General features: G+C 62.6%; 53 protein-coding genes and 1 pseudogene (1 of these 54 running past the window's edge). 30 read left to right on the top strand and 24 right to left on the bottom strand.

Going from position 1 to position 57,116, the window contains the following annotated elements:
- The 8 genes from ACT6Q8_RS19910 to ACT6Q8_RS19875 form a co-directional block, all read right to left on the bottom strand.
- On the bottom strand, window positions 1-1,237 hold the 5' portion of the coding sequence (locus ACT6Q8_RS19910; RefSeq protein ID WP_444739418.1) for a flagellin N-terminal helical domain-containing protein. 635 nt of this gene lie to the left of the window's left edge; the window shows 1,237 of its 1,872 coding nt (coding positions 1-1,237); its start codon is at window positions 1,235-1,237; its stop codon lies beyond the left edge, outside the window.
- Window positions 1,238-1,355: 118 nt separating this feature from the next.
- On the bottom strand, window positions 1,356-2,831 hold the full coding sequence (locus ACT6Q8_RS19905) for a tetratricopeptide repeat protein (RefSeq protein WP_444733906.1): 1,476 nt from the start codon (window positions 2,829-2,831) through the stop codon (window positions 1,356-1,358).
- 160 nt (window positions 2,832-2,991) lie between these two features.
- The gene (locus ACT6Q8_RS19900) at window positions 2,992-3,468 is read right to left on the bottom strand and encodes a hypothetical protein (protein WP_444733905.1); all 477 of its coding nucleotides are present in this window, start codon (window positions 3,466-3,468) and stop codon (window positions 2,992-2,994) included.
- Between the two features lie 194 nt (window positions 3,469-3,662).
- On the bottom strand, window positions 3,663-5,585 hold the full coding sequence (locus tag ACT6Q8_RS19895; RefSeq protein WP_444733904.1) for a tetratricopeptide repeat protein: 1,923 nt from the start codon (window positions 5,583-5,585) through the stop codon (window positions 3,663-3,665).
- A gap of 345 nt (window positions 5,586-5,930) precedes the next feature.
- Complete coding sequence (locus tag ACT6Q8_RS19890; RefSeq protein ID WP_444733903.1) at window positions 5,931-6,620, bottom strand: Crp/Fnr family transcriptional regulator; 690 nt, start codon at window positions 6,618-6,620, stop codon at window positions 5,931-5,933.
- 85 nt (window positions 6,621-6,705) lie between these two features.
- Window positions 6,706-7,455 carry a TfuA-like protein gene (locus ACT6Q8_RS19885; RefSeq protein ID WP_444733902.1) on the bottom strand — a complete coding sequence of 250 codons (750 nt, stop codon included), beginning with the start codon at window positions 7,453-7,455 and terminating at the stop codon, window positions 6,706-6,708.
- 18 nt (window positions 7,456-7,473) lie between these two features.
- Entirely contained in the window at window positions 7,474-8,712 is a 1,239-nt protein-coding gene (locus ACT6Q8_RS19880; protein WP_054169089.1) for a YcaO-like family protein, read from the bottom strand.
- A gap of 86 nt (window positions 8,713-8,798) precedes the next feature.
- Window positions 8,799-8,975 carry a hypothetical protein gene (locus ACT6Q8_RS19875; protein WP_156344715.1) on the bottom strand — a complete coding sequence of 59 codons (177 nt, stop codon included), beginning with the start codon at window positions 8,973-8,975 and terminating at the stop codon, window positions 8,799-8,801.
- A 229-nt stretch (window positions 8,976-9,204) separates the two neighbouring features.
- On the opposite strand from ACT6Q8_RS19875, the gene ACT6Q8_RS19870 reads away from it, so the two are divergent.
- Complete coding sequence (locus ACT6Q8_RS19870) at window positions 9,205-9,543, top strand: ribbon-helix-helix domain-containing protein (protein WP_054169090.1); 339 nt, start codon at window positions 9,205-9,207, stop codon at window positions 9,541-9,543.
- An 88-nt stretch (window positions 9,544-9,631) separates the two neighbouring features.
- Here ACT6Q8_RS19870 and ACT6Q8_RS19865 read toward each other — a convergent pair whose 3' ends face one another.
- Entirely contained in the window at window positions 9,632-12,523 is a 2,892-nt protein-coding gene (locus ACT6Q8_RS19865) for an ATP-binding protein (protein WP_444733901.1), read from the bottom strand.
- A 195-nt stretch (window positions 12,524-12,718) separates the two neighbouring features.
- Window positions 12,719-14,710 carry a tetratricopeptide repeat protein gene (locus ACT6Q8_RS19860; protein WP_444739417.1) on the bottom strand — a complete coding sequence of 664 codons (1,992 nt, stop codon included), beginning with the start codon at window positions 14,708-14,710 and terminating at the stop codon, window positions 12,719-12,721.
- 146 nt (window positions 14,711-14,856) lie between these two features.
- On the opposite strand from ACT6Q8_RS19860, the gene ACT6Q8_RS19855 reads away from it, so the two are divergent.
- Window positions 14,857-15,330: a flagellar biosynthesis regulator FlaF gene (locus ACT6Q8_RS19855; protein WP_054169093.1), complete on the top strand. Its 474-nt coding sequence runs from the start codon at window positions 14,857-14,859 to the stop codon at window positions 15,328-15,330.
- 212 nt (window positions 15,331-15,542) lie between these two features.
- The gene (locus tag ACT6Q8_RS19850) at window positions 15,543-16,292 is read left to right on the top strand and encodes a hypothetical protein (RefSeq protein ID WP_156344716.1); all 750 of its coding nucleotides are present in this window, start codon (window positions 15,543-15,545) and stop codon (window positions 16,290-16,292) included.
- 10 nt (window positions 16,293-16,302) lie between these two features.
- Here the strand turns inward: ACT6Q8_RS19850 and ACT6Q8_RS19845 are convergent, their stop codons facing one another.
- The 7 genes from ACT6Q8_RS19845 to ACT6Q8_RS19815 form a co-directional block, all read right to left on the bottom strand.
- On the bottom strand, window positions 16,303-16,905 hold the full coding sequence (locus ACT6Q8_RS19845; RefSeq protein ID WP_054169096.1) for a putative metalloprotease CJM1_0395 family protein: 603 nt from the start codon (window positions 16,903-16,905) through the stop codon (window positions 16,303-16,305).
- Window positions 16,906-17,057: 152 nt separating this feature from the next.
- A complete protein-coding gene (locus tag ACT6Q8_RS19840) occupies window positions 17,058-20,369 on the bottom strand; it encodes a flagellar hook-basal body complex protein (RefSeq protein ID WP_054169097.1) in 3,312 nt (1,103 codons plus the stop codon).
- Between the two features lie 291 nt (window positions 20,370-20,660).
- On the bottom strand, window positions 20,661-20,948 hold the full coding sequence (locus ACT6Q8_RS19835) for a hypothetical protein (protein WP_054169098.1): 288 nt from the start codon (window positions 20,946-20,948) through the stop codon (window positions 20,661-20,663).
- 29 nt (window positions 20,949-20,977) lie between these two features.
- Complete coding sequence (locus ACT6Q8_RS19830) at window positions 20,978-23,068, bottom strand: hypothetical protein (RefSeq protein ID WP_444733899.1); 2,091 nt, start codon at window positions 23,066-23,068, stop codon at window positions 20,978-20,980.
- Window positions 23,065-24,471, bottom strand: a complete 1,407-nt coding sequence (flgK, locus tag ACT6Q8_RS19825) for a flagellar hook-associated protein FlgK (RefSeq protein WP_054169100.1) — start codon at window positions 24,469-24,471, stop codon at window positions 23,065-23,067. Before flgK ends, ACT6Q8_RS19830 begins: the two co-directional genes overlap by 4 nt.
- A 255-nt stretch (window positions 24,472-24,726) precedes the next feature.
- Window positions 24,727-25,032 (bottom strand): DUF2934 domain-containing protein, encoded by a 306-nt coding sequence (locus tag ACT6Q8_RS19820; RefSeq protein WP_054169101.1) that lies wholly within the window; start codon window positions 25,030-25,032, stop codon window positions 24,727-24,729.
- Window positions 25,033-25,158: 126 nt separating this feature from the next.
- Window positions 25,159-26,649 (bottom strand): class I SAM-dependent methyltransferase, encoded by a 1,491-nt coding sequence (locus ACT6Q8_RS19815; protein WP_444733898.1) that lies wholly within the window; start codon window positions 26,647-26,649, stop codon window positions 25,159-25,161.
- 93 nt (window positions 26,650-26,742) lie between these two features.
- On the opposite strand from ACT6Q8_RS19815, the gene ACT6Q8_RS19810 reads away from it, so the two are divergent.
- The 6 genes from ACT6Q8_RS19810 (at window position 26,743) to ACT6Q8_RS19785 (ending at window position 30,339) form a co-directional block, all read left to right on the top strand.
- Complete coding sequence (locus ACT6Q8_RS19810) at window positions 26,743-27,327, top strand: thymidine kinase (RefSeq protein ID WP_444733897.1); 585 nt, start codon at window positions 26,743-26,745, stop codon at window positions 27,325-27,327.
- Window positions 27,328-27,402: 75 nt separating this feature from the next.
- Window positions 27,403-27,879 (top strand): YchJ family protein, encoded by a 477-nt coding sequence (locus ACT6Q8_RS19805; protein ID WP_054169104.1) that lies wholly within the window; start codon window positions 27,403-27,405, stop codon window positions 27,877-27,879.
- 91 nt (window positions 27,880-27,970) lie between these two features.
- On the top strand, window positions 27,971-28,141 hold the full coding sequence (locus ACT6Q8_RS19800; RefSeq protein WP_156344717.1) for a hypothetical protein: 171 nt from the start codon (window positions 27,971-27,973) through the stop codon (window positions 28,139-28,141).
- Window positions 28,142-28,181: 40 nt separating this feature from the next.
- On the top strand, window positions 28,182-29,228 hold the full coding sequence (gene hemH, locus ACT6Q8_RS19795) for a ferrochelatase (RefSeq protein WP_444733896.1): 1,047 nt from the start codon (window positions 28,182-28,184) through the stop codon (window positions 29,226-29,228).
- A gap of 105 nt (window positions 29,229-29,333) precedes the next feature.
- Window positions 29,334-30,083 (top strand): substrate-binding periplasmic protein, encoded by a 750-nt coding sequence (locus tag ACT6Q8_RS19790; protein ID WP_444733895.1) that lies wholly within the window; start codon window positions 29,334-29,336, stop codon window positions 30,081-30,083.
- A 61-nt stretch (window positions 30,084-30,144) separates the two neighbouring features.
- On the top strand, window positions 30,145-30,339 hold the full coding sequence (locus tag ACT6Q8_RS19785) for an AbrB/MazE/SpoVT family DNA-binding domain-containing protein (RefSeq protein WP_444733894.1): 195 nt from the start codon (window positions 30,145-30,147) through the stop codon (window positions 30,337-30,339).
- Between the two features lie 73 nt (window positions 30,340-30,412).
- On the opposite strand, the gene ACT6Q8_RS19780 is transcribed toward ACT6Q8_RS19785, so the two are convergent.
- Window positions 30,413-30,823, bottom strand: a complete 411-nt coding sequence (locus tag ACT6Q8_RS19780) for a YbaN family protein (protein ID WP_444733893.1) — start codon at window positions 30,821-30,823, stop codon at window positions 30,413-30,415.
- A gap of 148 nt (window positions 30,824-30,971) precedes the next feature.
- Here ACT6Q8_RS19780 and ACT6Q8_RS19775 point away from each other — a divergent pair, with 148 nt between their 5' ends.
- Window positions 30,972-31,865: a LysR substrate-binding domain-containing protein gene (locus ACT6Q8_RS19775; protein WP_444733892.1), complete on the top strand. Its 894-nt coding sequence runs from the start codon at window positions 30,972-30,974 to the stop codon at window positions 31,863-31,865.
- On the opposite strand, the gene ACT6Q8_RS19770 is transcribed toward ACT6Q8_RS19775, so the two are convergent.
- From ACT6Q8_RS19770 to ACT6Q8_RS19755, 4 genes are read right to left on the bottom strand one after another with little or no spacing between them, the layout of a single operon-like run.
- The gene (locus ACT6Q8_RS19770; RefSeq protein ID WP_054169110.1) at window positions 31,862-32,476 is read right to left on the bottom strand and encodes an SCO family protein; all 615 of its coding nucleotides are present in this window, start codon (window positions 32,474-32,476) and stop codon (window positions 31,862-31,864) included. The two genes, ACT6Q8_RS19775 and ACT6Q8_RS19770, sit on opposite strands and share 4 nt — an antisense overlap.
- 11 nt (window positions 32,477-32,487) lie before the next feature.
- On the bottom strand, window positions 32,488-32,982 hold the full coding sequence (locus tag ACT6Q8_RS19765; RefSeq protein WP_444733891.1) for a copper chaperone PCu(A)C: 495 nt from the start codon (window positions 32,980-32,982) through the stop codon (window positions 32,488-32,490).
- Between the two features lie 51 nt (window positions 32,983-33,033).
- Window positions 33,034-33,417 (bottom strand): hypothetical protein, encoded by a 384-nt coding sequence (locus tag ACT6Q8_RS19760; RefSeq protein ID WP_156344720.1) that lies wholly within the window; start codon window positions 33,415-33,417, stop codon window positions 33,034-33,036.
- A 58-nt stretch (window positions 33,418-33,475) separates the two neighbouring features.
- Entirely contained in the window at window positions 33,476-33,982 is a 507-nt protein-coding gene (locus ACT6Q8_RS19755) for a hypothetical protein (RefSeq protein ID WP_054169113.1), read from the bottom strand.
- Window positions 33,983-34,109: 127 nt separating this feature from the next.
- Between ACT6Q8_RS19755 and ACT6Q8_RS19750 the strand changes: the two genes are divergently transcribed.
- The 16 genes from ACT6Q8_RS19750 (at window position 34,110) to ACT6Q8_RS19675 (ending at window position 50,420) form a co-directional block, all read left to right on the top strand.
- On the top strand, window positions 34,110-34,685 hold the full coding sequence (locus ACT6Q8_RS19750) for a PAS domain-containing protein (RefSeq protein ID WP_444733890.1): 576 nt from the start codon (window positions 34,110-34,112) through the stop codon (window positions 34,683-34,685).
- A 702-nt stretch (window positions 34,686-35,387) separates the two neighbouring features.
- Entirely contained in the window at window positions 35,388-36,710 is a 1,323-nt protein-coding gene (locus tag ACT6Q8_RS19745) for a replication initiation protein (RefSeq protein WP_444733889.1), read from the top strand.
- Window positions 36,711-36,830: 120 nt separating this feature from the next.
- A complete protein-coding gene (locus ACT6Q8_RS19740) occupies window positions 36,831-37,043 on the top strand; it encodes an alkylphosphonate utilization protein (protein ID WP_444733888.1) in 213 nt (70 codons plus the stop codon).
- Between the two features lie 94 nt (window positions 37,044-37,137).
- Window positions 37,138-37,953, top strand: coding sequence for an alpha/beta fold hydrolase (locus ACT6Q8_RS19735; protein ID WP_444733887.1), 816 nt, complete (start codon window positions 37,138-37,140; stop codon window positions 37,951-37,953).
- 31 nt (window positions 37,954-37,984) lie between these two features.
- Complete coding sequence (locus ACT6Q8_RS19730; RefSeq protein ID WP_444733886.1) at window positions 37,985-38,272, top strand: toxin-antitoxin system TumE family protein; 288 nt, start codon at window positions 37,985-37,987, stop codon at window positions 38,270-38,272.
- A complete protein-coding gene (locus ACT6Q8_RS19725; RefSeq protein ID WP_444733885.1) occupies window positions 38,269-38,628 on the top strand; it encodes an HVO_A0114 family putative DNA-binding protein in 360 nt (119 codons plus the stop codon). The genes ACT6Q8_RS19730 and ACT6Q8_RS19725 overlap by 4 nt, the downstream gene beginning before the upstream one ends.
- Window positions 38,629-38,638: 10 nt before the next feature.
- Window positions 38,639-38,968: a hypothetical protein gene (locus tag ACT6Q8_RS19720; RefSeq protein ID WP_444733884.1), complete on the top strand. Its 330-nt coding sequence runs from the start codon at window positions 38,639-38,641 to the stop codon at window positions 38,966-38,968.
- 112 nt (window positions 38,969-39,080) lie between these two features.
- Window positions 39,081-40,055 (top strand): ParA family protein, encoded by a 975-nt coding sequence (locus ACT6Q8_RS19715; protein WP_102114350.1) that lies wholly within the window; start codon window positions 39,081-39,083, stop codon window positions 40,053-40,055.
- Window positions 40,045-40,887, top strand: a complete 843-nt coding sequence (locus ACT6Q8_RS19710) for a ParB/RepB/Spo0J family partition protein (RefSeq protein WP_054169122.1) — start codon at window positions 40,045-40,047, stop codon at window positions 40,885-40,887. Before ACT6Q8_RS19715 ends, ACT6Q8_RS19710 begins: the two co-directional genes overlap by 11 nt.
- Before the next feature lie 80 nt (window positions 40,888-40,967).
- Window positions 40,968-41,621: a hypothetical protein gene (locus tag ACT6Q8_RS19705; RefSeq protein WP_444733883.1), complete on the top strand. Its 654-nt coding sequence runs from the start codon at window positions 40,968-40,970 to the stop codon at window positions 41,619-41,621.
- Window positions 41,622-42,067: 446 nt separating this feature from the next.
- The gene (locus ACT6Q8_RS19700) at window positions 42,068-43,255 is read left to right on the top strand and encodes an efflux RND transporter periplasmic adaptor subunit (RefSeq protein ID WP_444733882.1); all 1,188 of its coding nucleotides are present in this window, start codon (window positions 42,068-42,070) and stop codon (window positions 43,253-43,255) included.
- Window positions 43,256-43,276: 21 nt separating this feature from the next.
- Window positions 43,277-46,402: an efflux RND transporter permease subunit gene (locus tag ACT6Q8_RS19695; RefSeq protein ID WP_054169125.1), complete on the top strand. Its 3,126-nt coding sequence runs from the start codon at window positions 43,277-43,279 to the stop codon at window positions 46,400-46,402.
- Window positions 46,403-46,407: 5 nt separating this feature from the next.
- Window positions 46,408-47,796 carry an efflux transporter outer membrane subunit gene (locus ACT6Q8_RS19690; RefSeq protein WP_444733881.1) on the top strand — a complete coding sequence of 463 codons (1,389 nt, stop codon included), beginning with the start codon at window positions 46,408-46,410 and terminating at the stop codon, window positions 47,794-47,796.
- 552 nt (window positions 47,797-48,348) lie between these two features.
- The gene (locus tag ACT6Q8_RS19685) at window positions 48,349-49,380 is read left to right on the top strand and encodes an MraY family glycosyltransferase (protein ID WP_156344722.1); all 1,032 of its coding nucleotides are present in this window, start codon (window positions 48,349-48,351) and stop codon (window positions 49,378-49,380) included.
- A 156-nt stretch (window positions 49,381-49,536) separates the two neighbouring features.
- On the top strand, window positions 49,537-49,842 hold the full coding sequence (locus ACT6Q8_RS19680; protein ID WP_444733880.1) for a PepSY domain-containing protein: 306 nt from the start codon (window positions 49,537-49,539) through the stop codon (window positions 49,840-49,842).
- Window positions 49,842-50,420: a cytochrome b/b6 domain-containing protein gene (locus ACT6Q8_RS19675; protein ID WP_444733879.1), complete on the top strand. Its 579-nt coding sequence runs from the start codon at window positions 49,842-49,844 to the stop codon at window positions 50,418-50,420. Before ACT6Q8_RS19680 ends, ACT6Q8_RS19675 begins: the two co-directional genes overlap by 1 nt.
- Window positions 50,421-50,490: 70 nt before the next feature.
- Here the strand turns inward: ACT6Q8_RS19675 and secD are convergent, their stop codons facing one another.
- Both secD and ACT6Q8_RS19665 read right to left on the bottom strand, forming a co-directional pair.
- A complete protein-coding gene (secD, locus tag ACT6Q8_RS19670; protein WP_444733878.1) occupies window positions 50,491-53,034 on the bottom strand; it encodes a protein translocase subunit SecD in 2,544 nt (847 codons plus the stop codon).
- Window positions 53,035-53,109: 75 nt separating this feature from the next.
- The gene (locus tag ACT6Q8_RS19665) at window positions 53,110-53,481 is read right to left on the bottom strand and encodes a hypothetical protein (protein WP_156344723.1); all 372 of its coding nucleotides are present in this window, start codon (window positions 53,479-53,481) and stop codon (window positions 53,110-53,112) included.
- 246 nt (window positions 53,482-53,727) lie between these two features.
- On the opposite strand from ACT6Q8_RS19665, the gene uxaC reads away from it, so the two are divergent.
- From uxaC to ACT6Q8_RS19645, 4 genes and pseudogenes are all read left to right on the top strand, one after another.
- The gene (uxaC, locus tag ACT6Q8_RS19660; RefSeq protein ID WP_054169131.1) at window positions 53,728-55,143 is read left to right on the top strand and encodes a glucuronate isomerase; all 1,416 of its coding nucleotides are present in this window, start codon (window positions 53,728-53,730) and stop codon (window positions 55,141-55,143) included.
- Between the two features lie 66 nt (window positions 55,144-55,209).
- A complete protein-coding gene (gene kduI, locus ACT6Q8_RS19655) occupies window positions 55,210-56,055 on the top strand; it encodes a 5-dehydro-4-deoxy-D-glucuronate isomerase (protein WP_054169132.1) in 846 nt (281 codons plus the stop codon).
- Window positions 56,056-56,083: 28 nt separating this feature from the next.
- Window positions 56,084-56,842, top strand: coding sequence for a 2-dehydro-3-deoxy-D-gluconate 5-dehydrogenase KduD (kduD, locus tag ACT6Q8_RS19650; protein WP_054169133.1), 759 nt, complete (start codon window positions 56,084-56,086; stop codon window positions 56,840-56,842).
- 190 nt (window positions 56,843-57,032) lie between these two features.
- Window positions 57,033-57,116 (top strand): annotated as a pseudogene (locus ACT6Q8_RS19645) (electron transfer flavoprotein subunit beta/FixA family protein); the annotation flags it as partial.

The raw sequence follows: 57,116 nt of genomic DNA, 5'->3' as shown, positions 1-57,116 counted from the left end.
TGGTCGAGACGCCGTTGGCGGCAGTGCCCTTCGCCTCAAGCAGAGTACGATCCACCGTGAACGAGACAGTCGTACCGGAGGAGAATGTCAGCGAAATTGCCTTCGTCGAGGCATTGGAGGAGGTTGCACCGATCGTGAAGCTGGTGCCGGTGCCGGTCGTCAGATCCGAGCTGACTTCAAAATAGTCATTGCCGGCATTGTAGACCACATTGAAACGCTCGCCCGTGCCGTCCGCCGTGGCGCTGGTGCCAACAGCGGAGAAGTCCGAGCCGGCAGCCACTGCATCGGCAAGCTTGCTGGCAATCTGTTCGCGGAGTTCATCCGGCGTACGAGCAACGCCAGCGTTTTCCAGATCGCCCGCCTCAACCGTATATGAGAAGGACTGACCATTCACCGTCGCAGTGAAGGTATCACCCTCTTCGATAGAGCCGCTGATGGTGACGCGGGACGTCTGAGGCGTGCCCGAAGCACCAGCAGTCGTCGTGCTGGCGACCGCCGACTGCGTGTTGTCGAAGAACTTGAATGTACGCGACTCGCCGTTTTCCGTCACAATGGCCGTACGCTCACGACCGCTGTTACCGCGAATCTCGACGCTGATGTCGGAGAAGTTACCGGACGTCGCAGAGATGGTGCCGGCGACCTTCAAAGAGGCCAAGCCGCGGCTATCCTCCGCCTTCGCGATATCTTCCAGATCGGCGCTGATGGCACCGGTGCCGCTGACCTTAACGGAGTAGGTGTCGGCGCTGACGACGTTCGTCACGCGGCTGTTCGACAGGCCGGAGATGCTGTTGACACCCTTGCGGCTGTCGGCGGTGCTGTCCAAGGTCAGACCATTGCCCTTCAGCAGGTTCTTACCCTGATAACCGCTGTCGCCGGCGATCTTGTCGATCTGATCCTTGAGGCGATTGAACTGCTCCGCCAGCGACTTGCGCGCAGCGATGGAGGAAGCGTCATTGCCCAGATTGGAGTAAGCGGTCGTGGTCAGACCACGGGCCTGTGCAACCAGATCCTCAATGGCGGTGATACCCTTGTCACCGGCCTGGATCGTGCTGATGGCCTGGCCCATCGCTTCCTTGAGGCTCGACAAATCGCCCGCACGGGTGTTCAAACCCTTCGCAGCGAAGAACGAGTTGGGGCCGTCAAGGGCAGAATTGACCTTGTTACCGGTCGCCAGACGCGACTGGATGGACTCGACCTGCTTGTTGGTCTTCTGCAGGAGCAGAAGGTTATTACGCATACCAGCGGTCAAGCTGACGTCATTACCAGACATAGTGTCTCTCCTTTGGAGGTATGATTTACCCGAATTTTTCGGGTTAAGTGCAGGGAACACCTATTTCGGGGAGGAGTCAAGCCGTTTAACGACGGACGCCAGCACCTATACGCATGGACAGATCGCGCGCCAGTTCGGCAAGTGGCACGGACCAGTCACCTGGCCTTTCCTGGCGGAACAGACGGACAGAAGGATACCATGCAGTATCCACCCGTCCCAGGCCCCAGCGCCAGTCGGGAACCGCCGTGACTAGGATATTCGTGGCAATGCCGATGGCCCCCGCCAGATGGGCCGGCATTGTGCAGCAACTGACCAGAACATCCAGTCGGGAGAGAATGGCAGCCGTGTCGGCGATGTCGGCAATCTCTGCGCCCAGATCGATGGTGCCTGGTGGCAATGAATACCGCGCCAGTTGCTGCCGTCCGCCCCCCACCTGCACCACGACCGGGCTGATCCCCGGAATGGACATCAGTGGCAGCACCTGATCCAGGCTGAGGGAGCGTTCAAGATCGCGGGCATTGTCGGGATTGCCGGCCCATACAAAGCCAACCCGTAATCGACGCGCCTCTGAGAGACGGGATTCCCAACGGGCGGCAAGCACCGGGTCGGGATGCAGATAGGGCACCCTGCCCGGAACGTGCCCGGCATCCCTAACAAAGAGGCCCGGCAGTGACATGCATGGCAGAATGCCATCCACGGGCGGAACCGGCATCCCCTCATCCAGGAATGCTTCCACACCTGGAAAATCGGCCAGCAGCCGGCGCATGGGGGCCGGGCGCTGCATGATGATACGCACCCCTTCCGCCGCCAGCAGAGGCAGGAACCGCAATATCATGAGGATATCGCCCAGCCCCTGCTCCACCGTCACCAGCACCCGCATCCCGAATACCGGCCGTTGCGTCAGAAAGCGTAAGCCGAACGGTGCCGCTCTGGCGCCCGCCGGCCCATCACGACGAAATTCGTGCAGCATCCAGCCGCGCGCCATGTCCCCTGTGAGAAGGCGCAGCAGCGACTCGTTCCAGCGCGCTCTGTTTCCCTCCGGCGTGCCGACGGCCCCGCGGCGGCCCGCCTCGGTGAAGGCGCAAAGGGCTGCATCGACCGCCCCGGTCGCATGCAGCGCTGCCCCCAGCGAGTTCCAGTTTGCTGCGGAATCCGGTTCCAGCGCACAGGCGTGGCGCAACGTTACCGACGCCTCCGCAGCCCTGTTGCTCCCCAGCTGTGCCAGACCAAGATTGCGCCATGCACCAGCCATGTCGGGCGCAAGCGCGACGGTCCGCGCATAGGCAGGGACGGCGCGCGCATTGTCGCCAGACGCCCGATAGGCGTTGCCCAACAGCAGGTGTAGAGCAGGCATATCGGGAGCACCGATGAGGGCAGCCTGAAAAGCCTCAATGGCCTCCTGCGGCCTATGTAGTCGCAGGAGAGCCTGCCCCAACTGGGCCTGGGCATAGGAATCCTTGGGATCAAGCAAGACGGCCTTCGCGGCGGTAAGCTGTGCACCCGCCGGGTCGCCATCGGCCAGCAACTGCTCCGCCTGCCGGGCGAAAAATCCCGCTTCCATGTTTTCCGCCCCACCATGGCCCTGCCTGACGGCACCATGTCACAGAGGCGTTAAATAAATCCAGACGGCAAGCCAGAACAATTCGATCCAGAATTAAATAAAATGCCGGAGACCTGACGGGTGCTCCGGCATATCAAGATAAAACGGTCGAGAACTGAAATCAGGCGACGAAATTGACCGTGCCCACCACGTTGCCGCCTCCAGCGATCACCACGGTCGGTGACGCTGCCACGGTCGGCGAAACGGTGGTCGCACCGGCACCGGCAAAGCCTGCAGGGGCAGAGCCGCTGATTGCGCTGATCCCGCCGCGCGCCAGGGCTAGAAGCTGATTCCCACCAGAACGCTCACCCGTGTTGGAAGATGCTTCCGAAACACCTGCCTCCCGACCACGCAGCTGATACTCGCGAACAACGCGCTTCGACGGGTATTGCGTCTCGACGTCACCGCTGCCGCCATCGCGGAACAACAGAACAGCAACCGCAGCATCGCTGTCATATTGCAGGACGGGACTGACATAGGGCAGGTTGGATGAACGGGCCGGAGGGGCTTCAGTCAAACGCTCTTCAGCCGCGGCGCTGCTTTGCGTCACCGCAGACACATAAGGCGTTGATACGCTCCTGATCCCCTCAATCTGCATGGCCGTAAGCCTTCTCGTAGACCGGTGAACATTAGCGCAGCTCAACGGAACACGCAAACGGAATCTTTGAAACCGCTAAATATGCAGAATCATTGAGGAGTCACGAACCCCATCCCCACTATACGGATGATACCATTTTCATTTGGCCAACAGAGATATGGCAAAAAGATAAGCTTGAAATCCAACAGTTTGACTTATCCAGATCTTTTGGGTGGTGACAGCGCCAGCGCGTTAACCAATTCGGCGATTGCGAGGCGCCAATCAGCCCATTGTCTCTGCCTGAAAAGACGCAACTCCGGATACCAGGGGTTGTCTGCCCGATGGCGCAGCCACCGCCAGCAGCCATCAAAGCGCGACAGCACCCAGGTCGGCCTGGCCAGCGCCGCCGAAAGATGGATGACAGCCGTATCCACACCGATCACCAAATCCAGTTCACTGACCAGTGCCGCGGTATCGGCGAAATCCGTCAGTTCATCTGTCCAATCATGCAATGGGAAAGGCGCCTGCGCTGCCTCAGCTGCCTTGGGTCCCTTCTGGAGGCTGACATACGTAATGCCGGGGAGCGTGCCCAAGATCGCCAATTGCGACAGGGACAGGCTGCGTCTTTTATCCGTTGCCGCCGCCCGCGGATCACCCTCCCGCGAATCCCCGGCCCAGACCAACCCCACCCTCAATCCCGGCAGATCGCGCAGCCGTTGACGCCACAGATCACGACGATCCGACGGGGCCGAGAGATATGGTACCTGCGCTGGAATGTCTGTCAGATTGCAGGTACCAAGGCGCAACGGAAGGCCCAGCAAGGGACAACGGCATGATACCGTCTCTGGCACCGACGCTCCCAGCCGTTCAACCGCGATATCCGACGGCAGGCTTTCACGGAACAGCCTGACCAGAGCCGGCTGCACCTGCAACAGCACATTCAGGCCCCGCGCCCTCAGCAACGGCAGATAACGCACAAACTGCAAACTGTCGCCATGCCCCTGCTCCGCATGGACCAACAGGATGGCGCCTGACGGCAAGCTGCTGCCGTCCCAGACGGGGAGGGCACGCAAGACGGGGGAAAGGCTGAAGCCCGGTATGTCCCACCGCCATTCATATTCCCGCCAGCCTTCAACAAAATCCCCGGCTATCAAGCGGGCCTGCGCGCGTTGCCAATGCACCACGGGCATTGACGGGGCGAGTTGCAGCGACCGCTGATAACAACGCTCCGCCCCCTCATCATCACCCAGATCACGCAGAAGCGTACCGAGATTGAGATGGGCGGGCAGATTATCCGGATCAATCACAATGGCGGCATCGAACGCCTGACGGGCGTCTTCCAGAGAGCCCTGGCCATGCAGGGCAACACCCAGCGCCACGAGGGGCCCAGGCCGGCCAGACGACCCGACCGCAGCCTGGCGCGCTGCGGCGGCAGCCTCCTCGAAACGCCCCAGGATGGAAAGCACATCCGACCGCGCCAGCAGGGCGGCGCCATTATCCGGCTCCCGCGACAGCACGGCATCGAACAGGGCCAGCGCCTCCTGATGTCGTTCCGCCCGCAGCAACGCAATGCCCAGGCGATTGGCGATGACGGTATTGGCCGGCGACAGGCGATGCGCTTCTGTCAGCAATGACACAGCCTCGGGCCGGTTCAGAAACTCTCCATCAGTACAACGGTTGAAAAGCACCGCCGCCAGATTGCCGGCTGCGGACGGCAAACCGGGTACCAGCACCAGGGCCCGGCGCAACAGCACCTCCGCCTCCTGCGGGTCCGTGCCGGCAAGCAGGGCACCCTGCTCCGCCAGGGCCTCCGCCTGCTGGGCGGGGTTTGCATCCAGTTGGGTAATGGCCGTGGCAAAGGCCTGCCGGGCCGCCGCCGGGTCACCGGACTGCCGCAGGGCGATACCCAGATTGTGCCACCAATCCCCGCGGCCATCCTTCATCCGCAGGGCCGTGCGCAATGCCTTCACGGCAGCGCTTGCCTTGCCCTGGGAAAGGCATGACATGCCCAGCAGGTAATGTATTTCCGCCAGCGCGGGTGCCGCGACCAGGATATCCCGATAGGCAGCCTCCGCCCCGGCCCAATCGCCCGCCTGATGGCGTGCGATGGCCTGATCGATCGCTGAATTGACATCCATGTCAGGTGCCCGCCTTTGGCGCGGGGGGGGTGGGGGCAGGCTTGGCGGGCGGGGGTGGCTTTGCCGCGGGTGCCGGTGTCGTTGGTACCGGTGCCGGGGCGGGCGCTGTTGCCGGGGGCGGGGCGGGAGCCGCAACAGGGGCCGGAGCCGCAGGGGCCGCTACCGTGGCTGGAGCCGGGGCCGGCGGGCGGGTCGGAACATACATGTAATTGTCGTTCACCTGGCTTTCATGGCTGGCGCAGGCCGATAGGGCCAGACCCAGCACCAGGATCACCATATTCCGAGCGTCAGATGCCTTCTTCACGCCACGCCACCAGCTTGCCGATTCCCGCCGATACACTACGCCTAGCGCGAGACCTGATCCAGGAAGCTTTCATCATGCACAATGATGTAGCCGTTACGGTAGGAAATGGCCCCTGCTGTCTGGAACTGCTTCAACGTCTTGTTCACGCTTTCCCGCGACACGCCCAGCATATTGGCCAGATCTTCCTGGCTGACGAAGGTGGTGATGCGTGTACCGGCATCGGTGGCGCGGCCATAGGCCTGGGACAGCATGAGGATGCGCTTTGCCAGTCGGCGCGGTACGTTGAGGAAAACCGTGTCCTCGATGATCGCGCTTGTCCAGCGCACCCGTTCGCACAGAACCGTCATGAGGCGAACGCAGAGATCAGGACGCTGCAACAGAAACGGCATGAAATCGCGGCGGTCGATCCGCAGAAGTTCCGTGGCCTCCTGCGCCACCACCGTTGCCGTCCGCTCGCCACCATCAAGCATGGCGATCTCCCCGAACAGGGAGCCCGTATCAAGGATGTTCAGCAGCATGACCTTCGCCTCATCCGACTCGGTCTGTACCGCCACCCGTCCACGCAGAATGACATAGAGGCTGTCGCCAGGGTCACCCTTGGCGAAGATACGCTCCTCCGCTGCGGCCCGCCGAACCTTGGCGAACTCCAGCATCGCTTCCATTTCAGTGTCGTCTAATACCGCGAAAAGACTGTTGCGGCGCAGAAGCGCGGTATCTAAGGCAGGTGCCACTGACATCCCCCTGTCATCTCCGGGGGAACGGTAACCACGTTCCCCCTACATTGCCAGGATTGATGCCGCGGCAGGAAAATGCAAGTCAGACGGGCATTGCCGATGCCGGACGGGCCACCCGCTCCCACATGGCCGTATGCTCGAAAGCGTAGATCGGTCGGACGCTGAGGGTGCCACTGGCCAGCGTATCGCGCACATGGGTCAGCAGGGACACGGCATCCTCGCGCTTCTGATCGGCCCGCCCGATGGTCAGCCAGTCACGGAAAGCGGACAACTCGAAAGGATCGACCTCGCCTTCCTCCTCCGCCTCGCGCAGGACGCGACCATAATTACGGTCGCGGTAACAGAGATCCTTGGCAATCTCCTCCAGGCGCCGCCGTCCCTCTACCGAGAGGATGGCAGCGGCATGCGCGTCGGACAGGGTGCGGCGGATATTGACCATGGCTTCGGACAGCGAAGGATAGCCAAGCTCCGCCGGTCCATGGGTGACTGCCACCTCGTCATCATCTTCCAGCCGACCATCGGCGAAGGCCTGGAACACGGCCCCATGGCCTTCCATCCCGAACGTATGCAGTTCGGCTGCCCGCAGGGCCCCCATGCTGGCCGCCCCAAACACCGGGATACCGCGCGCCATGGCAAAAAGGATTTCCTTGTGCCAGACGGCAGGGACATTCCCGAAATAGCCATCAATGATGATGATGGCCGCCGGATTATCCTGAACTGCGCGCAGCACGTCGCCCTGTGCGACAGGCGGTCGGAAATCAGCGTTCAACACCTTGCGCGCGGCGGATACAGGCAGGGTGGGGCCCAGGAAGACGATCACAGGATTGCTCATGGTCTATCCCTCCAGGGGTCAGGCAAGCCCGGCGGCGCGGCGCCCGCGCGCACCCAGGCTATATTGCGACGTCGCATCCACACCTTCGAGGCCCGGCACCACAACCCGGACAACGGGGATGCCGATCTCGGCACGGGTCAGGTCTACAACGACGACATCTTCGATACCGACATTGGTAAGGCGCTGCCGCAACTCGCCCAGGTCACCGCGCAGGGATTGACCGCGCCATCCCTTGATCTCGTTGAAGTCACGTACTGTAGCGCCCAGACGGATGCGGTTCAGCCACAGCATCTGCTGCTCTTCCGCCAGGAAATGATCATATTCCTCGCGGCGCATGTCATCGCGCGCACCGGAGATGAAGGTCAGCCGGCTTTGCGCAGCCTCGGTCAGGGCGCGGGACAGCGCGATTTCCGGCACCAGATTCGTGCCATAGCCGGCGGCCGGGCGCACCGTCGTCCCCAGGCCGGCATCGGCCTGAACAATGCGGGCCAGGAAGGTGGGGACCCCGATATCGGACGTCAGGTCCCACACCCCAACGGCAACACCGGCATGGGCGAAGCGTGCCAACAGCGCACGGCAAGCCGGATCGGCGATGGTTTCCAGGTCAACGCGGGTATCTTCCTGCGCCTCTTCGGGCAGCAGATTCCACAAGGTGCGGGCATCCCGCTCAATCACTTCGGAAAGACCGTGGATCACCGCCTCGATCCAGTGATTGCCCGACGCCAGACCGTTCGACGTGGCCTGAAAACAGCCATGACCCGTTGGCAGCGGCAGGGTATAGTTGCTGTGAACCATCTCATACGGGATCCACAGGCTGTTGCCATCCCGGAGATTGGTGCCCTCCGCCCACAGCAACTGATGGTGCGGGGTGTAGACACTGTCCATGTTGCAGGGAAGCAGATCGGGGTCCACCACGGGCAGCGAGTAGCGCAGATCCTCATAGGAACCGATACGCAGCGACAGGTGCGAGGCCCGTTCCGCATGCCAGCTTTCAATGCTTTCCATCACCGCAGACGCCTTGGCCGCAGCCAAGGTGACGCCTTTACCCTGCGAAACGGCCAAACCGCGAGAATTGGGGCGGTTGACCATGACGACGGGAATACCGATCGTGTCCAGGCCGGTAACATTGGCCACGCGGGTGATGCCGAATAACGGGAACAGCGGTTTAACACGGGCCAGCGTCTCTTCCGCCGAGACTAACCGGCGCCATTGCGGGGCTTCCAGATTGTCCCAGTCGGTCAAGCGAACCTGATCCATTGCCGTTCCCTTTCACATTCAATCAGATACGCAACAACACCGGTTGGGGCTGCCCCGGAATCCTCCAGGGCAGCACCCACCAGTCGTTACATCTTGGCCATATGCAGATCGGCACTCGCGAAGTGCAGGTCGGCGGAAGCGCCATTATCCATCGCGCGCTGCGCCGGAACGCGGCCGCGGGACAGGTTCTGCTCCTCGGTCACAACCACGGCCCCGTTCGGGCCAATACGGTACAGGCGGCCATCGGCACCACGCGTCAGCATATGTGTTCTCCTTGGATTACAGCTTAGAGTTTGTTCGAGTGACAACCTGACAACGCAGAGCGCATGTGTCTGGCCTCGCCAATGACCGTAATCCGGTACGTCCGTTTTGCTGTGTGAAGTGGTTCACAGCATCGTATGCAGAAGGAACGCTATGGTGTGTTCACAAAGCGCGGCCGATCGCATCAAAGGGCGATAGGCATCCACTTGATCCAGAAAGGCGAGGTCGCCGATGAACGCTCCGCATTCCCGTAACGATATTACGGTCTATGAGCCCCACGATCTGGAGATCGATGGGCAGCTGATCAGCCACAATGTCTGGGTTGACGGACATCGGACCAGTGTTCGCCTGGAAGCCGTGATGTGGCAGGCACTGCATGAAATCGCTGAACGCGAAGGGTTCAGCATCCATCAGGTGATCACGATCGTGTCGCGCCGCCAGCACCAGAACGCGTCGCTGACCGCCACGATCCGGGCCTTCCTGGTGGCATATTATCGCGCCGTGTCCAAGGGCGTGTCGACCATGCTGCTGCGTGATCTGTCCGACCTGCCGGCCGATCTCAAGTTCTAGACCCGACCGGATCTATCCGGCCTTGCCAATAAAACAGGAGCGGCCGCAAAGCGGTACCGCTCCTTTTATTTGCGCAAGCCATTATGGCTCAGTGAAGCAAGGCGGATCGCCCGGCCACACCAAGACTGTTGGTGGACAGGTGATGGGCCATCGCCTTAAGATCGCTCTCTTCAGGCATGGACCGGCGAAGCAGGCCATAACCCCGCTCCTGTACGGTGCGGGCCAATTCCTGCCGCTCCTTCAACGCCTCTTCCATCCGACCTGCCAGGGCAAGGACGAGCATGCGGGCGTGACGTGCCCATGCCCCATGCAGAGCCGCTCCCCTGCTCTGTGCAAGCCGCAGCCCGCGCTCAATATCCGCAAGCCCGCCACTAACCCGGCCAAGATAGGCCAATGCCAAACCGCGCCGGGCCAGATTGATGGCGTCCAATAGAGTCGATCCGGTTGCACGCGAGATGTTGAGCGCCTCGGAGCTGAAAGCCAGGACATCGCCAAAACGGCGCTGCCGCATCCGGACATCGGCAAGGTCAAGGCGGGCATAAATACGGTTGAACGGATAGCTGCTGGCCTGCGCGCCCTGCAGCGCCTTCTGAACAAATATCTCCGCCTCTGCGTCCCGTCCAAGCTGGGACAGGCAGCAGGCCCGCTTTCCGGCTATCACCATCCCGGCATCCAGGGTCAGGTAAAGCCCGCGTTCGTGATTGATCCAGGCTTCCGTCCGTTCCGCCAGATCCAGCAATGTCAGGGCCTGTTCTGCGGACCCATCATCCAGAAGGCAGGCAGCGGCGATGATCAGCAATTCCGGATGGGCACGGGTCATCCCGCCGCTATAGGCGATAACCGTCTCCGTCAAGGCGACAGCCTGGTCCAGACGGCCATAAACCCGTTCGTAATTTATCTGCTGCACCATGCCGGCCAGGGCACGCGACTCGTCGCCAGCCGCGCGCGCAAGAACGACCGCACGGTCCAATGCCAACAGCGCGCGCCCCCCGTCACCCGCGGGCATGGCCGCCCTGGCCAGGGCCAGACGCAGGTCGATGCCATCCAGCATAACCTCATGCGTGTCTTCCAGCTTTTCATTCGCTTCCACAGCGATGGACAGAAGGGAAACAGCCTCCACCGCCAGGGATCGGCTCAACGCATCCTGTGCGGCGGCACGGCCCGCCTGCACGGCGGTATCCCAGAGGCAGCCACTGGACGCATGGCGCGCCTGGGCTGCCAACCGGCCTGGCAGCTGCACGAATTCTTTATCCCCCAGCAGCAGGGCCAGGGCGGCGTGCTGGTGTTGGCGGTCACGCCGCGTGATGCCAGTATAAACAGCCTCATGCAGCAAGGCATGATGGAAGCTGCACTCCTGCCGGGGCAGCAGTCGGGTTTCATCAATGAAACCCAAACGGATCAGGTCCTGAAGACGATCCCCTATGGTGGCGCTGCGGAAATGCGCGGCCAGCACCGCGATATCGAATGTCGGCCCGACCACGGACGCCGCCCGCAGCAACTGGCGGGCTTCCTCGTCCAGCATGTCCAGGCGCGCCGCAAGCAATGACTGCACGGTATCCGGTAGCGGGATTTTTGGTACGGGACCGGGCAGCATAGCCCCGACATCGCCAAGCAGCGCCCCGTTCATCATGAGGACGCGAATGCATTCGACCATGAAAAACGGATTGCCCCTGGCGCGGCGGGACAAGTCAGCCTTGATCGCTTCCAGCGCCGGCGACTGCCCCATCCACATATCCAGAAGACTGTTCACCTCGGACGCGGCAAGCGGGGACAGCGGATATTTTCGCAGGACCGTCTGGCTGGCGATGCTGGCCGCCAAGCCTTCCTCTCGGCTGGACAGGACCAGAACCATCCGTGTATCGGCAGGGGTCTGCTGAAGCAGGGCGGACAGGGTGGCCTGCACCGCCGTGTCCGCCCAATGCGCATCCTCCACCAGCAGGACAAGGGGGTGACGGGTGGCGGCAGACCGGGCCAGGGCGACAACGGCACTGACCGCCAGCGCCAGAATGGCCGACGCTCCACCCCGGCTTTCATCATTGCTGGGCAGAAGCACACCGACCAAGGCATCCGCCTCTTCCGGGGAGGCGCCTGCGGCACGCAGCATGGCCGCAATACCACCCCCCGTCCGGGGCAGGGGGCAATCCAGAAGCTCCACAACCAGCTGGTGCAACGGGCTGGGGGCGCCCACAGGCTCCACCGCGGGCACCTGCCATTCAATCACTCGCAAGCCCCGCGAACGGGCCATGTCGGACAGGGCACGGATCAGGCGCGTTTTGCCCAGGCCGGCTGCACCCTGCACCAAATGCGCGGAAAATGGCGTCGAATGGTCACCATCCAGGGCGGCCATGGCCAGGCCAAGCTGCTTGCGGATCGATTCACGCCCCACAAGCGGCAGGCAATCATCATACTGGCGGCGCCGGGTGCGCAGACCCAGAAACTCATGGCTCTGCGTCGGCTCATCTCCGCCCAGCGCCAGCAGCATCGAAGGGCGCGTTTCCACCCAATCAGAGATCAGCCGCGCTGTGCAATCCGCCAACCGGGCGCCATTGGGCGGGGCAGATTGCTGCATCTTTGCCGCAATGTGGATGGCGGGACCCGTCGCGGGATTGGCCGACTGCCGGCCAACCGCCATATGGTCCCACAACACTTCGCCTGAACAGATACCGATACGAACAGCCCGACCGCCGCGCGCAACCTCACGAAGAATGGCATCGGCAGCGTAGCAAGCCCGGATCGCGTGATTTTCCTGGGAAACAGGAGCACCGAAAACAGCGTAGATACCATCGCCAAGGGTCTGGCAAACAGTGCCGCCGAAGGCCAGCACATGGCGGCGCATGATATCGATGATGCCCGACAACTGGTCATAGGCGTCTTCCGGATCCTGCGGGATCACCAGCTTGGATGATTCAACAATATCGCAGAAGAAGGCCGTCACCATGCGGCGGTCGGCCCGCGTCAGCGCCGGGCGCGCGGAACCCACCGATGCAATCATGCCATCGTGTGTGTCTACAACGCTCTCGACACCCGCCACCGACATTCTGTTTGCCCGCCAACCAATGGTAACGGAATTTAAATCAGATACCGACGCCGCAAGCCCACCAAGTCTTATCGGATCGGCAATGGCGCATACGATAGCATCCCATTTCCCCGCTGAAAACTGGTCACAGATAAAATATCAGCCATGCGGGGGCAAATTTTGCTTAAGAAATCGTATAATTTCTGCAAGCCCGGCTTCAACGCCTGATGAATGTAAGAATAGGCGCATGGACGAGAACCATGGACGGGTACCCGCACCAAGAGTTGACCAGTCGCGATCTCTAACAATTCTCCAGACGGGTGTGCCCACCGCTCCTGCCAGTTCCCCTACGGCGGTCGGTGCCGTAATCACCAGATCCAGATTGGCGACCAAGGCGGCAAGTCCCTCAAGATCATTGGTAAGGTCCAGATCCGGCATGGTGTGCAGTACTCGCCCTTCCCTTCCGAGGGCCGCAACCTCCTCCTCCCGGGCCGAATATTGCAGGTTGACCACCTGAATATCCGGTATGGCAAGCAAGGGCGCCCAGGCGTCCACATCCGCATAATTGTGCCGGCGACGCGTGGTTATCAGGCGGGAGCGCCAGCAGATACCAACCCGCAGACCGGCAGGCAGCGCCGCCAACCACTGACGGGCCGTTTCCGACCGCTTCCGGTCGACCACCAGATAAGGCGCGCCTGTATAGCCAGACAACGACGGGGCGATAAGGCCGGGCAGATCACCGGCCGGGACATGCAGGTCGGCATCCGGGCGTTCGGGCGCATCCGACCCGTCAGGCGGCAAGCGCTGCGCCCGGATAGATGCCGACGGGAAACTGCGGGTGAAAAGCCCGACCAGACGGGGATCACACTCGATCACCGTCTGTTCGGCACGGCTGATCGCAGCTGCATATAGGCCTGCGAACATCAGCTCATCACCCAACCCCTGTTCCCGCCAGATCAACAGCCGCTTGTCGGACGCCGCTTCACCGCGCCACTGAGGTACTGTGAAACGCCGGTCGGGCAATGCTTCTCTTGCGGCGAAACGCCAGGAATAGTCCGACCAGCCCTCGGGAAGCTGGCCATCCTCCAAACGAAGCAGCGCACGGGCAACACGGACACGGGGCAAATCGGGGTCAAGCTCCAGCGCCCTGTCGATTGCCGCGCAACCGCGCGCGCGGTCCCCTTGCGCCAGCCGGCAGAGACCGAGATTGCCCCATACCTCCCCGGAGCCGGGCGCAATGGTCAAGGCCCGGGACAAGACGGCTTCCGCTTCCACCAACTGGCCGGTCAGTTCCAGGGCAGCGCCCAGGTTGGTCAGACCCTGAACATTATCCTGTTCCAGACACAGACCCAGGCGATAGGCATCAATGGCGGCATCCATCTGATCCAGTTCCTGCAGCGCCACGCCCAGGAAAATAAAGGCCTCTGCACTTTCCGGTGCCGCGTCCACCGCTGCCCGGTGAAAAGCCAGCGCTTCGCCCAGCTTGCCACGCTCGACCAGGATATTGCCCAGGTTCGACAAGGTTTCCGCATGACCGGGCCGCAGGGTCAGCGCCTGGCGATAGGCCTGTTCGGCACCCGCCAGCTCCCCCCGAAGGGCCAGGACAGCGCCAAGATTGTTCCAGGCCTGCGCATGTGACGGGTTCGCGGACAGCAGCAGCCGGTAGGAAGCCACTGCGGCATCCAGCTCGCCGATGGCCCGCTGGCTGTTGGCCAGATTAAACAGGGCCCCCGCATGTCCTGGCCGCCCGTCCAGGGATCGGCGATAGGCATCAATGGCCTGCCGGTGGGCACCCATGGCGGCATAGGCGTTTCCCAGATTGAACAGATAGGGGGAATGATCGGGGCGCTGCTGGAGCGCTTTGCGATGTGCCTCCACAGCGGGCGCTGGATGACCGGCAGCCCGCAGGGCGCTGCCCAGATTGTCCTGAATATCCGCGGCCTGCGGCTGGCGTTTGGCCGCGTCCTTCAGCAGGCGCACGGCTTCTGTCGGATCACCCATCTGCAATAGGGCAACCCCCAGCAGATTAAGCAGCTGCGCATTGCGCGGATCCCGTGTCAGCAAGGCCCGGTAGGCACGCGCTGCCCCCGCCACGTCTCCACTCTGGTGCATACGCACCGCCTGTTCGGCTGTAACCGGCATGCCCGTCATCTATTCCCCACCGCCCCACTATACCGATGCACAGCCCGCCGGCTTTCAAACGGCGACCCACTGTAGGGCATTATCCTTGTCGGGCGTACCCTGATGTGGAATAATGCCTCTCATGGATTTACCGTTCAAAGGGCACGGCGAACGTTATGAAGCCTGCGACGGGGTACAACAATCGTCCCACTTCCGATGATCCCCGCGATGTCGAGGCTTGGGGCCTGACGGAAGCGGCACGCCGCCTGATCCATGCCCGGCAAGCGCCGGAAAATCCGGATCTGTTGCGGCAGGCCCTCTCCCTCAATCAGCGGCTATGGACGATATTCCAGACCTCCATGGTCGATCCGGAATGTCCGCTGCCAAAGGATATCCGCGACAATGTGCTGGCTCTGTCCATCATTGTCGACCGGCAGACCTTTGACCGGCTCATTGATCTGGATGTCAACAAGCTGGATCGGCTGATCGATATCAACCGGGCCGTGGCTACCGGTCTTTCTCAGCGCCCGACGGCGTCTGCGGCATCACCAACTGCTCCGTCCGCGTCGGCTGCGCCGCAGACGGCACCGATGCCCAAGCCGCAGGCACCGCCTCCCGGCGCCCCTGGCAAGCTCAGCATTTCGATCTGATATCAGCATCCCGGTTCGGTTTCTTTGGGAATCGCCAGAGAAACCGAACGGAACAGATTGCATTTTATCTAATCGCCCTATAGATTGGTGCGATAGAGGGGGCTTTTTACGACTACCCGCATTGCTGGGTGTCATAAGGTGAAGGGAGACTTGCCATGGTCTCGTCCGTCAGCGGGTCGAGTTCGGTTCTGACCACCAGCAGTTCATCTCTGGTGAGCACTAGCCCTACGCCCAGCCTCACTGGCACTGCTGCCGCCTCCACTGTTATTGCCGACACCACCAAGAAGCTCTCCAACATTGAGCAGCAATTGGCGGATTTCGCGGCTTCGACTGCCAAGGCCAATAAGAAGGCCGAGGCACAGTCCAAGATCCAGGTACAGACCTTCGAGAAGCAGGTGCGCAAGTCGCCCTACTCCACGAACGGTGCCGCCACCGACATCGGCACGCTGGTCAAGGACAGCACCCGCCTGAACGTCTATTCGAATATCAAGAAGGACGACAAGGGCGACGTCTTCAAGGTTCGCGTACAGACCGCAGGTGAGGCCCAGATCGGTGTTCTGGGTGATCCCGGTCTGCGCGTGCAGGTCATGTCCCGCTATGGCGCCGTTGTGGCTGACAGCAAAGAGGGGCTGGGATCGACCAGCGACAATTACAAGGCCCTGCAGAAGGGCGATTACAAGTTGCCGGCGGGGGACTACTTCATCAAGGTCACCAATGACGGGAACGGCCCCGTGAAGGACAGCAAGGGCAACGTCCTGACGTCCAAGAATTATGCGATCCAGATGTCCATGGGTGTCTACCGCAAGGATTATGACACGGTGGCCCAGCAGCCCAAGGCTGGCGACGGCGTGCCGCAGCAGTCTGTGGGACAGCTGGAGTTGCAGAACATGCTGACCGCCGCGCAGAATTTCGATACCGGCCTGTCCGGTACGGCCAAGCTGAACAACGCGCTGTTCGGCTGATCCTCGTTCTCTACGCTGAAATTGCTACATTGAAGGCGGGTTGCGTCACGGACGCAGCCCGTTGGTAGCTGCTTGTCGCCTGCCGGGCATTGGCCTGCCGCAATCCCCCGCCCTGGGCATTGCCATCCTGATCATCGCCTGACCGCGATTGCCGCAGCTCCGTCTGCGCCTGGGCCTTTGTGGCATCGGCCTGCGAAGCCACGGCCCGGTCCTGGGGGGAAGGGTTCTGGGGTGCCAGCGCCGCCCGTTTCACCACCTCCATTTTGGTGATTGTAGCTTCGGGGTTCCCCCTTACCGGAGCGACATCGATCGGTACCTCACCGGCAGTCGCATAGCGGCGGCCATCGGGCCCGGTCGTGTACTCAAGCTGGATACCGCCCGCATAGGGGCCGCCCGCCGTTTTGTGCGCCTGCTCATGGGTCCGCACCTCGGCATCGGTCTTTTTCAGCTCCCGCAGCTGTGACTGCTGGTCGCTGGTCAGGTTCTTTTCAGCTGCTGGCGTACCCGGTGGGGCTGTCTCCGCCGCCTGGCCCGTGCCAGCCGCACCCTGCCCCCGCCGTCCCTGGCCGGCGGGGGGTGTGAACAGCACAGAGGAGATGCCGGAGATGGACATGGCACAGGCGGCAGCAGATTATGGTCACCCGAATTGTACTGCTGCGACCGGCCTGGCCAAACCCCAAAAATGCGAAATCCCGGCCCCACGGGAGGGGGCCGGGATCGACACGCCATGCAGCTAGGGATAAGGGGCCGCTGCCGCCCGTCAGGTTACCGCTTCAGGTTGATCGTCTCCGTCAGCATTTCGTCGGTAGTGGTGATCACGCGGGTATTAGCCGTGTAGGACCGCTGCGCCACGATCAGCTTGGTGAATTCCTGCGCGATATCGACGTTCGATCCTTCGATGGAGCTTGCGGCGATCACGCCGGCACCGTTGACGCCGGTGGAGGTGAAGCGGGCGCGACCGCTATCCGCCGTTTCGGTGAAGGTGCCGCCCGTTTCACGGCCCAGCGCGTTCGCATTGTTGAACAGCACCAGAGGCACCTGTGCGATCACACGGCGGCGACCATTGTCATAATTGGCGACAACGTCACCGTTTTCGCGGATTTCCACGTCCCGGAAGGTACCCTGCGGGCTGCCATCCTGAAGCAGGGAGGTCACGTTGATGGCGTTGCCCTCATACTCCGTAAGGCCCGTTGCTTCACCGAACGTCCCGAGATCCAGCGTGATGCGCTGCGGGCCGTTGCCATAATCGACGGTGAAGCTGACCTGGGCGGGCTGGCCGCCTTCGGTCACGGCGCTCACCGTGGCATTGCCGGTACCGACATTCGCGGAAGACAGGCTGGACAGCGTACCAGCCTTGGCGGCTTCACCATTCGGCAGCGTACCTCCGAAGTTCAGCGTGATGTGCGGCGGCGTGGTGCCGATGTTGGAGCTGGGCTCACCCAGGAAGGGAATTCCATCCTGGTTGCTGGTCATGGTAATGACGCCACCGACCGAGGTGGCCTGCACCGGAATGCCGCTTTCCTGGTTCACCTTCAGGGCCAGATTGGCGGCGATCTCATCCAGCGACACTTCATTGCCGGTCGTCGTGTAGGTGATGGTGCGGTTGAAGTTCGGGGCCACTTCCTGGGTGCCGTTCAACTGGATGCTGGCATCCTTGGCCGTCAGCAGAATGCCGTTGGTGACACCGTCATCCTTGATGGCCGATGCCGTGAACGGCGCGCCGAAATCATTGCCCACCTTTGTGACAAGGGCATCCAGCACGCTGGCCGGTGTCGGGAAATCACCGATATTCTGTTCCGTGATCTGCACCGCGTAGGTGGTGCCATTCATGGTGACGGCATAGCGGTTGCCAACTGCCGGCGTCGCGGTTGTCGTGGAGAAGTCAAAGAACTGTGACGACGGATCGGTCGCCAGATCATCCGTACCGGTGACACGGAACGGCGTGTCGACGGCATTGCCGGTCAGCACCAGCTTGTTGCCACTGACCGTGGGCGTCACGTCGGCAGAAGTGATCTGCGGCAGGAACAAGTTAGTCAGGGCCTCCGTCGTCGTCGGCGGCTGCGTCGGCAGACCGTCCAGGTCAGCCTGAGTCAGGGGGCCGTAATTATAAGCAGTCCCATTGATGGTGACGCTGTAGACGTCGCCGACCTTCGGCGCCGTGCTGGGATAGGAAACTTCAGTCACCTGAGAGGCGGAAGCCGAAGGCTGAGTCGTCGTCGTGCCTTCCAGGGAGATGGGATCGACCTGGTTGGTCGACGGGCTGCGCAACGTCACAGAGTAAGTGGCGCCGACATCACCCGGCACGCCCGTGATGGAGATGCGCTGCGTCTGACGCGAACCGGTGATATTGCCCTGGACCGAGCTGACGAAGGTCGTGTTGTCCGCCGGCGGCGCATTGTTGACATTGGCCTGCATGAGGCGGTCACGACCGCTGACGGTGAAGGCTGTGTTAACATTGTCAGCCGTCAGGACCAAGCGGGTGCCCGACACGGACGCCGTCACACCCAGGGCTTGGGCGTTGATATCGGCGGCGAAGGTGGCCAGTTCGGTCGCCATGTCGTTACCCGAGACGGGCGCGTAGGTGATAGTGGTCCCGTTGATGGTCACCGACATGTCGTTTTCGTCGTCGGTAATGTCACGGTTCGGGTAGCTCATCTCCGTGACCTGGGCTGCCGACGACGAAGCCGCCGTCGTGGTCGTGCCGGCCTGCTCACCGACATTGAAGCTGTCGCCAACCGTCGTGCCACGCAGGGTCAGCGTGTTGCCCGTCACCGAGGCGATGACCTTCTCCGTGGAGGAGTTGGCATTCACTTGCGCGGCCAGCGCCGTCACGACACCGTTCAGGTCTTTCAGCTGACCAATATTGGCCGCCGTCACTTTGACCGTATAGGTCTGGGTGCTGTTGTTGTCGACATTCAGCGTGAATTCGTCACCGATATCGACCGAGCTGCCGGCAAAGGTGATCACGGACTGCTGCTGCTGCGTGCTGGTCGCCGGGGTCGTCACCGGGGCATTGGCCGTGTTGACGGTCGGCGTCGCATTGTTGACGTTGGTCGTCAGGGTGAAATCATCGCCCGCCGTGGTGGCGGAGATGCGCAGACGGCCATTGGAAACATTGGCGGTCACACCAACCGGCGGCACGGCGCCGTTGATCTTGTCGGCCAGGGACTGGGCGACGCCGGTCAGATTGGACAGCTGCGAGGAGTTGGTGGTGGTCACCGTCTCGGTGAATTCCACGCCATTGATCGCAACGCGATAGGTATCGCCGATCTTGAAGGCGCCGTCGCCATTGGGCGACGTGAACTGCACTTCCTCGATCTGCTTGCGCGGCGTGATGCCCTGGGTCAGCGAGGTGGACTGGGCGGAGACCGGGAAGCCATCCAGGTTGCCGGACAGGGGCAGGTTGCCGACAGCGCCCGGCGTATCGACGGACAGGCGCCAGGCACCATCCACCTGGCCCGGACGCCAGCCCAGGGTGATGTCGCGCGGCTTACCCGTGCTGTCAAAGATCTGGATCGTGGTCGGCTGGATCGGCTGGCCCGGCGTCGGATCGGTCGGCAAGTTCGCACGCAGCTCGATCGACTTGGTCGGAACCGGGCTGTCAATGTCCGCCGTGACCTGGATGGGCGTGGCGGAGGTCGAGAAAGAGTTCGTCGCCTCGCTGTAGATATAGCCGTTCAGCGCAAAGCCGGAGCGGTTGACCAGGATGCGCTCGTCGTTCAGTTCGAAGGAACCGTCACGGGTATAGTAGCGCTCGCCGGTCGGCACCGAGGTGCCGTTGACTTCCGTCAGGCGGCTGACATTGAAGAAGCCCTGGCCACGGATGGCAAGGTTCGTCGTGCGGTCGACCGTTTCGATATTGCCGGCCACGCTGTTGGCATAGCTGGGGCGTGCCACCACACCACCGGGATTGTGCACACGAGCATTGGATTGCAGCACCAGGTTCGTGAAAGCGGTGTCGACGCGCTTGTAACCCGTGGTGCGGGCGTTGGCGATATTGTCCGAGATGTGACCAAGGGCGGCGGCCTGGGCCTGAAGGCCAGAAATGCCGGTGGTCAAGGATCCGAAGATGCTCATGGAAGGGCTCCCGTTGGAGTGATGGCGTGTCGTGGCCTATTGAGCAAGTTCGATGCCAACTCTCGGAAAATTTCTAAATCACTGATTTAATTGGATTTGTTAAATCTACCTGATGGGCATTCCCTGCCCCTTTCCGGGGTAGAAGATGCTACTGGGCGGATTTTGCCGGGGTAGCGGTGTCTTTTGCCGGGGCCGTGCGGACAGAGAAGGGGCCGATCCATCGGCGGATGGATCGGCCCCTTGGGCACTCGCAACCATGAAGTGACGTGACAGCAGCGCCGTCACAGCCGATCAGTTCGGACGCGGCGGGACAGCGAACATGCCCGTGCGCACATCATTGGCCATTCCTTCCAGGAATTCAGCCGTCGTGCCCACGCCATGTTTGGCCAGAAGGCCATAGACGGCAGCCGTCACGGACATGGTGCCGATCATGTCATAGGGCACGCCTTCACGGGTGGCATTCACCCAGAAGGCATTGAACTGATCGAACAGGCGGGTACGGATCGCCTCGTCGCCGCTGGGGGCGCTGGCCGGTGCGGGGGCGGCGGTAAAGCCATTGGGGGGTGCGAAGGCATTCATTTCTCGGTTCTCCTTCTGATGGATCGGGTTCAGGCAAGAAAGTTGATGAGGGACAGGGATTGCATGCGACCGGTGATGGTGTAGCTGGCCTGCTGAGTGGACATTGCGGACTGCAGGCGGACGGCCACCTCGTTCTGGTCGATGCCTTCGATGTTGGCCAACTCGCCCTGGGCCTTGGCGATGGCGTCCTGGTGACGGCTCTGCGTGTTGTCCATGGTGGCCGCCGCATTGACGACGCGGGAATGGACACCGCGCAGCTGGTTCTGCGCATCGGTCAGCAGATTGCGGCCTTCCTCCATCAGCTTGCCATAGTCGCCGGGGCGGTTGATGGCGGCGGTCAGGCGGCGCAGGCCGCTGACAAGCTTCTGGATGGCGGGATCATTGCTGCTGACACCGTAATTGACGCTGAGCCCATCATCGACCTGCAGCTTCGCGATGTCATAGGCCGCCGAAACCTCGCGCGACTTCGCAAAATCGGTATCGTAGAAGGGCAATCCCGGCGGATTGACGATGCCTTCAAACGTATCCTGCTCTGCCAGGGGCGGCAGGTCGTTGGTGATCAGCCGCGTCTGGTTGCCGGCATTGTTGATATCGGCTGTCGTCTGAAACTGGCTGTTCACATCCTTGGCGGTGAAGATCAGCTTGGTGTCGTCTGCGGGATCAATGCTGGCCACCACCGAGGCGGCAGGATCGGCATTGATCTGCACCGCCATCCGCTGCGCCACCCAGTTCGACATGGAGGTGGGGGCGGTGTAGGACGGCACCTGCCCGGGCGCATCGGTCGGCAGCGGTGCGTTGCCCCGCAGGATGTCGCTGTCACTGGGGCTGATGGCATAGGAATATTTCGTCGGCCCGGCGATGATCACCTGCGGCGGCGCATTTTCGTTCTGCACGATGGTGCGGGAACCGATGGAGATGTTGAACACATCGCCCACATCGGCTTCCGTGCCATGGAACTTCACATTGTCGATCTGCCGCTGCGTCTCGCTGGCTTCCTGCACCGTGTAGGGCGCCTGGGAAGCATCGACGGCGTCCGGCGCGGTCAGCACCACATTCTCATGCGTGCCATTGTCATAGACACGGCTGGTCAGCGTGAACTTTTCCTTCACGTCATTGGCCGTGGCTGTGACAATCCCGTTGGAGACCGACAGGGTCACATTGAAGGGCGGGTCGCTGAACTGACGGATCTGGTCAACCAGGCCAGTGCCGGTATCGTTGGAAAACACCTCGTCCAGCGACTTCTCATTCCCCGTCGTGACATAGGTGAAACGCTTGCCATTCAGGATCATCTCGTAAGTTTCGCCAGCGTCTCCACGCTCGCCCACCAGGGTGGTGCGGGTGATCTGCTTGGCCGCAACGATATCGTCCACCGGCTTGGTATTGTAGCGGGAACCCGAGAACAGGTAGCGGTCGCCGACCCGTTCGTTCAGCAGGGATTCCAGTTCCACGGTCATGCCGCGGATCACTTCGCGCGTCGAGGCCATGTCGGGCCAGGAGACATCGAAGGACGAAATGCCAGACCCTTCAAGGCTCTCGATATTCAGCTTGATGACGGCGCCATCGCCGGGGCCGCCGGAAATGGTGAAGCGGTCAGCGTCCACCTGCGGCGGCACCTGCTTCATGTTGACGGTATTGACGGCGCGGCCGCCCAGCCCGTCGGTGACGGTGATGTCGAAGCTGCCCTTCGGCCCGGTCTGGCTGGGCACTGCGGAGATGGTGTAGGTGGCCTCGGCCTTGAACTTGCTGTTGATATCGTCCACCGACACCTTCATGGCGCCTGCGGACTGGTTGGTGACGCTGCTGATGCGCGTGGCGCCCGGCCCCTGCGGCAGGCGTGTGGTACTGGACAATTCCGACGCCATGTCGGCCATACGGTCCATCAGCGTGTCGTAGGACTTCACGCGGGTCATCGTCTGGTCGATGGTCTGGGAATAGGCCTGACGGCGCACCAGTTCGGATTTCAGGTCCAGAAGGCGCTGTGACTGCGTGCCGAAGAATGCCACATCCTGCGACTTCTTGCCCGTGTTGAGCTGGGTCGAGAGATCGTCGATCGCCGACTGCCCGCCCGTGAGCGTGCGGATGGTGTTGATATAGCTGCCATAGCTGCTGATGCGGGTCATCTGACGATCCCCTCGATGGCATCCAACATATTGTTGACCGTCTGCATCACGCGGGCGGCGGCGGAATAGTTGCGCTGGAGCACCTGCAACATGGCGATCTCTTCATCCATGTTGACGCCGGTATTGTTCTTGTACCGGCCTTCCAGCTGCGCCTTGAAATCGGTGGCGATGGTGGCCTGCTCGCTGGCAACCTTCTGGTTGCTGCTCCACTGCGCGATGACGGTGGAAACCATGGAGCCATAGGACAGGCCAGTGGCCCGCAGCCCGTCGGCATTGATGGTGCGGCCAGCGGCGTTCATCGCATCAGCCACACCCGCTGCGGCACTGGCCTTCACGGTATAGTCACCCGAAAGAAGGCCGGGATTGATCTCGATATTGCCGGCGCCGGTCCCGATGAAGAACCGGTTCGGCAACTCGCCATCGCCAACGGGATTGGCGCTGTTATAGGCGTCGGCGAAGCTGGTCGGCTCGCCCGGCTTGGTCGATCCCAGGAAAGCTTCGGCAATGGCCTGGGTCTGAGAGCGCAGCTTGCGCAGGATTTCGGCGCCGGGCAGGTTGGATGCGGGCTGCGGCGGGTCCTGTACCGACCCGTCGGTACGCAGTTCCAGCAGGGCGCCCAGCTTGCCGTCACGCACCATGCCCGTCAGGTCACGGTCGGATGCCGAGGAACGCAGCTGGCCATTGTCATAGGTGAACTTCACCGGGGCCGCATCAAGCAGGGACACGCCCGACGTCGTGAAGATCGACAGCTTGCCATCCGCCCGCTCCACGGTGCGGATGCTCATCATCCCGGCCACTTCGCGCACCAGGGCGTCGCGGCGATCCTCCATCTCCATGGTCGGATCACCGGCGCCGCGCGTCACCAGGATGTTGGTGTTCAACTGATCGATGGAGGACAGGGCTGAATTCAGCTGATCCACCGACTGGTTGATGTCGGTATCCAGCTGCTTCTCGATGCTGTTGATACCCTCATTCAGGCGGCGCAGCTCGCGCGCCAGATCTTCGCCATGGACGACGATCTGGCCCTGGGCCACGGTGCTTTCCGGGGTGGCGGCCAGTTCTTTCCAGGCTGTTTCGAACTTGTCCAGCGCGTCGGTTACGGGCGGCTTGCCCGCCGTCGTGCCCAACAGGTCGGTCGCCTTGCGCATGTAGTCAGCCGTGGTCGTCGCACCGGATTCCTCCGAAATGGTCTGTTCCAGCTGCACACGCAGCGCCACATCGACCTGGCGCTTGTACTGGGCGATGCCGGTGCCGCCCTGATTGTCAGAGGTCTGCTCCAGCGAATGCCGGGACCGGTTGGGATCATCCGCCTTGGCCACGTTCTCAGCAACCAGCCCCAGCTGCCCTTGGATCAGGCGCAGGCCGTTGCTTGAGTTGTTGAGGACGCCAAACAGGCTGGTCATCGGACGGGTCCCTTGTACCGGCGAAATGCCAGGACCGATCCCCATGACCGGCCCACCCTGTCATCTGCAACAGGCGGGCCAACTTTGACGTTGTGAGGATTTACAAGGGTTTGCGCAGATTTCAGGGCGGTCGATATGACCCCTGGGCAGAATCTGCCGGATGGAAAAATCCGGAAACGGCAAGGATGGCCGGGTACCGAAACAAAAAGCCCCCGCCGGTGGGCAGGGGCTTCATGATCGGCTGGAAGGTCAGGGTCAGGCGGAATGAACCGCCGCCGACAGCAGTGACAGACGGCTGCGCACGATCTGTTCGGCCAGCAGCCAATGTTCGACATCACGGCCCGGCGGCTGCCCTTCCGACAGCCACAGCAGATAGGCTTCTTCGGCCACCTGATCGGTGGTCGGCTCTACCGCGATGGCCACCGAGGCCACGGGGGCCGGATCGACCTTCTTGGCACGGGGCTTGGCCGGGGCCTTGGCCTTCTTCACCGGCGGCGGGGCGGGAACGGTTTCGGTCTCGGGAACGGAAAGGGCTTCGGACTTGGCGGATTTGCGCGGCATGGGGCTATCTCTCCATCGCAGGGAACCAAGCGGACTGGGCGCAGGAAGATGGTGCACTGCAACCGCAGAAATTTCCACTCCCTTCCTTTGGATTGCCTCGAAATTTCCGCAAGTCCGCCCTTCTTATTACGGCACTGCACCCAAAGCGTGCAGCACCGGCAGCCGACGCCGGGCAAAGGATTCCCACCGCTCGGCCAGTTCGGCCTTGTGCCGCTCCGCATTCGTGATCGGCTTGCCATCACGCAGCACCCGCTGACCCAGAGCTTCCAGCGTCGTGAAGGCATGCATCACCGGCTCCTTTCCCTGCTGCATCGCCGCCAGGAACAGCTTGCCCAGCCTGTCGACCGCTACGCCGCCACCCGTCACGGGGCTGGCCAAGGCCGGCATGCGGTCTGCCGATGCGGCATCCGTAAGCAGCATTGCGTTCAGCCGCGCGCACGCGTCCCGGCGCTGATCATCGCCATCAGGCGGCAGGGCCGGTGCGATCAGGTCCAGCGCCTTCAGGGCGGCCAACGCCGCTGGCCCCTCCCCCCCAATCTGCGCCAGCAGGGTGGCCTCATCCATCGGACCCGCCTGCAACGCCGTCAGTATGGCGTGCGCCGCGTCAAAAGGTACCTCCAGGGGTCGCGTGGCCGGCGTCGCCCGGCGGGGCAGGTCACGCGGATGGCCGAGCGCCGCCCAGCGCCTGTGCACTGCCGGACACGCCGATCCGCCATCCCGGATGAACAGGTCGCGGCGGAAGGGCCGGTTGGTGACATAGTCGCGCAGCAACTCCCTGAAATCGGGATCATCGGCTGCCTCCTTCCCCCCAACGGTAAGGATGGCACCCGCAAGCCCCTCCTCCTCCCACCGGTCTGCCGCCCGCACCTGCGCGGCCAGCCGCAGACCGGCAGGGGCCAGGGCCTGTGCCAGATCCGTGAAATAGGTCGGGTGCCAGCTCTCATTGAAATATTCATGCGCCAGATAATCGACGGGCCGTTCCAGCAGGGCATCCAGGCGGGTTGTCACCGTCGGGTTCACCCCGAAATACCCTGCCTCCTGTGCCCGCAACCGCTCCGCCATTGCCAGGGAACCGGTGATGCGCTCAGCCAAACTCCCCTGCCCCCGCCGCGCCGATGCCAGCATCAGTTCCCGCAGCGGCAGATATTGCGCCCAACCGGGCAGGACATTATAGCCGAGATAGACGACCCCGCCGGGCTTCAGATGCCGGTCCAGAAAGGCCACGATCTCCGCCCGCTGCTGCGGTCCCACCCAGGACCAGACGCCATGCAGGGCGACGACATCAAAGGCGGGAAGGTCGCTATCGGCATAATCGGCAAAGCCCAGCGGGCTGACCGTCAGGTTCGACAGGCCCGCCCCAGCGGCCAGCCATCTTGCATGGGCCACATGGTCCGGGTTGATATCATTGCCCCAGAACCGCGCCTGCGGGTTGGCGGCGGCCAGCAGAGCCAGGCTGAACCCCTGCCCGAAGCCCAGCTCACAATAGTCCAACGGCTGCCCCGGCCGGATCGGCGACCGACAGCCCAGCGCCTCGGCCATGGGCCAGGGCTGCAGCTCGGTGTGGAAGCTGTAGGTATAGCCGATTTCCGTGACATACCCGTCCGTCCAGCCCCGCATGATCCCCTTCCCTGCCCAATTATAGCCTGTTTTCATGGCATGAAGCCGTGAACTCGGCTATGGAAAGCCCCGGCCCTTCGACAGGAAACAGGCATGCGCTACGGAAAGCTGGAAGTCATCTGCGGACCCATGTTCTCGGGCAAGTCCACAGAGATCCTGAAGCGCGCCATCTGGTACACGCACGGCACCGGTTCCCACATCATGCTGCTGAAGCCGGCCTTTGACGTGCGTTATGCAGAGAACCGGGTGGTCAATCATGATGGCATCGGCTTCGACGCCATGCCCATCACCCGCATGCCGACCATCGCCGACAGCATCAAGGCCGTCTTCATCGACGAGGTGCAGTTCTGTGTCGACCCGCATTACCATGGCGACGTGGTGGAGGATGTGCGCAGCCTGCTGCACCGGGGCATCGATGTTGCCGTGTCTGGCCTGGACATGGATTGGCGCGGTCGGGCCTTCCCCGTGACGGCCACCCTGGCCGCCATGGCCGACGGCCTGTGGAAACTGAAATCCCGTTGCGCCGTGTGCGGGCATGAAGCGCACAAGACCTTCAAGAAGCACCGCAACGACCGTACCGTCGAACTGGGCCAAGCGGACCTGTACGAACCCCGCTGCAACGCCCACTGGCACGATCACAGCGAGGCGTCGGGCCGGGAACTGTCATTGGATTTGTAATAAGCGCACTGGTGAAGGTCACGATGATGCGCTATCCCGCCCTTCAGCAAACGTCTTTCAGGAACGAGTGAGAAAATGAGCAAGTGCCCCTGCGACAGCGGTCGTGAATTTGATGCCTGCTGCGGCCCCTATCTGGCCCGCACCACACCGGCCCCGACGCCCGAAGCGCTGATGCGTTCGCGCTATACGGCGTTCGCCAAGCAGGACATCAAGTATCTGGGCGAAACCCTGCTGCCGGGCACGCAGGATGATTTCGACGCTGAACAGGTCACCGAGTGGGCGTCCAAGAGCATCTGGACGGGCCTGGAGGTGCGTTCCACCGCCGATGGTCAGACCGCTGACGAAGCGTTTGTGGAGTTCGTGGCCAAGTTCACGATGGATGGCAAGGACCTGATCCACCACGAAACCGGCCGCTTCAAGAACCAAGATGGCCGCTGGTGGTATGTGGACGGCGTCATGGGCCAGCGCCCGCGCACCGTGCAGAAGGTGGGGCGCAACGATCCCTGTACCTGCGGATCGGGCAAGAAGTACAAGAAGTGCTGCGGCGCCTGATAGGCACTACCTATCATCACAATCTGATCAATCGATTTCCCTGTTGCGATCCTTTCTGCCATCCTGAAACACACAGGATGGAGGAAGGATCATGGCAACCAAGTCCCTGGAAAAACTGATACAGTCACTGCGTCAGCACGGGGCGGGACTGTCTTCGGAAAATGGCCGTTTGGTCATTGAAGGTTCGGCGCCAGCGGATATCTTGATGCAAGCGCACCGTCACCGTAAAGCACTGGCGGCGATTGTGCGCGCCCGTTCCTGACCAGGGCGGGCTCCCCTTCCCTGTCAGAGTATGTCCCGAATTGACCCAGAACAGCCCCTCGCCCGCCCTGCCCGCCGGCCATCCGCCCGTCAAGGCGCCCAAGATTGGCGTGCTGCTGATCAATCTGGGAACACCGGAAGCCACCGATTATTGGTCGATGCGCCGGTATCTGTCGGAATTCCTGTCCGACCGGCGCGTGGTGGAGGTGCCGCAGGCCATCTGGCAGCCAATCCTGCAGGGTATCATCCTGACCTTCCGGCCCCGGAAAAGCGGCCATGCCTATGCCGGCATCTGGAATCAGGAACGCAATGAAAGCCCGCTGAAGACCTTCACGCGCGCCCAGGCCGATGGGCTGCGTACCACGCTGAAGGGCACGCATGATGACCGGATCATCGTGGAATGGGGCATGCGCTATGGCCACCCCTCCACCGCCAAGGGCATCAACAACCTGATCGAACAGGGCTGCGAGCGTATTCTGCTGTTCCCGCTCTATCCGCAATATAGCGCCACGACGACGGCAACGGCCTGTGACCAGGCCTTCCGCCATTTGATGACGCTGCGCCGGCAGCCGGCCATACGCACGGTGCCCACCTATCACGATGATCCGGCCTATATCGAGGCGCTGGCCGCCGGCGTCTCCCGGCATCTGGACAGCCTGTACTGGAAGCCGGAGCGTATCATTGCTTCCTTCCATGGCTTGCCGAAGATGTATTTGGAAAAGGGCGACCCCTATCACTGCTACTGCCTGAAGACCGCCCGCCTGCTGCGGGAGAAGCTAGGCATGGATGCGGGGATGCTGACACATGCCTTCCAGTCCCGCTTCGGGCGGACGGAATGGCTGCAGCCCTATCTGGAACCCATGGTCAAGGCCCTGCCGGAACAGGGTGTGAAGAAGCTGGCGATCCTGGCCCCCGCCTTTGTCAGCGACTGTGTGGAGACGCTGGAGGAAGTGAACCAGGGTATTCGGGAGACTTTCCTTACCGCTGGGGGGACCGACTTCACCTACATCCCTTGCCTGAATGATCACCCTGATCATATCAGCCTGCTGCGCGGGATTGTGGAGCGGGAGTTGGCGGGCTGGCTCTGACCATCCTTACCGCCTGGGGGCATAGAATTCTCTAACCTTCGATTGACCACAGACTATGGTTAACCATAGTCTGATCAGGGTGTTGATGGTCTTCGGGGGCATCAGGTGCGGCGTTTGGCGATGGTCCTGCTGGTCTTGTCGCTGTCTCCCGTGCCGGCATTGGCCGAGACAGCACCGTTAAAGTTGGTTACCGGCACCGACTATGCCCCCTATGTGGATGACAGGCTGCCCGATGGCGGCCCTGTCACGGCGCTGGTACGGCAGGCCTTCGCCAAATCCGGCCAGGACGTGACCTTGGCCGTGGAACCTTGGCGTCGGGGCTATGAAGGCCTGTTGGCCCAACGGTTCGATGGGACCTTCCCCTATATCCGTACCGAACAGCGTATGCGGGAAGTGCTGTTCTCCGACCCGATCACAACAGTGCGCCAGCATCTGATCGTAGCCCTGGGCAATGAACGAGCCGCCATGGCCAGCGGCTGGATGAAAGGCAAGCGGGTTTGCGCGGCCGTCGGCTATGGCCTGCCGCCCTGGATGGATTTCCTGATCCGGCAGGGCGATGTACAGCGGGTGACACCGACCCAGCAGCGCAGTTGCCTGTCCATGATCGTGGGTGGACGGGCCGACTTCATGGTGGAGGATGAACGCATCGCCATCGCCCGCCGTGCAGAACAGACTGAGCGGGAAAAGCTGGCCACCGTACCCGGCCCCGCCGCCAGCGAGGCTACCCTGCATCTGATCGTGGCCCGCCACCACCCGAATGCCCAACAGATTCTCGATACGTTCAACCAAGGGCTGGCACAGCTGCGGGCGGAGGGGGCGATACCCGATCTGCTGGCATCGAAGCCACCCTCCTGATCCCATTGCCCTGCCCCGCCGCCCGTCCTAATCTGGTGACCAAACCATTTTGGATCATGCCATGGACACGATCATCGGCCCCAACGGCGGCATTACACTGACACCGGAGATGCTGGACCATCTGGGCCTGAAGCCCGGTGACCGTCTGACTCTGCTGTTAACCGCGGATCACCGCGTCGAACTGGCAGCACCGGCCAGGGCGCCGGGGGAGAAACTGCTGAAAAGCATGTTGGGCCGAACGGGCAAAGGCTCATAAAAAAAAGAAAGCCCATGTGTTGGCGACCATGGGCTTTTAAAGTTTCCCTTGGGAAGCCACAGGCGGCTTCCATCTAGTTCCTTACCGTTTGGGGGCATGGTTCGGGCCGTGACACGACATAGAGGGCGGCCAGGGCCAGCAATCCGATCGCACCGCCGGCCAGCCAGGACTGCCCCTCGGCGGTTATGTACAGGATGCCCGCCCCCACACTCATCCCAGCCAGCGCCAGCAGTTTGCCGCGCCGTGTCACCTGCCCCCGCTCCAGGAACAGCCGTAAAGGCGTACCAAAGCGCGGATGCAGCAACAGCCGATCCACACGCGGATCACCCAACCTGATCAGGCACCATGCCGACAGCAGCAGAAATACCGTCGTCGGCATGACCGGCAGAACCATGCCGACCATGCCCAGCAGCAGGAACAGGCTGGCACCAAGCCGGTAAAGACCACGGGCGATGGGCCGAGGCACAGGGGAGGGTCGTTTCATAATCTCTTCTCCTGACCTGTGATTGCGACGTCGCAATCAGGCCAAACGACAAGCATCCTGCACGGTAGTCCCGTCATTTCAACTGGTACAATTGATTGTTCGAATGATAATGATCGGTAAAACCTATCATGAGTTCTGGGGTTAAAGGATGAATCTACGGGACCTGCGCTATGTCATCGCCGTGGCCGACCATCGCCATTTCGGGCGGGCGGCAGAGGCCTGCCATGTCAGCCAGCCCACCCTTTCCGGCCAGTTGCGAAAACTGGAGGAAATGCTGGGCATGACCCTGTTCGAGCGCACCAACAAGTCCGTCGTCCCGACACAGGCGGCGGAACAGATCCTGCCGCTGGCCCGCGCCGCTGTAGAGAATGCCGACGCCATTGCCGCCTTGGCCCAGGGCTGGCGCGATCCGCTGGCCGGTTCCTTACGTCTTGGGGTCATCCCGACCCTTGGACCCTATCTGATGCCGCGTGTGCTGGGCCCGCTGAAACAGCACTATCCAAATCTGGATCTGGTGCTGTGGGAAGATGTCACCGACAATCTTTTATCGCGTCTGCGACGTCATGAACTGGATGCCGCCCTTCTGGCGACCGATGTGATGGAAGATGGGATTGTGGACATCCCGCTGTTCGACGAGCCGTTCCTGCTGGTTATGCCGGAAGCCCATCCGCTGTCCGCCATGGAGCAGATCGACGCGGCGCGGTTGGAAACGGTGGAGATGCTGGTGCTGGCCGATGGCCATTGCCTACGTGATCAGGCGCTGGCGGCCTGTAAGCAGCCGGGCGGCGGACGCGCCGACCTTCGCGCGACAAGCCTGGAAATGCTGCTGAACATGGTGGCCGCCGGCTATGGCTGCACCCTGGCGCCCGCCGTGACGGTGGCGGGGCGCGCGTCCCCCGTGTCTGGCACGGTGACGCAGCCCCTGGCCCCCGGAACGGCGGGCCGCACGGTTCGTCTGGCCTTCCGCGAGACCTTTCCCCGCCGCACAGCCGTGGAGGCTGTAGCCGCGGCGATCCGAACCTTACATCCTGGGGGAACTTAACCCGCGCGGACCTTACGGAACCATTCGAGCATTTCTGCCGGCTCCACCCCATGGCCGAAAACACGGACGAAGGTCCCGTTGCGGTCCATGAGATAGATGAAGGCGGAATGGTCCATCAGATAGTCAGACGTTCCCGCCTCTTCCGCAGATACTTTCTTATAGTAGGCGCGGTAAGCCCTGGCGGCAGCGTCGATCTGTTCCGGGGTACCGGTCAGGCCCCGGATCTGCGGATGGAACAGGGGGACATACCCCGCCAGCTGCTGCGCGGTATCACGCTCCGGGTCGATGGTGATGAACAGGGCCTGGGCATCGGCGCGTTCTTCGTCCGTCATCTGATCCAGCGCCTGCCCGATCAGCTGCAGGTCGGTGGGGCAGATATCGGGACAGAAGCTGTAGCCGAAATAGACCAGCGAGATTTTGCCCTTGAGAATGTCCTGGGTGACCGGCTGCCCCGTATGGTCGGTTAAGGAGAAGGGGCCGCCGATGGCGGCGCGCCCCTGTCCTTGTTCCGACTTCTGCGGTGACAATCGGTCAGCGACCAGAACGACGGTGCCTAGCAGTGCGGCAGTCGCCAACACGGCCAGGCCGGTCCAGAATGTCCGGCGCTTCACGACGCGGACAATCAGTGCTGATGGCCGGAATGCTCGCCATGACCGCCATGGTCATGCTCGGCCATCGGCGCCTTGGCACCCGGCCCCTGTACCGGCACATTGACGGTCAAGGCTCCCGCCTTTTCAAAGTTAAGGGTCAGGGGGAAGCTTTCACCCTGCTTCAACGGGGCCTTCAGGCCCATCAGCATGATATGCAGGCCACCGGGCTTCAACTCGGTCGGCGTGCCCGCCGTGACCGGAATGCCGCCCTCGACCGGACGCATCTTGGCGATGCCGTCCTGCATCAGGTGGGTATGCAGTTCCACCTTGTCCGCCACCGGGCTGCTGCCGCCCAGCAGCTTGTCGCTGCCGGCATCAATGTTGAGCGTCAGGAAGGCGGCGCCGGCCTTTGCCGTGGGGGCAGAGGCGCGGGAGAAGGGGCTGGTGACACTGATCTCCGCCTGGGCGGCACCGGCAAGCAGCAGGACAGCAGCGGAAAGAAACAGGCGTTGGGCGAACATGCGCATGGTGGAATTCCGTCTGTGAAACATCATGAAACAGGGTTGGGGCAGGGGAGGTCAATCCTCCGGCGGTCCCCGCGCACCCAATCCATGCGCCCAGACAGTGACGTGCCGGATCATTCCCGGCAGCAGAAGCATCGGCGCCCGATCCCAACGCCGGGGCAGCGGAATACCGGCCTGTTCAACCGGCCCCAGTGGCGCCGGCAACAGGCCGAAGGGGCAGGCCAGCCCATGATCAACCGTCTGGGTGCCGGTTCCATCCGGCGTCACCTGCACCACACGGCACAATGTCAGCGTCAACGCACCCCGCGCCAGTGCAGCCGTATCCGGCATATAGCCGCGCGGCAGCAGGGCGACGAGCATCAACACCGGCAACAGCATCCACGCTGTCCAGCCCCGCCAACCACCCTGCCGCATGATCATGGCGCCTGTCATATCCATGCGATGCCATGCGGGCGGGGCGCTGTCCAATGTTCTGTTGTCGCAAGCCCGCCCAGGCTTAATGCAGACGGCTGCCCACCGGCGCCCGCTCCAGCACTGGCACCCGATCGGATGACAGGTCATAACCGGCATCCAGCATCAGCCGTGAATACCCCTCCAGCACGGCACCCGCCGTCTGCGCTGCCTCCGGTGGCAACCATGCCGTCATCATATGTTCCAAACCGACCCCATCCCCGCCCTGGGCACTGATCATCGCATTCAGTAATTCCGCCTCGTCATCGGTCAGCCGGGTGCAAGCGGGGCAGCCCAGGGCCGGCGGATGCCGGGCCGCGATCAGGAATATCCGCATCAGGCGGTCGATATTGGCAGGGGCCAGAGGAACCCCCGCCGATGCATAGACATCCCGCAGCAGCAGGGAAGGGCACCGCCCCTGTCCCGTGCATGCCGCCCAGTAGCGCAGCCCCCACAAGGCCAGCCGCGCCGACGGGTACAGCGCCACAAAGGGCATGTTGCCGGCGATGGCGGGGCGATGGGGGCGGGCATGGCCGCGACGGTCGATCTGCATGTTCCTTGATCCTTGTGGAGATGCGACGTCGCAACAATAGAGATATTGATAATCATTCTCAATAACTCAATGCTTGTTGCCACCTCACGCCTGACGGGCCATTGTGAAGGGACGAAAGGTTTCATCCATGGGCATGCTGATCTTTTCCCGTCTGGCCGCGCCCTTTGGCATGTGGGAAACCCACGCGGGTGAGCCTTTGCAGGACACGCCGGACATGATGGTGGAACTGCGTGACCAATGGCGCGAATGCGCCGCCGGCCCCACAATACCACGCGCCCTGGACTTCACTCCGGTTGCCCTGCGCAGCATCGCCAACAACCTGGCCCTGGTCGATCTGCGCCTGGGCGTGGAACAGGCGCGGTATCTGTGGGCGGGGCAAGGGCTGGTGAAACTGTTCGGCCCTCCCCTGACCGGCAAGCTGCTGTCACAATGCTATAGCGGCAAGACATTAGCCGAAGTGCGCGATGCCTACCGACGCATGCTGGAGCTGGGCGGCCCCGTTTTCTCCGACCGCTGTTTCCGCGTCTTCACGGAGAAGCTGGGCTATCATCGCCTGATGCTTCCTTTGCTTGACGATACGGGCGAAGTGGGATTCGCGATGTTGATGATTCTACCCAAGGGAAATCTCCGCACGGCCAGCGACTGGCGCTGTCTGGAAATGGAACTGGACCTTGTCGAGGCCCTGCGCAGTACGGAACGCTGAGCCTTTCCTTACCGTTTGGGGGAGGGGGTTGCGCGCCTGGGACTCGGCACATCCTTACTCCCTGGGGGATGAGAGATACGCCCCTAATCCTTACGGGCCGAGGGATGGCTTCCTTACCGTTCGGGGGCCTGAAACCCTTTTTCTGCCTTACCAGCTTCCGAGTCCTCGGGACCATAGAGCAGAAGCAGAATCCCGAGTCTCCTTACTGCATGGGGGAGGCTCCTCCTTACGCCGTGGGGGCGTGCCAAGCCGGCGATGACAGCCCCCCCCAAACAGTAAGGATTCCCCCAAGGCGTAAGGAGTGAGCCGGCACATCACGTTCTGAGTCGCCAATCCCCCAAACAGTAAGGATAAGGCCTTACGAGTCGGAAATGATCGAACGCACCGGCAGTTCAGGTTAGTGCACACCCATCCCACTAAATCTCTCAATCAAACCCAAAATCCTGTCCTGTTTAGTGTTCCAAGATTCTAGTAAAGATTCTAGGAAGCGGAGAGGCGCGGAATTGCTGGGGTTTTTGGGCATCATCCTTACAGGGCGGGGGTGCCTTCCCCCACTTCTCGGGGGTATTTCACCCACGCCCCAGGGCGTAAGTGTTTCCCCCATCCGGTAAGGCATGGAAATCCCTGTGGAAAACACCTTTCCTTACTTGCACCGGCTGTAAGGAAGGGACTAACTTCCGTCCCAAGAGAGGGGACCCCGCCATGCCACCCAGCCGCCGCAAGACCAGCAGTGCCGAACCGGCGCGGGATGAACCCTTGGCTGCCATCGTGCCCTATGTCCCCTCTGCCGGCGACAGCGGCGTGGTGATCGACCTGGAAGGGAGCTTGGTGGAAAGCAGTGGCGGGGGGGAGAACCTGCCCACCCTGGACCGGATGGGTCAGACGGCGCGGGTGGCTGCCGCCACGTTTGAACGCGACGGCTACAAGCATCTGATCAAGGCGGCAGAGGCGGTTTATTCCTACCCCGCCAACGGCTCGCGCCTGTCCCTGCCGGCGCAGAAAATGCTGAATTTCATGATCCATCTGGCTGGCAGCCAGAATTTCGCCAACAAGCTCTACCGCCTGCCCAAGAAGGTGGTGCGTGGCAATCACAAGGGCAATGAGCGTATTTTCGACGCGGTGAAGGAGATTTACGAAAGCTCCCTGGTCGTCATTGGGCCGTTCCGGGGCCGGCGCAGCCGTGCGGAATTGCGCATTCTCTCCTCCTATGTTCGGCCAGAGGATGAGGTGGAGATCGACAGCACCGACATCCATTTCCAGTTCACCGACGCCTTCCTGGAACTCCAGCGCTCGTCCCAGCTCTGGGCCCGTCTGTCGGGGCCGGCCATGGTCAAGGTCACCAGCACCTATGCCCTTAAGCTCTATGAGATCGGGATGCAGCGCTATCAGATGGACCACCCGTCCCTGACCCTGGACATCGAAACGCTGCGCAAGCTGTTGAACGTGCCGGAGGGGGCGTACAAGGATTTCGGCATCCTGCGCACCCGCACCATCGACCGCGCCATGGCGGAGGTGAACCAGCTGGCCCCCTTCCGCGTGGAGATGCCGGAAGAAAAGATGAAGCGGAAGGGCCGCAAGATCGAGGAAGTGACCCTGGATTTCCACGCCAAGGATGAGGACGAGGCCGCCGACACCTTCCTGGAACGTGAACGCAGCTCCACGGGGCGCAAGACAAGGCGCGAGGCGGGGGAGGGGACGAAGCCGGCCCTGGCCGCCGCCCCCCGTTCCCTGCCAGAACCCGCCCCGCCCTTGCCCGATGCCGACGATGCCGAGGCACTGTGGGCCGCCGCCCGCCATGCCCTTAGCCAAAAGCAGGTGCCCGGTCCTCTGCTGCGTGACCTCAGCGTGGTGGGGATCGAGGAAACGGCGCGCGGCACCCGCAAGCTGGTGCTGCGCGCCGGCCACGCTGCAACGGCGGAGACGGCCCGGCGCAGCCATGAGGCGACGATGCGAACCGTGCTGTCGTCCCTGACATCGGGTAGCATCGGCGAGGTAGAGTTTCAGGCTGCACGCCAGGGTCGATAGACTGACAGATATTTCAAGAGATGCACATTGTGGCCGGGTCGCGATGTGCAATCGGCAAATCGGGTCGCCACCCCATCTGCACTATGTTCCGCACCAACCAACTGGCAAGGGATGCGGACAATGGACGTGAAGGACTGCAACGGCAATATCCTGGCCGAGGGTGACAGCGTCACTCTGATCAAGGATATGAAGGTCAAGGGCGCCAATGTCACGCTGAAGCGCGGGACCGTCGTCAAGAGCATCCACCTGACCGATGATCCGGAAGAGATCGAGGGCAAGGTGGAAAAGGTGAAGGGCCTGGTTCTGAAGACCTGTTTCGTCAAGAAGGCCTGATCTGACCGTCTGTCGAACAGACGCGTTGACGTAGGATGTCCCCTGGTCCGCTTCCGGTGATGCTGCCCGCATTACCTTGATCGGGGAGGAAAAGATGGTGCGGCTGCGGCGTGGATATGCGGACGGCCCCTGTGGCCAGATACACTATTGGGATGGCGGCAAGGGCAAGCCGCTGGTCCTGGTGCATCAGGCCATCATGTCGGCCAACGAATATGACCATGTGTTCCAGCCCTTTCTGGACCGGGGCATCCGGCCCATCGCGCTGGACCTGCCCGGTTTCGGCCTGTCCGATCCGCCGTCGGCCCCGCCCAGCATCGCGGACTATGCCGCTGCCATCCCGCCGCTGCTTGACGCGCTCGGCATCCGGCGGGCGGCCATTGGCGGCCACCATACCGGCGCGCTGGTCAGCAATGAAGCCGCGAACCTTTATCCCGACCGGATCAGCGCCTGCATCCTGGGTGGCCCGCTGCTGATCCCCGACACTGTGCGTCAGGCCCTGATCACCGATATCGTGGCGCGGGAGAAGGCCTTCACGGCCCTGCCGAACGCCGCCCACATGGTGGAGGTGGCCAGGATCCGCGAACGCTATGCCGCCGGTAGCGTCAGCCTGAATCGCATCACAGATTATGTGGTGCAGGCCATGCAGGCCTATGCCATGGGCACCTACTGGTACGGCCACGCCGCCGCCTTTGAGTATCGCCAGGACGGCCCGCTGATGGCCCTGCGCCAGCCGACCCTGATCCTGACCAATACCGGCGACATGATCTACCAGGCAGCGCTGGATGCCCACCGCCTGCGCCCCGACTTCGCCTTCCACGCCATTGAAGGCGGCGGCATCGATATCCTGGACCAGAGCCCAGTGGAATGGGCCAATGCGGCGGCGGACTTCTTGCACGGGGTGGATTATTGATGAGGCTGCGTTGCTGGTGTAAGATACCAGCATGAAAGCCAGTCTGGTCCTGCGGCGGCGTTTTGAAGTTGATGCGGCCAGCTTTGCCGAATTGGTAATCTGGTCATTGCCGCAGCCCGTGCCGCCGTCGGAACACCCGTTCAAGTACCGGATGGTGTTGATCCACAAGGGCGAAAGGGTGCTTGGATTCGACAATGAGCGGGGTAAGGGCGATTACCGGCACGATGGTGCCTTTGAAACCCCTTACCAGTTTCAAACTGTTGAGCAACTGGTTGCCGATTTCCTGACGGCTATCGAACGATGGAAGGCCGCGCGATGAAGCAGTTGACGGTTGAGGTTCGCAAGAACGCCCAAGACCAGGCACTGGCGGAGTTCGTTGATGCCTGGAAGAAATTGGAAGAGGGCACGACGGTAGAGGCCTCCGACCGGCTCTACTTCCGGGACTGGAGCACCTTCGCATCCCTGTTTACCCCGCGGCGTGTGGAGCTGTTGGAAGCCCTGCGCCAGGAACCGGCAGATAGTATCCGCGCCCTGGCGCGGCGCCTGGGACGTGATCAGAAGAATGTGCATGCTGACGTGCAGGCGTTGATGACCGTCGGTTTGATCGAGCGGGATGGTGACCAATTGACAGCGCCGTATACCGAGGTGGGGGCGGCATTGACGTTTGCGGCGTGAGGTAAGGTCCATGGATATCAGCACAATTGCTGGCCTGACTATTTCCGGATTGAGTCTGGTCAACGACTTGGGGAATACAATCAAGGACTTAAGGTCCTGGAGTGAACAAGATATCGAAGTCGATAGTGATTGGCTGCGACTAGCGATATCTAAAGGCGTCTTGGATGGTTCTGAAGCTGACTACGCTTGGCTCTTAGAGAAGCGACTTCCTTCAATGGAACTTACCGGAACCCATCAGGCTGTGGTCGCAGTGAATACGGACAAGCGGATTAAGTATCGCATTTTTCTAGGAAACCTCAATCAGGCCAGCGGGCGCTGTATTCTGGTACGTAAGCTATAGCCACTGTTGACGCCCCACAACCCCGCCAGTTGACAGACCGTCAACCGATCCCTATGCTCCCACTCCAGAAACGGCCACAAGCAGTTGGGGGCGCATCATGGATGGGGCGGCGTTGAGGGCTGCGCGCGAGGCGCGGGGGGATACGCAGCAGGCCTTTGCCGACTGGCTGAATGCCCGCCTGGGCCGCCGGTATGACAAGGGCCGCGTTTCGCGCTGGGAAGGCGGTACGGAGAAGATCCCGCAGGCCGTGGCCGATATCGTCGTGGCCCCGGCCCGGCGTCAGCGTGACCGTGCCACTATCATCGCCATTTCCAACCAGAAGGGCGGGGTGGGCAAGACCAGTGCCGCCGTGAACATCGCCGCCGCCCTGGCGGCCTTGGGTCAGCGCGTGCTGCTGGTTGATGCCGATCCACAGGCCAGCGCCACGGTCCATCTGGGCATCAGCCAGGCCGAGGCCTCGGACGCCGGCCGCACCACCTATCACGTCATGCTGAAGGATCAGCCCGTATCCGGTGCGGTGATGCCGGTTTGTGACGGGCGGTTCCATCTTCTGCCCTCCACCATCCTGCTGTCGGCGGCGGAGACGGAGCTGATGGCGGAGCCGATGGGCACGCTGGTCCTGCGGGAGAAGCTGTCCAGCGTGTCGCGCTCCTACGACTACATCCTGCTGGATTGCCCGCCGCATCTGGGCATGATGACGTTGAACGCGCTGGCGGCCGCGACGGGGGTGCTGATCCCCGTGCAGACGGAAATGCTGGCCATGATGGGTGTGCCGCTGCTGCTGGACACCATTGCAAAGGTACGCCGGCGGGGTAATCCCGACTTGTCGATCATCGGTATCCTGCCCACCATGTTTACCTCGCGCCATACACAGGACCGCGCCACACTGGCCGATCTGACGGAACGGTTCGGCGGCAGCCTGCGCATCTTCACCCCGGTGCCGCGCTCCACCATTTTCCCGCAATCGGTGGCCGCCGCACAGCCGACCGTGGATGTCGCGTCCGACCCCGCCATTGTTGCCCCCTTCCGGGAGGTGGCCAGTTCCCTGCTTGAAGCCGACCAGACGGAGGAAGCCCGTGTCGCGTAAGCTCGCCCGCACCAATCCGGCGCTTGCCCCCGCCACGCCGGCGGTTCCGCGCGACAGCGGGTTGAACCGGCTGTTCGGCACCTCCGCCGATTTCCCGGAACTGGTGGAGCTGGACCTGGATCAGGTTCATCCCAACCCGGAACAGCCGCGCCGGCATTTCGATCCCGCCGCCCTGATGGAACTGGCCGACAGCATCCGCCACAATGGGTTGTTGCAGCCGATCCTGGTGAAGAAGCACGCCGAGGGCGGTTACATCATCGCGGCGGGGGAGCGACGCTGGCGTGCCCATGGCTTGCTGGGCAAGCCCACCATCTTCGCCGTCATCACCAAGGGCGATATTGAGGAAGTGGCGTTGGTGGAGAATCTCCAGCGCCGGGATCTCGATGCGCTGGAAACCGCCTCCGCCCTGGCCCGTCTGGGTGAACGGCATAATTACGCCCAGGAACAGCTGGCTGCCGTTGTCGGCCTGTCCAAGTCGGAGGTCTCCCGCCTGCTGGCCCTGCGCGGTCTGCCGGAAAAGGTGCAGGCCGAATATCCCGCCTTCCGTGACAAGGTGACCAAGAGCCACCTGTTTGTCCTGGCCGATACGGAAGGGGAGGAGGCGCGGCTTGCCCTCTGGTCGCGCATCAAGGAAGGGGCGACCATCAAGGAACTGCGCGTCGCCAAGCAGAAGCCGACGGAGCCGGTGGTCGAAAGCCCTGTCCTAACCGTTGCCCGTAAACTGGGCCGCAGCCTGGACAAGCTGTCGGATCGGGCTGGCCGGCTGGCCGCTGATGAGGTGCAGAGCCTGACGGCCCTGCGTGACCGGATCGACCGCTTGATCAAGGGCTGAACTTGCGACGTCGCAAGCAAAGGCTCCCCCAAACGGTAAGGATTGCCGATTCTCCCCCACGGCGTAAGGAAGGCATAACGATGCGTTGGATGCTGACGGCAGCCATGGCGGCGATGTTGGCCGCAACCCCCGCAATCTCCCAGAATCGGCCCGCTGCCGGCCCCGCTGCTACCGCCAAAGAGGCGCAGGTGGAGGGGTTTCGCAACGCGCGCTTCGGCATGACCGAGGCACAGGTGCGCGACGCCATCGGTAAGGATTTCAAGCTGTCGGGCGATGCCATCCAGCGGGTGGAAGAACCGACGGAGCGAACGACGGCCCTGATCGTGAAGGTCAATGACTTGCTGCCCGAAAGCGGGCCGGCGGTGATTGCTTACCTCTTGGGGTACAAGACGAAGAAGCTGTTCCGGGTGAATGTCATCTGGGGGCAGGAGATCGGGTCCCCGACCAAGCCGGAACAGATTGTCGGTACGGCCAACGCCCTGCGCAATTATCTTCTGGGTCAGGGGTATCGGCAGGAAGGCCTGATCCTGAACCAGTCGCTGGGCGATGATAATGTGTTGGTTTTCCAGGGAAATGACGTGCACGGCCGCCTGACGGAGCTGATCCTGGGGATTGCCAAGAAGCCGCCGGCCAAGCCCGATGCGCAGCCGGAAGTGGCCGGTGCCAGCCTTCGGTTGTCCTATGTGGAGAAGCCCAAGGAGCCGGATATCTATCGCGTGCCGGGCGGGTTCTGATCCTTACCTTCCGGGGGAATCCTTACCCCCTGGGGGCTTGTCGCGGCGCCACCTTTAAAAAATTCGACAGCATGTCGGATTGCCCGATCTCAGTTCGTCTTCCTGGTAGCAACCGGAATCTGGCGAGACGGGAGGGGCTTTGCGCACAGAAATAAACTTTCCGATACCTGAAATTTTGCAACGGGGGTTTGCCGCCCTCTTTGCGGCGGCTTTGTGATTGGGATCACATGAAATGATCCACGTTCACCCGATAAAAGCCGAAATTCCTTCAAGACCGCCGTTTTGGCAGGGCGGTCTTTGCAAGGCCGTGAAGTTTATCACGAAAGTGCTAAGCGCACTGGCCTGCTTCGTCGTACCCAACGGCGGCCATTCATGATACATCCGCGACCGGATGTAATTTCATGACCGGCTGAACCGGCAACAATAAAGTTCAAGGAACTCACGTCATGCGCATGACCACCCGGCTTTCCGGTTCCCTGTTTCTTCTGGCATTGACGCTCACCGCCTGCGGTCAGGATGGTGGTGGTGGTGCCGGGATGGGCATGGGCGCAATGCCGCCGCCGGAGGTGGCCGTGGTTGCCGTCAACCCCGCGCCTTATACGTTGACGTCGGAACTGACCGGTCGCGTGACACCCTATCGCGTGGCGGAAATTCGTCCGCAGGTGTCGGGCATCATCAAGGACCGGTTGTTCACCGAAGGCAGTGACGTTAAGGCCGGGCAGCCGCTCTACCAGATCGACCCCGCCACCTACCGCGCCGCCCTGGCGCAGGCACAGGCCGATCTGAAAAGTGCGGAGGCGCAGTTAACCTCTGTCAAGGCACGTGCAGGCCGCTACAAGGAACTGGTGGCCGTAAAGGGCGTCAGCCAGCAGGAATATGATGACGCCATGGCCGAACTGGGCGCGCGGGAGGCGGCGGTCGCCGCCGCCAAGGCCGCCGTTGAAACGGCCCGCATCAATCTGGATTATGCCGGCCTGACCTCGCCCATCGCGGGCCGCGTGGGCCGCTCGCGCGTCACGCCGGGTGCCCTGGTTACGGCGGGTCAGGCCGAAATGCTGACCAGCGTCACGCAGCTCGACCCGATCTATATCGACCTGACCCAGTCTGCCGACGCGGTAGCGGCACTGCGCCGCCAGGTCGCGGCGGGGGAAGCGACGATCCCGGAAGGCGGCAAGCTGAAGGTCAAGCTGATCCTGCCCGATGGCACGCCTTATGCCGAGGATGGGGCGCTCGACTTCTCCGACATCACCGTGGATGAGGGGACGGGCACCATCGGCCTGCGCGCCACCTTCCCGAACCCGCGCCTGGAACTCCTGCCCGGCATGTTTGTGCGTGCCGTGGTGGATCAGGGCACGCGGGCCGATGCCATGCTGGTGCCGCAGCAGGCCGTGATCATCGGTCCCGGTGGTGTTGCCACCGCCATGGTGGTGGGCAAGGAAGACAAGGTGGAAATCCGCCCTGTCACGGCGGCCAAGGCCGTCGGTGACCAGTGGGTGGTGACCAAGGGGCTGGCGCCCAAGGAACGCGTGATCGTCCAGGGCGTGCTGAAGGCCGCCCCCGGCGCACCGGTCAAGCCCGTACCTTACAATCCGGCTCCTGCCGCGGCGGGTGCAGCACCTGCCCCGGCCCGCTGATCATTCCCGGAGAGAACCGAAATGGCGAAGTTCTTCATTGATCGCCCGGTCTTTGCCTGGGTGATCGCCATCGTGATCATGCTGGCCGGCGCGCTGTCCATCATGCGTCTGCCGATTGAGCAATATCCGGCCATCGCACCGCCTTCCATCGCGGTCAGCGCCTCCTATCCGGGTGCGTCGGCTGAAACGCTGGAAAAGACCGTCACGCAGGTCATCGAGCAGAACCTGAAGGGCATCGATAATCTGCGCTACCTTTCCTCGACCAGCGATGCGTCGGGCAGCGTCACCATCACCCTGACCTTCAATGCCGGTACGGATGCCGACATTGCCCAGGTGCAGGTGCAGAACAAGGTGACGCCGGCTTTGTCCTCGCTGCCGTCGGAAGTGCAGCAGCGCGGCGTTGTCGTGTCCAAGGCATCAGCCAGCTTCCTTCTGGTTGCCGGTTTCGTGTCCAAGGACGGTCGTCTGGACGGCAATGATCTGGGTGACTTCGTCGCCTCGCGCGTTCAGGACCCGATCAGCCGTGTGAATGGTGTAGGGTCGGTGCAGGTTTTCGGTGGCGGCTATGCCATGCGCATCTGGCTGGACCCCGTCAAGATGGCGGGCCTTGGCATCACCGTGGACGAGGTATCAGCGGCGATCAAAGCCCAGAATGCCCAGGTCTCTGCGGGACAGGTCGGTGGCACTCCGTCGGTCAAGGGGCAGCAGCTGAATGCGACCGTGACGGCGCAGAGCCGCCTGCAAACCCCCGAACAGTTCGGCGCCATCCTGATCAAGTCCAGCCGTGATGGCGCTGCCGTCCATGTGCGGGACGTGGCGCGGGTGGAGTTGGGTGGCGAAAGCTATGACTTCGTTTCCCGCTACAACCGCATGAATGCGGTCGGTCTGGCCGTCAATCTGGCCACGGGTGCCAATGCGCTGGAAACGGCGGCATCCGTGAAGCAGGCGATCGAGGCGCTGCGCCCCAGCTTCCCGGCGGGTGTGGATGTCGAATATCCGTACGAGACGACGCCGTTTGTGAAGCTGTCGATCCAGGAAGTGGTTAAGACCCTGGCCGAAGCCGTGGTTCTGGTCTTCCTGGTCATGTACCTGTTCTTGCAGAGCTTCCGTGCAACCATCATTCCGACCATCGCGGTTCCGGTCGTGCTTCTGGGCACCTTCGGGGTCCTGGCGGCGTTCGGCTTCACCATCAATACGCTGACCCTGTTCGGCGTCGTGCTGGCCATCGGCCTGTTGGTGGATGATGCCATCGTGGTGGTGGAAAATGTGGAGCGCGTGATGGCGGAGGAGGGGTTATCCCCGCGCGAGGCCACACGAAAATCCATGGAGCAGATCACGGGTGCCCTCGTCGGCATCGGTCTGGTTCTCTCTGCCGTTTTCATTCCCATGGCGTTCTTCCCCGGATCCACGGGCGTGATCTATCGCCAGTTCTCCATCACCATCGTGTCGGCCATGGCCCTGTCGGTGCTGGTGGCGCTGGTGCTGACCCCGGCGCTCTGCGCCACCATCCTGAAGCCGCAGGATCATCATGAACGCGGCGGCCTTTTCGGCTGGTTCAACCGTGGCTTCAACCGCGCCAACCAGTCATACGTTTCCGCCACCGGCGGCGTGGTGCGGCGGAGCAAGCGCTTCCTGCTGGTATTCGCGGGTCTGGTGGCGATCCTGGGTGTGCTGTTCGTGCGACTGCCCACCGCCTTCCTGCCGGAAGAAGACCAGGGCATCATTTTTGCCATGGTGATGGCGCCGCCGGGTTCGACCCAGGAACGCACCATGGAGACGGTGAAACAGGTTGAGGATTACCTGCTGACCCAGGAGAAGGACAATATCCGGGGCGTCTTCTCCATCGGTGGCTTCAGCTTCGCAGGCAGCGGCCAGAACTCCGCCATGGTCTTCATCCAGTTGAAGGACTGGTCGCAACGCAAGGGGGCAGACAACACGGCCCAGGCCATCGCCATGCGTGCCATGGGTGCCTTCATGGGCCTGAAGGACGCGATGGCCTTCGCCTTCACGCCGCCCGCCGTTCTGGAACTGGGCAATGCCACCGGCTTTGATTTCCAGCTTCTGGACGAGGCGGGGGCAGGGCATGAGGCGCTGCTGGCGGCCCGTAACCAGTTGCTGGGCATGGCGGCACAGCATCCGGCCTTGGCGGGTGTGCGCCCCAATGGTCTGGAGGATACCGCACAGCTGAGCATCGACGTGGACAAGGCCAAGGCGGCGGCGCTGGGCCTGCAGGTCGCGGATATCAACAGCACGCTGACGGCCTTCTGGGGTTCCACCTATGTTGATGACTTCATCGACCGTGGCCGTGTGAAGCGCGTGTTCCTGCAGGCCGATGCGCCGTTCCGCATGCTGCCGGAGGATATTCAGAAGCTGCATGTCCGTAACGACCGGGGGGAGATGGTTCCCTTCTCCGCCTTCGCCAGGGCCAGCTGGACCTATGGTCCGCCGAAGCTGGAGCGGTTCATGGGCACCTCGTCCATGAACATCCAGGGTCAGCCGGCACCGGGCTATAGCTCCGGTCAGGCGATGGCGGCTATGGAAGAACTGGTGGCGAAGTTGCCGCCGGGCATTGGCTTTGCCTGGACGGGCCTGTCATATGAGGAACGGCTGTCCGGTGCGCAGGCACCCGCTCTGTACGCCATATCGCTGCTGGTCGTGTTCCTCTGCCTGGCGGCCCTGTATGAAAGCTGGTCCATCCCGTTAGCGGTGATGCTGGTGGTGCCGCTGGGCGTGCTGGGGGCCGTGGTCGCGGCCACGTTGACCGGCATGGCCAATGACATCTATTTCCAGGTGGGTCTGCTCACAACCATCGGCCTGTCGGCTAAGAACGCCATCCTGATCGTGGAGTTCGCGAAGGAATATTATGAGAAGGGCATGGATCTGGTGGATGCGACCCTGGAGGCCGCCCGTCAGCGCCTGCGCCCCATCATCATGACCTCGCTGGCGTTCATTCTGGGTGTTTCGCCCCTGGCTTTGGCATCCGGTGCCGGATCGGGCAGCCAGAACGCAATCGGTATCGGTGTCGTCGGTGGCATGCTGTCGGCCACGGTGCTGGCCATCTTCTTCGTGCCGATCTTCTTTGTCGGCGTCGAAAAGCTGGTTTTGCGCTTTGGCAGCCACAAGAAGCCGAAGGCGGGGCAGGAGTGATCAACATGAACAAGCGTCTTATTCCCCTGACCCTGCTGCCCCTGCTGCTGGCCGGGTGCAGCATGGCCCCTGACTATCAGGCCCCCGCCACTGGTGTCGCCGCCTCATATCCCCAGGCGGCAGCGCAGGCGGCACCAGTGGCCGATCTGGGCTGGCGCGACTTCTTCCTGGACGAAGAGTTGCGCGGCCTGATCGATCAGGCTCTGGCCCAGAACCATGATCTGGCGGTTGCCAGCGCCAATGTCGAACGTGCCCGCGCGCTCTACCGGGTACAGCGGGCGGATCAACTGCCCATTGTGACGGCGGGCGCATCGGCAACCCGTGCCCGCGTGAACGAACCGGTGACCCAGACGGGCAACCAGTATCAGGTCAATGCCGGCATCACGGCGTTCGAGCTGGATTTCTTTGGCCGCGTGCGCAACCTGTCTGACGCGGCCCTGGAAAGCTATTTCGCGACCGCCGCCGCGCGGGAGACGGCGCGTCTGGCCCTGGTGGCAGAAGTGGCGAATGCCTATCTGACCTTGTTGGCCGACCGGGACCAACTGGCTCTGACGGAGCGGACCTTCAATGCCCAGAAGGAAAGCTATGATCTGGTCAAACTGGCCTTTGACCGGGGCGCCCGCTCGCTGTTGGAGCTTCGACAGGCCGAAACCACACTGGAGACGGCGCGGGCCAATCTTGCCGCCTTCCGCCGCCAGGTGTCATTGGACGAAAACGCCCTGACCCTGTTGGTCGGCAGCCCCGTGGCCGTGGCGGGCGACAAGGTCCTGGGGGAGGAAGGGGCCTTGCTGGTTCCGGCCCTGCCGGAGGGCCTGCCGTCCGACCTGCTGACCCGCCGGCCCGACATTGCGCAGGCCGAGCATAATCTGCGGGCCGCCAACGCCAATATCGGTGCGGCCCGTGCCGCCTTCTTCCCGCGCATCGGCCTGACCAGTGCGCTGGGAACCGCCAGCACCTCGCTGTCCGGCCTGTTCGAAAGCGGCAGCAAGGTCTGGAATGTCGGGGCGGATGCCAGCCTGCCCATCTTCGATTTTGGCCGTACCCAGTCCAACCTGGATGTCGCCAAGGCGGAGCGGGATATCGCCATCGCCACCTATCAGGGCGCTGTGCGCACGGGCTTCCGTGAGGTCGCGGACGCCCTGGCCGCCCGTGCCACCCTGGATGATCAGGTGGTCGCCCAGACGGCCCTGGTGACGGCCACGCGGGAGACCTACACCCTGTCCAAGGCCCGCTATGACCGGGGCGTCGACAGCTACCTGCAGGTTCTGGATGCGCAGCGCAGCCTCTATGCGGCGGAAAGCAGCCTGATCATCCTGCGTCAGCAGCGGCTGTCCAATCTGGTGACGCTGTATAAGGCGCTGGGCGGTGGATTGTCGGACCGCGCGCCGGCCTGAACTTCCTCAACGACTACGGTCGTGTGAGGGACGGTATTTCGGCAGTGCAACAAATCTTTCATCAAGGGGGCGGGCCTGTGCAGACGGGCTCGCCCCTTGTCTATTCCGGCCTGCCCCTTGGCTGTCGAGTCGGTGGCGATACCCCACGGCAAGGTCATAGGTCCACCTCCCCGGACTACCCCAGAAGTCCTTGCTATCTGCCATTTTCGGCACCTGCCCCCTGCGCAAAGGCATAGGGTCCCTCGTCTAAAGACTGTGCTTTTCCGGTATCAGATATGATAATCTCCATGTCAGTAAGTTGTTTTTGTTGGTCTGCGCTTCCAACGCAGACCTTCCCTACGGTAATGTCTTTCCGATAGATCGGAGCCTATGGTAAACCTGCCACGGCTTCGGCACTGCGGTACGAAGGGGCGGACCGCGGGATAACCTCAATAAGGAGTGCCTGTTTCGATACCGAAGTTCCGCTTTCCGTCGATTTCGACGGACCTATGGCGGGGGCTCCGGTGTTGTTGACAGTCAAACTCTCAAACCCGCGCCTGAAGGGTGGCAAAATTGGAATATCCTCTGGCCCTTATCCTGCAGATCGCCCTGTCTGCCCTCATCTGCTTCGCGGCCAAGCCCATCGGCAATGCCTTGGGCATCATGGACAAGCCTGACAGCCTGCGGAAGCTGCATCGTGGTGCGGTGCCGCTGGTGGGTGGTCTGGCAATCCTGCTGCCGGCGACGCTGATCGGTGGTGGCATTTCCTATAATGACGGTGTCGGCCTGCATTGGGTGATCGTGCCCGTGATGGTCGTGCTGTTCGTCATGGGTATGGTGGACGACCGTCAGCATCTGCCTCCTGTCGTGCGCCTGTCGGTTTCGCTGGTGATGTTCTCCTTCGCCATCATCCTGGCGCCGCATCTGGCCCTGACCTCCCTGAATTTTGGCGGTGGCGTCAGCGTCGATGTCCCGCCCTTCATGGGCGCGATGCTGACCATCGTCAGCCTTGTTGGCTTCCAGTACGCGTTCAACATGAGCGATGGTGCAAATGGCGTTGCCTCGGGCATGGCCATGATCTGGGCGCTGTTCTTCGCGCTGGCCGGCACCGGCACCCTATCCATGCTGGCCCTGCTGATCGTGGCGGGCGGGGCGGTGTTCCTGGCCTTTAACATGCGTGGTCGCATCTTCTTAGGTGACAGCGGTGCCTACGGCATCTCCGCCGTCATGGGCCTGCTGGGTCTGGCCATCACGGGCCACGCCGACAGCAGCCTGACCAACATGCAGCTTATGGGCCTGTTCCTGCTGCCGGTGGTCGATTGCCTGCGCCTGATCGTCAGCCGCCTGCGCGCTGGCCGTGCCCCCTTCTCCCCGGACCGGGAGCATCTGCATCATTACCTGCTGCGGTGGCTAGTTTCGCCCACCCGCACGGCCCTGGCCTACTGGTCCATGGTGGCCCTGCCGAATGCGGCAGGCGTCCTGGTCGGCGGGGTTTCCGGGTTCGCCGTGACCGTCGCGCTGACGCTGCTGATGTACCGCTTTGCCATCGCCCGCACGGCTGCCGTTCCGGCACCTGCTGCTGTTGTCGGTGGCGAGGCGCGCTGAAGATTTCCATCCGCCGGGCTCCTCCCGAAGCGGTTTTACTGACAAGCGGCCGGGGATATTCCCGGCCGCTTTTCTTTTTTCGGCGCATTCAGCTTGGGTTCAGCGCGACCCTGTCAGGATCGGTTCCATCATCGATCCAACAGGAAGGAACCCATCATGCCTTACCCCCGTCTCCTGGCCGGTCTGCTTCTGGCCGGTTCGCTGGCCGCCGGTGCCTATGCCTATGCGCAAGGGGCCGGGACCGGTGCCGCGCCTATGTCTGGGCCGTCCATGGCAGCGGATACGCTGTCCATGCCGGCTTTGCTGGACAAGCTGTCGGCCCAGGGCTACCGCGATGCCCGCTCGGTTGAGCGGAAAAGCGACAAGCTGGTGGAGGTGAAGGCCACCGGTCCCGATGGCCAGCGCCAGGAGCTTTATGTCGATGCCCGCACGGGTGAGATCCTGAAGGTGGAGCGCGACTGATGGCTGACATGACACTCCCGGCGGGGCAGGGGACGCCTGTCCCGCCTTCTCCCGGTAAAGTCCGGGTCTGGGACCCGCTGCTGCGCCTGATCCATTGGGGCATCGCCGCCGCCTTTCTGACAGCCTGGCTGTCAGCGGAGGAGGTGATGGCGGTGCATGAGGCGGCAGGCCTCACCATCATCGCCCTGGTGGGCCTGCGCGCGCTCTGGGGCCTGATCGGCAGCAGCCACGCCCGGTTCAGCGACTTCGCCCCGTCGGGCGCCGGGCTTCTGGCCTATATTCGTGCCCTGGTGCAGCGCCGGGCCGACCGGCATCTGGGCCATAATCCCGCCGGTGGGGCCATGGCCCTGACACTGTGGTTCGCCCTGCTGGGCACGGCGGCGCTGGGCCTGCTGACCCGCTATCCCGTACCGGGCTTGCGTCCCTATGGCCATTTTCTGGAAGAAGCGCATGAGGTGCTGGCCAATGGCACCTTGGTCCTGGTGGGCCTGCATATCTCCGGTGTGCTGGTCAGCAGCCTGCTGCATCGGGAGAACCTGCCGCTATCCATGCTGACGGGCCGCAAACGAGCGGAATAGCCCTTCATGGCCCCAACAAAAAACCCGGCGCCTTGCGGTGCCGGGCTTTTGTCTTTTCAGGCTTTCTGGATCAGGCCTTGGCGGCCTCACCCTCGCCACCTTCGTTGCCGGGCGGGTCTTCGGCATCCATGGTCTTGCGCAGCCTGTTCTCGCCCAGATAGAGCAGGATCGGGGCCGCGATGAAGATGGAGGAGGAGGTGGCCAGCAGGATACCGAACAGCAGGGCCCAGGCGAATTCACGCAGAGCCTCGCCGCCATAAAGGGCCAGCGGCACGATCGACAGGAACACGGCAATGTTCGTGTTGATGGTACGGGTCATGGTCTCGTTGATGGAGCGGTCGATCAGCTCGCGCAGCGGCATCTTGCGGTAAAGCCGAAGATTTTCGCGCACGCGGTCATAGACCACGACCTTGTCATTGATGGAGAAGCCCATGATGGTCAGCATCGCCGCCACCGCCGTCAGGTTGAACTGCAACCCGGTCAGCGCGTAGAAGCCGATGGTCTTGGTGACGTCCAGCATCATGGTCACCACCGCACCCACGCCGAACTGCCATTCGAAGCGGAAGGTGATGTACAGCAGCATGAAGAACGCGGCCAGACCCAGGGCCAGCATGCCGTCGCTGAACAGCTCCGCCGACACGGACGCGCCCACCGCTTCGACGCGGCGCACCTCCGAACCGGGGAAGTTCTGTTCCAGGGCGGCGGTCACGGCCTTGACGGCGGCCTGCTGGTTGCTCTCCGCCCCTTCCTGCCGCTCCATGCGCAGGATCACGTCACGGTCGGTACCAAAGGCCTGCAGGGCCACCGGGCCGACATTCACATGCTCCATCACCTCGCGCATCTTCGGGAAGTCGGTCTGCTCCGCCGTCCGCACCTCCATCACGATGCCGCCGGCAAAGTCGATGCCGTAATTCAGGCCGGGCTTGAAGAACATCGCCACCGATGCGGTGGACAGGATCACCGACACGGCCAGACCGACATGGCGGCCATTCATGAAGTTGATCTTCATGCCGGCAGTCTTCAGCTTGATGGGACCGAAGACGGGCAGTTCCTTTGAACGGGTGCGCTTGTACCAGATGGCGGTCAGCAGGCGGGCCACGACCGTGGCCGTGAACATCGACGTGATGATGCCCAGCGAGGTGGTGACGGCAAAGCCCTTCACCGAACCCGTGCCGACCACATAGAGCAGGACCATCTTGATCAGGGTGGTCAGGTTGCTGTCCATGATGGTGCCACGGGCCTTGATATAGCCCGTTTCCAGCGCGGACAGGGCCGTCTTGCCCTTGCGCAGCTCCTCGCGGATACGTTCATTGATCAGTATGTTGGCGTCCACCGACATGCCGAGCGTCAGCACCACACCCGCAATGCCGGGCAGGGTCAGGGTCGCTTCCAGCATGGCCAGGCACGACAGCGTCAGGAACAGGTTGAAGACCAGGGCGGCATTGGCGATCAGACCAAAGAAGCCATAGGTCAGCCACATATAGGCAAAGACCAGGACAACGCCGACCAGACAGGAAATCACGCCAGCCTTGATGCTGTCCGCCCCCAGCTCAGGCCCGATGGACCGTTCTTCCACCACCGTCAGCGGGGCGGGAAGGGCACCGGCGCGCAGCAGAACGGCCAGTTCGGTGGCCGTCTGGGCCGTGAAATTGCCGCTGATCTGACCGCGTCCGCCCAGGATCGGCTCATTGATAACCGGGGCGGAGATGACACGACCGTCCAGCACGATGGCAAAGGGCCGTCCGACATTGGCCTTGGTGATATCGGCGAAGCGGCGGGCGCCGATGCTGTCGAAGCTGAAGGACACGACCCAACGGCCCGATTGCGGGTCGGCGCTGGGCTGGGCATCGGTCAGGGTGGCGCCATCCACCTCAACACGCTTGCGGACCAGGACCTGGCCGCCACCGGCACCCCGGTCGCTGTTCTGCAGCCATTCAAAGCCCGGCGGTGCCGACGAACCCGGTGCCACCGTAGCGTCCCCCACCAGATGGAACGTCATCTTGGCGGTCTGGCCCAGCAGGCGCTTGATACGGCCCGGATCGGTGACGCCCGGCAACTGCACCAGCACACGGCTGACACCCTGCCGGGCCACGATTGGCTCGTTCACACCTGTCTCGTCGATACGGCGTCGGACGATTTCCAGCGACTGGTCCACGGCCTTGCTGACGCGGTTGGTCAGGGCCTGCTGGCCGAAATCAAGGCGCAGGCGACCGGCCTCCGGCACGATGGTGAAATCGGCTATCTCACCGGGTAGGGAGGCCTGGGTCAGGGGGCGCAGGGCGTCAGTGACGCTGGCTGCATCGCTGGGATCAGCCAGCCGCACGACCAGGCCGCTGCCTTCCACGCCGACACCGGCGACGCGCAGGTTGGCGGTGCGCAGCAGGCCACGCACCTCATCCACGGCATTTTCCAGCCGCTCGCGCTTTACCGCGTCGGCATCCACCTCCAGCAGCAGGTAAGAACCGCCCTGCAGGTCAAGGCCCAGGTTGAAATGGCGCATGGGCAGCCAAGTGGGCATGTTGTGCGGGCCTACCAGACTGGGGATGGCCAGCGCACTGCCCAGGAAGCAGACCACCAGAATGGCGATTGTCTGCAGACGGGAGAATTTAAGCATGGGATTTATCCGATCATCGGCGGCGGCCCATTGGCCGCGCCCTGGTGATCACGGGAATTGGTGAAAGCGCAGGCGTTAATGGCCCGCTGGCGGCCCACGCGGCTGGCCGGGCGCGCTGACTGCCTTGCGGGGCAGGGAGGCGGGCACAACCTGTTCCGCCGGCATGCCGGTTTGGATGAAGGCCGGAAGCCCATTACCGCCCGGCAGAGCGGCAAGCCCGGCACCGCCGCCGGTCAGGGCCTTGCCATCGATGCGCAAAGCAACCTGGATCAGGGCCGGCTGCGCCGGTGTGGTCAGGCGCTGGTCACATGTCCCTGAAACCGGGCATTCGCCGGCAATCCGCCCAATCCCGGCACGCGCCACCGCATCACCGCCGCCCACGGCGCCGGCCAGCAGCACAAAGGCCGCCAGCAGCAGTAAACGCCATCGGGAGAGGGAAAGATGCAACGGGGCCACCATCCAATTCGTAAAGCATGGAGCAATACGCCGCCGCCCCGCCGCTGGCAAGCGGGATGCCGGATTTCCTGCCCGAACGCGCTCGGCCCGCCGCCCCAAATTCTGAAACTGGTTTGCGACAGGGGGGCTGGAAAAATCCGTCGCCCTGACAATTAATCCTATTGCCTTCTGTCATGACACCGGTTACCTAATGAAAGCGCGACCATCCCGGTTTTTCGCGCCCCTAAGGTGTTTTCGATGTCCAAGCCTTTGGCCCTGCATGATGACCGCCTGTTCCCCGCTGAGCCCGGCACGCGCGCCATCGCGCGGCGGCTGTACCAGTTGGTGAAGGATTTGCCGATCATCAGCCCGCATGGGCATACGGATCCGTCCTGGTTTGCGGGCAATGCCAATTTCGGCAACCCGACGGAATTGCTGCTGGCGCCCGACCATTATGTCTACCGCATGCTCTACAGCCAGGGCATCGCCATGGGGGATGTGGGCGTGGGCGACCGGTCCGGCCCGTCCAAGGCCGACCCGCGTGCGGCGTGGCATATTTTTGCGTCGAACTTCCATCTGTTCCGCGCTACGCCCAGCTGGCTGTGGCTGAATTTCGTGTTCACCAAGGTGTTCGGTATCGATGTCGCTCTGTCGGCTGACACCGCTGACCATTACTATGACACCATCGATGAAGCGCTGAAGACGGAGGCGTTCCGCCCCCGCGCCCTGTTCGAACGGTTCAATATCGAACTGATCGCCACGACAGAGGGGCCGACCGACACGCTGGACCATCATCACAAGGTGCTGGAAAGCGGCTGGAAGGGCGGGCGGGTCATTTCCGCCTATCGCCCCGACGCGGTGATTGATCCCGAACATGAACAATTCCCTACCGCCATGCGCGCCTTTGCGGAGGTGACGGGCGAGGATGTCTATAGCTGGAAGGGTTATCTGAACGCGCATCGCAAGCGCCGTCAGGATTTCATGAAGGTCGGCACGACCAGCAGCGACCATGGCCATATCACGGCCAACACCGCCAACCTGTCGCCTGCCGACGCTGAAAAGCTGTTCCAGAAGGTGTTGAAGGGCGATGTCACGGCGGCGGATGCGGAGACGTTCCGGGGCCAGATGCTGACCGAAATGGCGGGCCTGAGCATCGAGGATGGTCTGGTGATGCAGATCCATCCCGGCGCCTTCCGCAACCATAATGGCCAAGTGTTCGAACGGTTCGGGCGCGACAAGGGCGCGGATGTGCCGTCGCGCACCGATTATATCCGCGCGTTGAAGCCGCTGCTGGACCGGTATGGCAATGACACGCGCCTGTCGATCATCCTGTTCACCCTGGATGAGACGACCTATGCGCGCGAACTGGCGCCGTTGGCCGGCCATTACCCCACGTTGAAGCTGGGCCCCGCCTGGTGGTTCCATGATAGCCCGGAAGGCATGATGCGCTTCCGTGAGCAGGTGACGGAGACGGCGGGCTTCTACAATACCGTTGGCTTCAACGACGATACCCGCGCTTTCCTGTCCATCCCGGCCCGCCATGATGTGGCCCGCCGCGTGGACTGCGCCTTCCTGGCGCGCATGGTGGCCGAACACCGCCTGGATGAGGATGACGCAGCCCTGGTGGCTGTCGATTTGTCATACAACTTGCCCAAGAAAGCCTATAAACTGTGATCGGCGCATTCGAGGCCAGCAGGATCGGCATTCGAGGCTGATACGTAAAAATCGGGGAGTTCCAATATGTTCGCTAAGACCTATCACGCCACCCACCCGGTCATGATGCAGGGTGCCAGCAATGACGATCTGCGCAATCGTTATCTGATGACTGGCCTGTTCGTGGCCGATCAGGTGGTGCTGAACTATAGCCATAATGAGCGTTTTGTCGTCGGTGGTGCCACGCCGGTGGCGGGCAGCGTTGTGCTGCCGCACCAGACCGAGCCGGCATCCGCCGCCGGTCACCCGTTCCTGGAACGGCGCGAGCTGGGCATTGTCAATATCGGCGGTGCGGGTTCGGTGACTGTGGACGGCACCGTCTATGAGTTGGGCAACAAGGACGGCCTTTATGTCGGCATGGGCGCGAAGGATGTCAGCTTCGCTTCCGCCGATGCTGCTGCTCCTGCCAAGTTCTATCTCGTCTCCACCCCGGCCCATGCCAGCTTCCCCAACAAGAAGATCGGCCTGAAGGACGCGGTGGCGCTGGAACGTGGCGCCCTGGAGACCAGCAATGAGCGCACGATCTATCAGTATATCGTGCCGGCGACGTGCCAGTCGGCGCAGCTGCTGCTGGGCCTGACCATGCTGAAGCCCGGTTCGGTGTGGAACACCATGCCGCCGCACCTGCATGACCGCCGCTCGGAAGTGTATCTGTACTGCGATATCCCCGGTGACAACCGCGTCTTCCACTTCATGGGCGAGCCGGAAGCGGCCCGTCACATCGTGGTGGCCGATGGCGAGGCCGTGATGTCGCCGCCCTGGTCCATCCATATGGGCAGCGGCACCGCCAACTACTCCTTCATCTGGGCCATGGGCGGCGAGAATCTCGATTACACCGACATGAAGGTGATCGATATCTGCCAGCTGCGCTGAGACAGGTCAGGAACGGGAGTATCCCATCATGAGCAATCCCTTCGACCTTTCCGGCAAAGTGGCGCTGGTAACCGGTGCCAATACCGGCATCGGGCAGGGTATCGCGGTGGCGCTGGCCCAGGCCGGGGCCAGCATCGTGGCCGTGGGCCGGTCGACCCCGACCGATACGCAGGCTGCCGTTGAGGCCGCCGGCGCCAATTTCGCCTTCGTTTCCGCCGATCTGGGTACCGGTGCGCCGGTGGCCGAGATCGTCGAAAAGGTGGCCGCCGCCTTTGGCCGCATCGACATCCTGGTCAATAATGCTGGCACCATCCGCCGCGCCGATGCGCTGGAGTTCTCGGAAACCGACTGGGATGATGTCCTGGACGTCAATCTGAAGACGCCGTTCTTCCTGGCCCAGGCGGTCGCGAAGAAGTTCATCGCGCAAGGGTCCGGCGGCAAGATCATCAATATCGCCAGCATGCTGTCCTTCCAGGGCGGCATCCGCGTCGTGTCCTACACGGCATCGAAGAGCGGGATTGCTGGCGTGACCAAGCTGCTGGCCAATGAATGGGCGGCCAAGGGCATCAATGTGAATGCCATTGCCCCTGGTTATTTTGCCACCAACAATACCGAGGCGCTGCGCGCCGACGAGAACCGCAACCGCGATATCCTGGCCCGCATCCCGGCCGCGCGTTGGGGTTCGCCGTCGGATCTGGGCGGCGCCGCTGTTTTCCTGGCTTCTGCTGCTGCCGATTATGTCCATGGCATCACCCTGCCTGTGGATGGCGGCTGGCTGGCCCGGTAAGTTTTAACTCCCGGCGGCGGGTTTCCCGCCGCAACTCGACAAAACCCCTGCCCACCCCATGGGCGGGGGTTTCTTTTTTGCGTGGATTTGTCAAAACCGATCAGGAAATTTGACTGGAATCGGCATGGACGATCATATCGGTCCTGTCCGATCCTCGGCACCCTTGTGCATCAAAGCCGAAGAACCAGACATGAAAGTCCTAGTCGCCGTTAAGCGTGTCGTTGACTACAACGTCAAGATCCGCGTTAAGCCCGACGGAAGCGGTGTCGAGCTT

Source organism: Niveispirillum sp. (assembly GCF_052437035.1).
GTDB lineage: Bacteria > Pseudomonadota > Alphaproteobacteria > Azospirillales > Azospirillaceae > Niveispirillum.
The sequence above is the reverse complement of the archived record's forward strand: the minus strand, read 5'-3'. Positions and strand labels throughout refer to the sequence as shown.

Excerpts from the sequence above, each read along its gene's own strand:
- ACT6Q8_RS19905 (WP_444733906.1), bottom strand. The coding sequence starts at position 2,831 with ATGGAAGCGGGATTTTTCGCCCGGCAGGCGGAGCAGTTGCTGGCCGAT.
- ACT6Q8_RS19900 (WP_444733905.1), bottom strand. The coding sequence starts at position 3,468 with ATGCAGATTGAGGGGATCAGGAGCGTATCAACGCCTTATGTGTCTGCG.
- ACT6Q8_RS19895 (WP_444733904.1), bottom strand. The coding sequence starts at position 5,585 with ATGGATGTCAATTCAGCGATCGATCAGGCCATCGCACGCCATCAGGCG.
- ACT6Q8_RS19885 (WP_444733902.1), bottom strand. The coding sequence starts at position 7,455 with ATGAGCAATCCTGTGATCGTCTTCCTGGGCCCCACCCTGCCTGTATCC.
- ACT6Q8_RS19880 (WP_054169089.1), bottom strand. The coding sequence starts at position 8,712 with ATGGATCAGGTTCGCTTGACCGACTGGGACAATCTGGAAGCCCCGCAA.
- ACT6Q8_RS19875 (WP_156344715.1), bottom strand. The coding sequence starts at position 8,975 with ATGCTGACGCGTGGTGCCGATGGCCGCCTGTACCGTATTGGCCCGAAC.
- ACT6Q8_RS19870 (WP_054169090.1), top strand. The coding sequence starts at position 9,205 with ATGAACGCTCCGCATTCCCGTAACGATATTACGGTCTATGAGCCCCAC.
- ACT6Q8_RS19860 (WP_444739417.1), bottom strand. The coding sequence starts at position 14,710 with ATGACGGGCATGCCGGTTACAGCCGAACAGGCGGTGCGTATGCACCAG.
- ACT6Q8_RS19855 (WP_054169093.1), top strand. The coding sequence starts at position 14,857 with ATGAAGCCTGCGACGGGGTACAACAATCGTCCCACTTCCGATGATCCC.
- ACT6Q8_RS19845 (WP_054169096.1), bottom strand. The coding sequence starts at position 16,905 with ATGTCCATCTCCGGCATCTCCTCTGTGCTGTTCACACCCCCCGCCGGC.
- ACT6Q8_RS19840 (WP_054169097.1), bottom strand. The coding sequence starts at position 20,369 with ATGAGCATCTTCGGATCCTTGACCACCGGCATTTCTGGCCTTCAGGCC.
- ACT6Q8_RS19835 (WP_054169098.1), bottom strand. The coding sequence starts at position 20,948 with ATGAATGCCTTCGCACCCCCCAATGGCTTTACCGCCGCCCCCGCACCG.
- ACT6Q8_RS19830 (WP_444733899.1), bottom strand. The coding sequence starts at position 23,068 with ATGACCCGCATCAGCAGCTATGGCAGCTATATCAACACCATCCGCACG.
- flgK (WP_054169100.1), bottom strand. The coding sequence starts at position 24,471 with ATGACCAGCCTGTTTGGCGTCCTCAACAACTCAAGCAACGGCCTGCGC.
- ACT6Q8_RS19820 (WP_054169101.1), bottom strand. The coding sequence starts at position 25,032 with ATGCCGCGCAAATCCGCCAAGTCCGAAGCCCTTTCCGTTCCCGAGACC.
- ACT6Q8_RS19815 (WP_444733898.1), bottom strand. The coding sequence starts at position 26,649 with ATGCGGGGCTGGACGGACGGGTATGTCACGGAAATCGGCTATACCTAC.
- ACT6Q8_RS19810 (WP_444733897.1), top strand. The coding sequence starts at position 26,743 with ATGCGCTACGGAAAGCTGGAAGTCATCTGCGGACCCATGTTCTCGGGC.
- ACT6Q8_RS19805 (WP_054169104.1), top strand. The coding sequence starts at position 27,403 with ATGAGCAAGTGCCCCTGCGACAGCGGTCGTGAATTTGATGCCTGCTGC.
- ACT6Q8_RS19800 (WP_156344717.1), top strand. The coding sequence starts at position 27,971 with ATGGCAACCAAGTCCCTGGAAAAACTGATACAGTCACTGCGTCAGCAC.
- ACT6Q8_RS19785 (WP_444733894.1), top strand. The coding sequence starts at position 30,145 with ATGGACACGATCATCGGCCCCAACGGCGGCATTACACTGACACCGGAG.
- ACT6Q8_RS19780 (WP_444733893.1), bottom strand. The coding sequence starts at position 30,823 with ATGAAACGACCCTCCCCTGTGCCTCGGCCCATCGCCCGTGGTCTTTAC.
- ACT6Q8_RS19775 (WP_444733892.1), top strand. The coding sequence starts at position 30,972 with ATGAATCTACGGGACCTGCGCTATGTCATCGCCGTGGCCGACCATCGC.
- ACT6Q8_RS19765 (WP_444733891.1), bottom strand. The coding sequence starts at position 32,982 with ATGCGCATGTTCGCCCAACGCCTGTTTCTTTCCGCTGCTGTCCTGCTG.
- ACT6Q8_RS19760 (WP_156344720.1), bottom strand. The coding sequence starts at position 33,417 with ATGGATATGACAGGCGCCATGATCATGCGGCAGGGTGGTTGGCGGGGC.
- ACT6Q8_RS19755 (WP_054169113.1), bottom strand. The coding sequence starts at position 33,982 with ATGCAGATCGACCGTCGCGGCCATGCCCGCCCCCATCGCCCCGCCATC.
- ACT6Q8_RS19750 (WP_444733890.1), top strand. The coding sequence starts at position 34,110 with ATGGGCATGCTGATCTTTTCCCGTCTGGCCGCGCCCTTTGGCATGTGG.
- ACT6Q8_RS19745 (WP_444733889.1), top strand. The coding sequence starts at position 35,388 with ATGCCACCCAGCCGCCGCAAGACCAGCAGTGCCGAACCGGCGCGGGAT.
- ACT6Q8_RS19740 (WP_444733888.1), top strand. The coding sequence starts at position 36,831 with ATGGACGTGAAGGACTGCAACGGCAATATCCTGGCCGAGGGTGACAGC.
- ACT6Q8_RS19735 (WP_444733887.1), top strand. The coding sequence starts at position 37,138 with ATGGTGCGGCTGCGGCGTGGATATGCGGACGGCCCCTGTGGCCAGATA.
- ACT6Q8_RS19730 (WP_444733886.1), top strand. The coding sequence starts at position 37,985 with ATGAAAGCCAGTCTGGTCCTGCGGCGGCGTTTTGAAGTTGATGCGGCC.
- ACT6Q8_RS19725 (WP_444733885.1), top strand. The coding sequence starts at position 38,269 with ATGAAGCAGTTGACGGTTGAGGTTCGCAAGAACGCCCAAGACCAGGCA.
- ACT6Q8_RS19720 (WP_444733884.1), top strand. The coding sequence starts at position 38,639 with ATGGATATCAGCACAATTGCTGGCCTGACTATTTCCGGATTGAGTCTG.
- ACT6Q8_RS19705 (WP_444733883.1), top strand. The coding sequence starts at position 40,968 with ATGCGTTGGATGCTGACGGCAGCCATGGCGGCGATGTTGGCCGCAACC.
- ACT6Q8_RS19700 (WP_444733882.1), top strand. The coding sequence starts at position 42,068 with ATGCGCATGACCACCCGGCTTTCCGGTTCCCTGTTTCTTCTGGCATTG.
- ACT6Q8_RS19695 (WP_054169125.1), top strand. The coding sequence starts at position 43,277 with ATGGCGAAGTTCTTCATTGATCGCCCGGTCTTTGCCTGGGTGATCGCC.
- ACT6Q8_RS19690 (WP_444733881.1), top strand. The coding sequence starts at position 46,408 with ATGAACAAGCGTCTTATTCCCCTGACCCTGCTGCCCCTGCTGCTGGCC.
- ACT6Q8_RS19680 (WP_444733880.1), top strand. The coding sequence starts at position 49,537 with ATGCCTTACCCCCGTCTCCTGGCCGGTCTGCTTCTGGCCGGTTCGCTG.
- ACT6Q8_RS19675 (WP_444733879.1), top strand. The coding sequence starts at position 49,842 with ATGGCTGACATGACACTCCCGGCGGGGCAGGGGACGCCTGTCCCGCCT.
- secD (WP_444733878.1), bottom strand. The coding sequence starts at position 53,034 with ATGCTTAAATTCTCCCGTCTGCAGACAATCGCCATTCTGGTGGTCTGC.
- uxaC (WP_054169131.1), top strand. The coding sequence starts at position 53,728 with ATGTCCAAGCCTTTGGCCCTGCATGATGACCGCCTGTTCCCCGCTGAG.
- kduI (WP_054169132.1), top strand. The coding sequence starts at position 55,210 with ATGTTCGCTAAGACCTATCACGCCACCCACCCGGTCATGATGCAGGGT.
- kduD (WP_054169133.1), top strand. The coding sequence starts at position 56,084 with ATGAGCAATCCCTTCGACCTTTCCGGCAAAGTGGCGCTGGTAACCGGT.